The sequence below is a fragment of the Sphingomonas endolithica genome (assembly GCF_025231525.1).
GTDB classification, from domain to species: domain Bacteria; phylum Pseudomonadota; class Alphaproteobacteria; order Sphingomonadales; family Sphingomonadaceae; genus Sphingomonas; species Sphingomonas endolithica.
In genome coordinates this window covers 998,830-1,054,431 of sequence record NZ_CP103057.1, presented here as the reverse complement: position 1 = coordinate 1,054,431, position 55,602 = coordinate 998,830, and the positions used below count along the sequence as shown (strand labels likewise).

Here is a 55,602-nt window from a genome sequence, read left to right as displayed (position 1 = left end):
GGTTCGTTCACGGGCACGGTGCGCATGGCGAGTTCGAGGCGGCCGTCTTCGGTGACGGTCGAGAACAGTTGCTTGGCATGCGTGGGGATCGTGTCGGTCAATTTTCTGCTCCATGCTGTGCCTGCTTGGTGCGGGCGTTTCTGTGTCCATGCGTATCGGCAGGCGAGCAGTTTGGCTAGCACGCCAGCGCGTCTTGCTCCCCGGCGAAGGCGGGGCCCAGTCGGGAAGGTCGACGTAATGGCGCGCGACGCTTACCAACCTACGTTCCTCAACTGGGCCCCGGCCTTCGCCGGGGAACTAGAAGGGGCAAGCCGCCCCAGTCGATTGCCTCTAGGCGAAGCCGCAGGCAGCAAGTATGTCCGGCCGGTTCGCGTTCAGCCTCCGGCAACACGTGACTGTCATAGGATGATACGTGCCGCTGTTACTGTTCCTCTCCGCCATGCTGAGCGCGCTGACCGGCGTCATCTCGGGCGTGCGCGTGGGCGAGGCGCAGTTCCATCAAAGCGCCGCGATGACCGGCGAGCAAGCCGCCAGTGCGGCGCTGGTTGCCGTACAGCGGCAACGCTCCTGGCTCGCGCTTGTCGTCCAGCCGACGGCGGCTGCAACGTCGCGCGTGTTGGTCGGCAATGCCGCTTTGGCGCTCGCCGCACCGATCCCGCTCTATCTGAGCAAATTGCGCCGGTAAGCGCCTGAGCGCGGGACCAACGTCCGCGCTTTCCCCGAACCGATCTCCTTCGTCGCCGCTCCTCGCGTGCGCGCCCTTTGAACGTACAGGAATTCTCCATGCTCGGCGGCTTTGCCAAATCGCTCTTCGGGTCGTCCAACGACCGCTACGTCAAGTCGCTTGGCGTCATCGTCAACAAGATCGGCGCGTTCGAGCCGACCATCTCGGCCATGTCGGATGAGGAATTGTCCCGTCAGACGATCGTCTTCCGCGAGCGCTTGGCGAACGGCACCAAGCTCGACGATCTGCTGCCCGAGGCGTTCGCCACGGTGCGCGAAGCGGCCAAGCGCGTGCTGGGGCAGCGCCATTATGACGTGCAGCTGGTCGGCGGCATCGTGCTCCACCGCGGCGAGATCGCCGAGATGCGCACCGGCGAGGGCAAGACGTTGGTCGCGACGCTGGCCACCTATCTCAACGCGCTGCCGGGCGACGGCGTCCACGTCATCACCGTCAACGATTACCTTGCCGCGCGCGACGCCGAGTGGATGGGGCAGGTGTACAACTTCCTCGGCCTCACCACGGGCACGATCATCCCCAACCTGACCGACGCGCAGCGTCGCGAGGCCTATGCCGCGGACATCACCTACGGCACGAACAATGAATTCGGCTTCGATTACCTGCGTGATAACATGAAGTACGAGCGGACCAGCATGGTGCAGCGCCCGTTCGCGATGGCGATCGTCGACGAGGTCGATTCGGTGCTGATCGACGAAGCGCGCACGCCGCTGATCATCTCCGGGCCGACCGACGACAAGACGGACCTGTACCGCTCGGTCGATCTGGTCGTGAAGCGGCTGGTGCCGGGCGATTACGAGAAGGACGAGAAGCAGAAGACGATCATCCTGACCGAAGACGGCACCGAGAAGGTCGAGCGTATGCTCGAGGCCGACGGGCTGTTGCAGGGCGACAACCTGTACGATTTCGAGAACACACAGGTCGTGCATCACCTCAACCAGGCGCTGCGCGCGATCGTGATGTTCAAGGCGGACATCGATTACATCGTCAAGGACGGCAAGGTCATCATCATCGATGAATTCACCGGGCGCATGATGGACGGTCGCCGCTGGTCGGATGGCCTGCACCAGGCGGTCGAGGCCAAGGAGGGTGTGGAGATCGAGCCAGAGAACCAGACCATGGCCTCGATCACGTTCCAGAATTATTTCCGCATGTATCCGAAACTCAGCGGCATGACCGGCACTGCCGCGACCGAGGCGGCGGAATTCTTCGACATCTACAGGATGAACGTCGTGACGATCCCCACCAACGTCGACATCAAGCGCGTCGACGAGGAGGACGAGTTTTACAAGGACACTGCCGACAAGTTCGCGGCGATCGCCAAGAAGATCAAGCACCACGCAGAGTTGGGCCAACCGGTGCTGGTCGGCACCGTGTCGATCGAGAAATCGGAGCTGCTGAGCGAATTCCTCGTCAAGGAAGGCGTCGAGCACAAGGTGCTGAACGCGCGCTTCCATGAGATGGAGGCGCATATCGTCGCGCAGGCCGGGCGCAAGTCGGCGGTTACGATCGCGACCAACATGGCGGGGCGTGGTACCGATATTCAGCTTGGCGGCAATCTGGAATTCATGGTCGAGGACGAGCTCGCCGAGATGCCCGAGGGGCCGGAACGCGACGAGGCGATCGCGCGCATCAAGGCGCAGATCGCGGTCGAGAAGGCCGAAGTGCTGGCGGCCGGCGGGTTGTTCGTGCTCGGCACCGAGCGTCACGAAAGCCGCCGCATCGACAACCAGCTGCGCGGTCGCGCCGGCCGCCAGGGCGATCCCGGCCTGTCGCGCTTCTATCTCAGCCTCGACGACGACCTGCTGCGCATCTTCGGGCCGGACACGCTGTTCGCGCGGATGATGCGCAACAATATCGGCGACGGCGAGGCGATCGGCAGCAAGTGGCTGAGCAAGGCGATCGAGACCGCGCAGAAGAAGGTCGAGGCGCGCAACTACGACATCCGCAAGCAGGTCGTCGAATATGATGACGTGATGAATGACCAGCGCAAGGTGGTGTACGAGCAGCGCAGCGACATCATGGATGCCGAGACGGTCGGTGACGTGGTGACCGACATGCGCAGCGAGACGGTCAACGCGATCGTCGGCGAGGCGTGCCCGCCCAATTCATACCCCGAGCAATGGGATGTCGCTACGCTCAAGGAGAAGCTGCTGACCACGCTGGCGGTCGATCCGCCGATCGAGGAGTGGCTGAAGGAAGAGGCGATCGATCCGGAGATGGTGGTCGAACGCGTGCGCGAAGCCGCCGATGCGCAGGTCGCCGACAAGGCGGCGCAGCTGGAACCCGACGTGTGGATCCAGGTCGAGAAGTCGATCCTGCTGCAGAATCTCGACCATCACTGGAAGGAGCATCTGGCAACGCTCGATGCGTTGCGCCAGGTCGTCCATCTGCGCGCCTATGCGCAGAAGACGCCGATCAACGAGTATAAGCAGGAAGCCTTCTCGCTGTTCGAGCGCATGCTCGACAGCATCCGCGAAGACGTGACGCGGACGATCGCCTATGCCGAGTTCGGCGTGAACGAGGCGCCGGCATTACCCGATCTGCCCGATTTCATCACCACGCATTTCGACCCGTTCACCGGGTTGGACGACAGCAACGACGTGGATGCGGGCTCGCTCGGGCTGATCCAGACGCGGCTGCCGCCGCTGTCGATCCCGCAGCCTGATGGCAGCAATATCGGGGAAGATCCGGCCGACTGGGCGGGGCAGGTGAGCCGCAACGCGCCGTGCCCGTGCGGATCGGGCAACAAGTACAAGCATTGCCACGGGGCGGTCTGACTTTCCTGATCCGCGGCCAAGGCCGGGATCCGGGGCGGTAAATCATAACGGGGGCCGCGGTGCTTGCGGCTTGCCTTCGGCAAAGCTGGGCTCCGGCCTCCGCCGGGGAACATTAAAAAGCCGCCGTGCCTCGGGGCACGGCGGCTTTTCGTTAGCGCAAGTGGCGGACCTTACTTCGGCACGACCACGCTTGGCCCGATGCTCTCGATCACCGCCCGCGCGTCGAAGGCGCGGATGTTGTCCTTGGGCTTGGGACCCTTGCCCATCACGATCTCGGCATTAGCTTCGAACTTGTCGATCGTCTGCACGTCCATGCTGCGATCGAAGAAGGGATCGCCATAGAACGGGCTCCACGAGCGCCAGCCGAAGCCGCGGCCGCGATAGCGCCAGCTGGGGCCCCAGCCGCCGAATGCGCCATAGCCGCCACCGAAACCGCCATAGCCCAGGCCCGGCGTGCTGTAGGTGCGGCTGCGCAGGTCGGTTTCCTTATCGGCGAGAATGAAGTTGTCATAGCCGCGCGCCAGCGTCAGTTCGGCCGCGCGGAAGAACAGATACTTCTCGACCGTGTCGCGCGAGGTGTAGCTGTTGCCCGAGAAGCTGACGATATAGCGGTTGGGTTCGATTTGACGATCGCTATAGCCGGTGCGTGCAAAGCCCGAGCCGGTTGCCGGACGGTAGGTGGTTTCGGTTGCGCAGGCTGACAGTGCCAGGGTGGCCGTGGCGGCAAGCAACGCTCCGCCGAACTTCATGGTAAATTTCGACATGTCTTCCTCCAGGAACGCCTCCCTGCGGCAGGACGCGCTGTGATATACGAGATGGGGAACGATTTAGATGCTGCAAGGGTCCGCAGGTGACTGTCAACATATTGAACTTGCAAGATGAATGAGCGCTGACGAACATTGCTAAGTGCTTGCAGCGCGAGAATATTGTCTCTTCCTATGGGCCTTTTCCGCCGCCGCAGGTTATGCCGTTTCGACGACGTAACACAAGGATGCTGGCGTGAGCGGTACCGACATCATGACACACTCGGCCATTTTGTTGCGGCCGGACCCCTCGCGCACGGTGATCCGGCCCTTCGCGCCTGAAGATCCGGCCGCTTTTGCCATCGCCGGGCATCCCAGGACGCAGCGCATCGTCGATCGCGTGCTGGGCATGTCGCCGCAGGAACTGGAGGACGATCGCGCACGCGTCACCGACTCGCTCGACGAGCGGCACCGGGATGTCGATGCGCTGCTGATGCGCCGCTTCGAGGAAATCGCCAAGCAGATCGGGCTGGACAGCGGGACGATCGAGGAAGCACGTGCATTGCTGATCGGTGCCTATTTCTGCCAGGAATATTCGTTCGAAGCGGCCGCCTTGTTCAATCCCAGCATCGTCGTCCACCCCGACCAGTCCGGGCTCGAGGATGGCGGCGTGCGTTTCATCATGTCGCTGCGCGGGATCGGCGAGGGCCATGTTTCGTCGGTGACGTTTCGCATCGGCAGCTGGACGCCGGGCGCCTTGCCGACCGTGGACGTGGCAAGCCCCACCGCGATGCCGCCGATCATCGAACATCGCGGCGAGGGTGACGACACGACGGTCGTGCACCTGCATTGCGGCGGCAGCCGCGACGTCTCCGAGACGGTGCTGTTCCCGATCACGCCGAGCCAGCACCAGGGCATCGAGGATTTGCGGCTCGTACAATTCACCGAAGACGATGGCAGCTTGCACTATTACGGCACCTATACCGCGTTCAGCGGCTCGGCAGCGCGATCCGAACTGCTGTCGTCGGAGGACTTCCGAAGCTTCGAGATGCGGCCGCTGCAGGGTGACGCGGCGGGCGGCAAGGGCATGGCGCTGTTCCCGCGCCGGGTGAACGGCCGCTATGCGATGATCGGGCGGCACGACAATGAGAATATCTGGCTGCTGGAATCCGACGATCTCTTCACGTGGAATGGCGGCCGCCGCATCGTCCGCCCGAAATATCCGTGGGAGTTCGTGCAGATGGGCAATTGCGGCTCGCCGATCGAGATCGAGGAGGGCTGGCTGCTGCTGACGCACGGCGTGGGCACGGTGCGCAATTATTGCATGGGTGCGTGCCTGCTCGACAAGGACGATCCCTCCAAGGTGCTGGCACGGATGCCACTGCCTCTGGTCCATCCCAGCCCGAAGGAGCGGGACGGGTACGTGCCGAACGTCGTGTATAGCTGCGGTGCGCTGGTGCGCGATCGTACGCTGTTGCTGCCCTACGGCGTCGCCGACGATTTCGCGACGTTTGCCACGGTGCACCTGGATGATCTGCTGGCGGCGATGGAGTGATGCTGCCGGTCGCTTGATTGGCGCAGGTGATCCATTGAGGCGCGAGGGGTAGCCGGGCAGCATCACGCTTGTGGCTACCCCTCCACCACTCGGCTGAAGAAGCCGAGCCGCGCCCCTCCAGTGGGGAAGGGATTAGAGCTCGATGACTTGGGGCAACTCACCCCATTCGTCCTGAGTAGCCCCTTCGACTGCCTGCAAGGGCAGGCGCTCAGGACAGGCATCGAGTAGCGCGAAGCGCGTATCGAGAGGGCGTATCGAAGGACACGCGATACCGCGCTCCAAGGTGCTTCGATACGAGCCCTCGATACGGCCTGCGGCCTACTCGGTCTCTACTCAGCACGAACGGGCGAGGTGAAGTCATGATCCCTTAACCTTCAGGCGACGCCTTCGAGATGGACCATGACGGCATCTTCCTTCCCCAGCGTCACCGTTCAGATGCCGCGCTCACGCCTCGATATAATGCGGCACGAAGCGTGCGAGGTTGCGCGTGACCAGTGCGTCGTCCTCGCGCATGCCGATGCCGGCGGGTTCGTCGCCGACGATCCAGGCGCCGATCACCGCGTGGCGGCCATCGAACATGGGGGCAGGGTGGAAGGCCTGGCGGATGAAGCCTTCCTCGCCATAGCCTTCGTCGAGAGTCGTCGCCGTCACGCCGGATTGCGTGACGGCGACATTGGCGCCTTCGCGCGAGAAGAGCGGCTTGCGGACGTAGGAGTCGCCAAGCGATGCGGCGGCGGGATCGTCGTCGAAGAAGGCGGGGAGCAGGTTCGGGTGGCCCTTGTGCCGCGCCCAAAGCAATGGCAGCAAGCCCTTGTTCGACAGCACCGACTTCCAGGCGGGTTCGATCCAGCGCACGCCTGCCTTGGTGAGGTTGGCGGCATAAGGCTCGCGGAACATGATCTCCCACGGGTAGAGCTTGAACGCCGCCTGCAATTCGAAATTCTCGGCATCGACGAAGCGACCCGCCGCATTCAGCCCGATATCCTTCATCTCGACATATTTGGGTTCGATCCCCGCCTGGGCGGCGAGATCCTCGAAGAAGCGAACGGTCTGGCGATCCTCGATCGTGCTGCCGTCGGCGGCGAAATGGACGAAGCCGCCGGTTGGGAAGATCGCCTTGAACCGGTCGCGCAGCTTGTCGAACAGGCTGTTGAACTGGTCGACGCCGGCGGGCAGGCCGCCGCTGGCGATCAGTTCCTCCAGCCATAGCCATTGGAACGTCGCGCATTCGAACACCGAGGTCGGCGTGTCGGCGTTATATTCGTAGAGCTTGGCCGGGCCGCTGCCGTCGTAAGCGAAATCGAAGCGACCGTAGAGCGACGGCTGTCTGGTGCGCCAGCTTGCCGCGACGAAATCGTGCTGCTCGGCCGGGATCGCCAGCTTGGTTAGCAATGCTTCGTCGCGCACCACTTCTTCGACGAGATCGAGGCACATCGCGTGCAGCTCCGCCGCCGCCGGTTCGATATCGTCGTCGATTTCCTTGAGAGTGAAGGCATAGGCCGCGCTCTCGTCCCAATAGGCCGTGCCGTCCGTGTCATGATAGACGAAGCCGATGGCATCGGCCTTGGCACGCCAATCGGCGCGCGGCGGGAGCGTGAGGCGGCGCATGGCTCAGGCGTCGCGCGTATCGTCGCGCTGCTCGATCTGCAGCGTCGGCTTGGGCGGGGCGAGGCGGGCGAGCACATCGTCGGCGGAGGAATGGCCTGGCGTGATTCCGGCGAGGCGCAGCTTCTCGTCGAGATCGGCACCGGTGCGGCGATCCTCGAGCTCGCCCGCGGCCTTGATCTTCTCGCCGCGGATCGCTTGGCGCTCGCGAATGCGGGCGAGGCTTTCCGCCGCCGAGCCGAGCGACGAGCCGGCGCCGGCCGCGGCCACGGTGGACTGCGCCTGCTGCACGGATTCGTTGACCTTGACGACTTCGACCTCGCGGCGCAGCTGCTCGATCTTGCGATCGGTAGCGGCGACCGCCTTGTGGATTTGGTCCTCTGCGCCGCGCATGTCCTCGATCTGCGGCGCCTTCATGGCGATATCCTGTTCGAGATCGGCGACGCGCTGCGCCACCTGGCGCGCGAGATCCATGTCGCCCTTGTCCATCGCCAGCCGCGCGGAGGTTTCATACTTGGCCGCCTGGGCACGGTAGCTCTCGACCTCGGTTTCGAGGAGGCGGCGGCGGGCGACGAGGCCGGCGAGATCGTCGCGCGCCTTGCCTTGTGCCTTGTCGGCATCGCGGATTTCCTGGTCGAGGATGCGCAGCGCGTTGCGATCGACGACCGCAGTGGCGGCCTCGTTGGCGCCGGCGCGGCCGAGCGTGAAGAGTTTGCTCCAGATAGCCATGTCGAAATTACTCCAGCGGAAAGGGGGTCAGGCGGCAAAGTTCGCGCGCAATTCGGTCGCGGCGTCGATGGCGTTGTCGGCCAGCGCACGCAGTTCGGTGACGATCGTGTGCAGCGGCGTGTCGGTCGCCAGCTCGCCGAACAGTTCGTAGAAATCGCGGCCGTCGACCGTGGCGATGCCGAAATTGGACAAGGGCACGAGCTTCTGCGCCTTCAACAGGAATTCGTTGAACGCAGCGCGATCGCGCTGTTCGTCGCATGGCCAGAGCAGAACGGAGGCGGCGATCTGTTCCTCGCTAACGTTGACGAACGCCTCGAGATCGCCGTGCTGATGCATGGTGACGAGCAGCACCGGATCGACTCCTTCGACGATGCGCAGGCCGAATTCGCCGTCGCGGACGGGCGCGCTATCATCGAGCGCGGTCTTCAGCGTGCGGACGGTCCAGACGGTATCGGTCATCTTGTCGGCTCTCCCAAAATCCTACCGCCTACATAAGCGTTCCACCAAGGGGCGCTAGCGGTGCTCGCCCGATTGTTCTAAACGGACCGCCAAGCTTTAGCCGAGGTATTTCGATGTTCGATCGCCTGTTCGGGCGCACGCCAGTCGCGACGGAGCCGGCCTTGTCCGCGATCCGCAACGTGACGATCGGCCGCACCGTCGTGCTCGATCCGCTGGCGTGGCGGCGCTTTGGCGGCGCGTTGCTGTTCCCGTTCGATTCGGACACGCTGCAGATCGTCGCGCAGGGGCTGGTCGCGCTCGACGATGGCGGGTTCATCCACCGTTTCTACACCGACGACGATGTCATGTTCCAGGCGGTGACCAACGATCGCGCAGGGCAGGACGTGACCGATGTCACGCTGTTCGCACCGTGGGACAGCAAATATCCGAGCGGCCCGTTTGAGCGGCCGAAATGGCGCGATCGGCTGTCGGCGCGGACCTTCACGGACGAAGGTTTGCCCGAATACAGCCGCGCCTGGTTCGGCGCGGAGGCGGAGAAGCAGCAGCCGGTGACGTTCTGGGAGGATCTGCACGACGATCGCGACGGCATCGTCGATCGCCGCATCTTTCAGACCTGCATGCTGTTCGGCCGCGATATCGAGGGCGGCGGCGCGGAATTGCTGCTGGCGATCGATCAGGAAAACGAAGCGGGCGAAGTTTCGTTCGAAATCATGCTAGGCATGGCCCTGGAACTGGGCGAATTCAGGGCCTGAGGGGAAGACGATGACCGACAGCTATGATTTTTGGGAAAGCGCCGTGGCGTTCATCGTCGCGTTCGTGGCGGCGGGGCTGTTCACGATCGCGTTCAAGGTGATCTACCAGGCGGCGACGCCGTATAACGAGCGCACCTTGATCCGCGAGGGCAATGTCGCGGCGGCGATCACGCTGGGGGCGGCGTTGCTGGGCTATATCCTGCCGCTTGCCTCGGCGCTCGAACATACCGTCAGCCTGGTCGAATTCGCGGTGTGGGCATTGCTCGCCGGAGTGATCCAGATCGTCGCGTTCACGATCGTGCGGATGATCGTGATGCGCGATTTCAGCGACCGGATCGTGCGCGGCGAACTGGCTGCGGCGATCTACATGGCCAGCATTTCGCTCGGCGTCGGCCTGCTCAACGCCGCGTGCATGAGCGCCTGAGGGATACTTGCCCATGAAACGATCGCAATCCATCGTCCTGACCACGCTGATGGCGGGCACCGGCCTGTCGCTATCCGCCTGCGACGGCCCGGCCGACCAGCCGGTCGATGCGCTGAGCTATACCAGCGTCGCCGAATGTCGCACGGCGGGCAAGATCCCGGCGGATCAGTGCGAGACGGCCTATGCCCAGGCGCAAAAGGCCAATGCGCAGAATGCGCCACGTTATGACACGCAGCAGGCGTGCGAAGCGCAGTTCGGCGCCGCGCAATGTGCGCGCGGCAATGGCGGTAGCGGCAGCTTCTTCACGCCGCTGCTGACCGGCTTCGTCATCGGGCAGATGCTGAACGGCGGGGGCGGCTATCGCGGCGCGCCGATGTACCGTGATCGCGACGGTAATTATTTCGGCGGCGGCGGTGGCCGGATCAGCCGTGATTATGTCACCGGGCGCACCCAGGTAGGATCGAGCGCGTTCAACCCGTCGGCCCGCGCACCGGCAAGGGTGCAATCGCGGAGCGCGGTGATTTCGCGTTCCGGCTTCGGCGGGGGTTTTGGACGAGGTGGCTTCGGCGGGTAGCTTGCTGAGCATCCGCCGTCGCCACCCCGCGGTGCTCAGGTCAGCGGGCGCTCGCCATGCTGCAGCATCGCGGGAATGACCAGTTCCTCCTCATCGGCGAGATGTTTTACCAGGAGGTCGAGGAGGTTCCGCGCCGTGTCGGCGTAATTATCTGCCGCCCTACGCGCGGTTTCGCCGGGAGCCGACAACGCGTTCAGCAATCCGCGCGCATGCTCGACGGTCGCGACCAGATGGTGATGGATTTGCGTGTGGTCCGCCTCCAGCAGATCGAACCCGACCACCATGCGTTCGTCCAGAAGCCTGAACTTCGGAAAATAGAGACTGTCCTCGATGCGATGATGCTGATCGAGATGCTGGAGAAAGCCGTTGAGCAGCGGGACGAAGGCGCGCTGAAGCTGGATGGCATCGATCTGCCGATCGCGAAAGGCGTCGACGAGGCGCGACACCTCGCTCCCTTCGTGACGGAGGCTGGCATGCACCTGCAGCCAGAAGTCGGCAAGTTGCCCGAAGTTCGTGTGCAATCGCCAATCGCCGCGCGGATAGTGCGCGCGCAGAAAGGCGATATCGTCGGGCAGACCGTCTCGATTGCCTAAACGAAGCGCTCCATGCGCGGGTTCGTCCACCGACACCTCCATTGCGCGCCGCTCGGAAGGGTGCTGCCTGCGGGTTCATCGCCTGCGCTATGTAGTGCCCGGTCCGCAAACTACCACCTGCGTCTCTGTGGGTCGCAGACCGGCACAACCGGCAGCATCAAGCTTTAAGTCGATGTGTATGGAAGCGCTGGCGCGTCGCGGAACGGGAGCGACCCGATCTGCCGACGGCGGTCAGACTGACACTGCAACGGTTCTGAGCCCGTCCGTCCCGAAGATGCGTAGATAGCGCGCGATCTCGTCCGGGTCTCCGGTCGCCTTCGCAGGGTTGTCGGAAAGCTTCACTGCGGGATGGCCGTTGGCGCTCGTCACCTTGACGACGAGCGAGATCGGCTCCAGCCCGATCGTGCCGTCGGGCGCGCAGCCGCGGAAATCGTTGGTCAGGTTCGTGCCCCAGCCAAAGCTCATCCGCACGCGTTTGTCGAAGTGCCGATACGTCTCCTCGATCGAATCGACATCCATGCCGTCGGAAAAGATCAACAGCTTGGAGTGGGGATCGCGGCCATGTGCCTGCCACCAGCGGATGATCTGCTCGCCGCCCGGGATTGGCGGTGCGCTGTCCGGACGGAAGCCGGTCCAGTCGGCCACCCAGTCGGGGGCATGAGCGAGGAAGGACGTGGTGCCGAAGGCATCGGGAAGCACGATCAACAGATTGCCCCCGTAATGACGCCGCCAATCATCGAGCACGCGGTAGGGTGCAGAGGCGATCTCCGTCTCGTCGTTCGCGAGCGCGGCAAACACCATCGGCAGTTCATGGGCGTTGGTACCGATCGCCTCGAGATCGTTGTCCATCGCCAGCAGCACGTTGGAGGTGCCGATGAAACGGCCCCCCAGGCCCTCCTTGAGTGCCTCCACGCACCAGCGCTGCCACAGGAAACCATGGCGCCGGCGCGTGCCGAAATCGGAGATGACGAGATCGGGCAGGGGGCGCAGCCGTACGACCTTGTCCCACATCTTCGCTTTGGCACGGGCATAAAGCACGTCCATCGCGAAGCGATCCATCTCCTTGGTCGCGGCCCGCGAGCGCAGTTCGTTGATGATCGTGAGCGCCGGGATTTCCCACATCGTCGTGTGCGTCCACGGACCCGCAAAGCTCAGTTCGAACTGTCCGTCCACGCGGCGCAACGCGTAGTCGGGAAGCTGGAAGTCGGCGAGCCAGGCGAGAAAATCCGCCCCGAAGATGCGCGCCTGCCCGGCGAAGCTGTTGCCGGCGAGCCAGATCAGCTCCTTCTTGCTGAAGCGAACGGTGCGCGCGTGATCCAGTTGCGCTCGCAATTCTTGCTCGTCGATCGTGTCCGCCAGTCGCACGCTCTTCGTCCGGTTGATGAGCGCGAAGGTGGCCTGCACGTCCGGGTAGAGATGCCGGATCATCTGCAGCATCAATAGCTTGTAGAAATCCGTATCGAGCAGGCTGCGGACGATCGGATCCAGACGGAAACCGTGATCATAGGTGCGGGTGGCTATGTCGGTGACGGGCATGCCTATCTCTCAACCAGCAATGAAGCGAAACGTCTACACAGCGTGGGATCGTCGATGACCGAGGCACATTGTCACCGGCCGCTGGTTGGCCCGATGCTTCAATCTGGAAACCTATCACAGCACGGCTTGCGGGGCAGTTTCCAGCCACGGCTGATCAGCTCGCGAAGCGCCAATCACTCCGATCGCCTCTTGCCGCCCGCCATCTCCTCTCGACAGCGGCGTCGGCGGAACCTAGCGCAACACTTCCGTTGATTGATGCGCAGGTGTGTGATCCCCGCTAGCCGCCACATCGCGATCATCGCGCCGCCCACACCCGGGCACTTCAATCCACTGCAAGCGCTTGGCACCGCTATGATGGCGCATGGCCACCGGGTGACGATGGTCCATATAGCCGACGCTGCATCATTGGTGCGGGAACCGGATGTCGGCTTTGCCGCACTGGATGGTTCGAGCGCCCGACCCGGGGCACTGGCCGGCTATCTCGCCAGGCTAGCGGACGCGACAGGACCGATCGGCCTGACCCGGATGATCCGGGCCACGGCGACGATGACCGAAGCGTTGCTCGACCATGCACCCACCCTGCTGGAGCGGATCGGTGTCGATGCGGTCATCGCTGATTCGGCGGAGCCAGCAGGGTCGCTGATCGCGCGGCGGATCGGGGTTCCCTATGTCGTCAGTGTCACCGGCCTGCCGCTGCTGCGCGAGCCCGACGTGCCGCCGCCGTTTCTCGGATGGGCTTACCGGGCAAACAGGCTTGGCCGATTTCGTAATCGCGGCGGCTATGCCGTTTCGGACGTGCTGCTGCGCCCGATCACGCAGGTACTGGACGCGCGACGCCGGGCATGGGGGCTGGAGCGCGAGGGCGCACCCCGCCTTGTCGTGGCGCAATGTCCGCAGGGGCTCGATTATCCGCGCACGGCACCGATCGTCTTTGGCGGTCCCTGGCGCTCGGTGACGCGTGAAGAGCCCGATCTGCCCGCGGATGGACGACCGCTCATTTTTTGCTCGCTGGGCACGCTGCAAGGTAGCCGGCGCAGGTTGTTCGCGATGATGGCGCAGGCATGCGCCGCGATCGGCGCGCGCGCAGTGATCGGGCATGGCGGCGGCCTGAGCGCAGAACAAGCAGCGGCGCTGCCCGGCGATCCGCTGGTGCGCGCATTCTGGCCGCAGGAGGCGATCCTGTCCCGCTGCGTGGCGGCCGTGCTGCACGGTGGCTTCAACTCGGTACTGGATGCGCTCGCGGCGGGCGTGCCGATCGTCGCGCTGCCGATCGCCTTCGAGCAGCCCGGGACCGCGGCGCGGGTGGTGCGTGTCGGGGCGGGGCTGTCGCTGTCGCCACGGTGGCTGACGGTGCGCAGCCTGTCCGCGGCACTGCGCACGGTGACGGGGAATGCATGCTATCGACGGGCGGCGGAAGAGCTGGCGGCGGAGATGGCGACCGCCGGGGGTGCGTCGCAAGCGGCAGCCTTGGCGAGTGCCGCTCTCACGGAGGATGGAGGCGGCGGGCGAGGGCAAGGTGAAATGTGGAAGGCGTGATCGCCAGCAAAAAACATGAGAGCTTTTAGCCCTCTTCAAGACCCCGGAGCCGAACGTGCTGCATAGATGCGCCATTGGAGGAATTCGCCCGAACAATCCACCGCAGCATCAAATCGGCTTGCAGCCAGGAAGCCATTCAGAGGATATTTGCTCGGTCTAGTACAACCCAAACCGAGGGGGCTTTTTGCTTCCCGACGGATGCTGCCCGCATATGTCCTTGATCGATCGCCTTCATCTCACGATCCCCTTGATCCAGGCGCCCATGGCGGGCGTCTCGACACCAAAGCTGGCGGCCTCGGTTTCCGAAGCTGGGGGGCTTGGCTCCATTGGAGTAGGCGCGACGGATGCGGCAGGCGCTCGCGCGATGATCGAGGAAGTGCGCGGCAGGACGGCACGCGCCTTCAACGTCAACCTGTTCGTTCATGACACACCAAAGCCCAATGTCGCCCGAGAGGCAGCGTGGCTGGAATGGCTCGCCCCGCTTTTTGCCGAGTTCGGCGCTGCGCCTCCCACAGCGCTCCGCCCGCGCTACCGGAGCTTCGCCGACGATCCCGATATGCTGGCGATGCTGCTGGAACTGGCGCCACCTGTCGTCAGCTTCCACTTCGGACTGCCCTCCGCTGACGCGCTATCGGCGCTGCGCACGCGCGGCATCTATATGATGGCGACCGCCACAAGCCCCCAGGAGGCACGCGCCATCGCAGCGGCCGGCATCGATGCCATCGTTGCGCAGGGGGTCGAGGCAGGCGGGCATCGCGGGGTCTTCGACCCTCACGCACCGGACGATGCGCTCGGCATGATCGCACTAACGCGGTTGCTGGTGCGAGAGGCAGGCGTACCCATCATCGCAGCTGGCGGGATCATGGATGGTGCTGGTATCGCCGCCGCCCTCGATCTCGGCGCGGCGGCCGCCCAGCTGGGTACCGCATTCATTGCCTGCCCGGAATCTGCCGCCGACACGGCGTATCGCGCCGCTCTGACGGGGGCGGGGGCCGATCATACACGGCTGACGCCGATCATTTCCGGCCGACCTGCGCGGGCGCTGGGCAACCGCTTCACGGCGCTTGCCGATTACGTCGCCGACAGGCTGCCGCCCGATTACCCGATCGCCTATGATGCCGCGAAGGCGCTTCACGCAGCGGCCGTGGCGCGGGGCGAGCATGGTTTCGGTGCGCAATGGGCCGGCCGGGGTGCGCCGCTTTCCCGCGCGATGCCGGCCGCGGAAATGGTCGAGACGCTGCGCCGAGAACTCGAGCGCTGTCGCGTCTGACCCTTATTGTGCCAACGCTGTGGTTGCAGTCATTTGCCACATCCTCCAACCCGCGCATTGCAGGCTGGAACTGGCTCCCCGAGTTGGATTCGAACCAACGACCAAGTGATTAACAGTCACCTACTCTACCGCTGAGCTATCGGGGAATGAGCCGAGGCCGGTTCTATAAACGGCTCGAACGGGGATGCAACCCCGTTCGGCGGCTATTATCGCTCAGGCGGCGAATTGCTCCATCGTGATGCGATCGTCGAGCGCATGTTCGGGATCGAACAGCAAGGTGAGTTCGCGGGCGCGATCGATGACGATGTCGACGCGCGAAACATCACGAACCTCGCGCTGATCGGCAACGGCGCTGACCGGCCTCTTGTCGGGTTCGAGCACGCGGATGCCGATGCGTGCCTTGTCGGGCAGGATCGCGCCGCGCCAGCGGCGGGGGCGGAACGGGCTGATCGGGGTCAGTGCCAGCATCGCCGAGCCCAGCGGCAGGATCGGGCCCTGGGCCGAGAAATTGTAGGCGGTCGAGCCGGCGGGCGTCGCCACGAGAATGCCGTCGCAGGCCAGTTCGGGCAGCACGATGCGGTCGTTGAGGGTGACTTCCAACTTGGCGGTCTGGCGCGTCTCGCGCAGCAGCGACACTTCGTTGATCGCCGGGAGGGTGACGATCTCGCCGCCCATCGTCTCGGCCGTCATCGCCAGCGGCACGACCTTGAACGGCCTGGTCCGCGCCAGCCGATCGTGCAGCCCGTGACGCTGCCATTCGTTCATCAGGAAGCCGACGGTGCCAAGGTTCATGCCGAACACCGGTATGACCGGTTTGCGCCGCTCGAGCATGGCATGCAGCGTCTGCAGCATGAAGCCGTCGCCGCCGAGCGCGACGATCAGCTCGGCTTCCTCCAGCGGTACCCAATCATGCGCGTCGGCCAGCTCGCGCGCGGCCTCCTGCGCCGGAGGGGTAGGGGAGGCGACCAGGGCGCGGCGTTGCTCGCTCATCCTGTCTCAACCACCGGTCACGCTCATGTGTCGGCTGACGGCGGGCGCGGCGGCGGCGATGTCGAATTCATGTGCCAGCGGCTTGGAGCCCATCGCCGCATCCAGCGCGGCATCGAGCCCGGCCACGCCCTGTACCCGCAGGATCGTCTTGAGATCGACCTGATCGTCATGGCCGAGACAGGTGTAGAGGATACCTTCGGTCGTCAGCCGGACGCGGTTGCAGGTGCTGCAGAAGTTGGCGGTCAGCGGGGAAATGAGCCCCAGCCGGGTGTCGCTTCCGTCGATGCGCCAGTAGCGCGCGGGGCCGCCGCTATCATGTGTGTCGCGCACCAGCGGGAACTCGGCCTTGAGTTCGTCCAGGACAGCACCTAGCGGCACGAAGCGGTCGGTGCGATCTTCGTCGATCGCGCCCAACGGCATGGTCTCGATCAGCGTGAGATCCAGCCCTTCGTCGCGGCACCAAGCGAGCATGGAGCCGATCTCGCGATCGTTCTGGCCTTTCAGCGCCACCATGTTGATCTTGACCCGCAGGCCGGCATCGCGCGCGGCGAAGATGCCGCCGATCACGCGGGCGACGTCGCCGTGGCGGGTGATGTGGCGGAACAGCGCCGGATCGCGCGTGTCGAGGCTGACGTTGATGCGGCGCATGCCGGCATCGACCAACGCCGCCGAATGCTCGACCAGGTGGTTGCCGTTGGTCGTCATGGTCAGCTCGTCCAGCCCATGCCCGACATGGTGGCCGAGCCGGCGCACCAATTGCCCGACATCGCGGCGGACCAGCGGCTCGCCGCCGGTCAGACGGATCTTGCGGATCCCGCGCGCGATGAAGCGTTCGGCGATGATCGCCATCTCGTCCAGGCTGAGCACCGCCGCCTTGGGCAGGAACGTCATATGCTCGGCCATGCAATAGCGGCAGCGCAGGTCGCAGCGGTCGGTGACCGAGATGCGCAGATAGCTGATGGTACGACCATGGCTATCGATCAGATTGGGCGCACAGGACATAGGCGAAAGCTAGGCCTTTGGAGGAGGTGGAACAAGGGCGATTGCCCGATGGCCGCGGAGAAGCCTTGTCCTTGCGGTGTAAACGTCGGACAGAGCAGGAAGGGGCCAGCAATTCGAGCCGGGGGTGAGATTGACCGACGTACAGGCGGACCGACTGTATATCCTGTCGTTCCGGCAGCGCGACGAACTCGCCGCATCGGCCGTCCGGGCAGGCTGGCAGGTCGTCGCCGCCAGGCGGTCGGAAGGTGCCGAGCGCCGCTTCCTGACCGGCGGCGCGGCCGTGGCGGTGATCGATGCGCGCGGATCACTGGCCGAGGGGCTGGAGGCGGCGGCGGCGCTGGAGGATGCGGTCGGCGCCAATGGCGGTGCGATGCTGGCGCTGGTCTCGCGCGGCGATTTGCATGCCATACCGCGTTTTTACGATGCCGGGGCGACGCATTTCCTGGCGAGTCCGTTCAGCGAAGCGGAGTTCGTCCAGGCGGTGCGCTTCGCCGCGCGCCATGCCGCGCGGATGGCCGGCGACTGGCGGCCGAGTGCGCCTGCCGATCCGCTCGGCTGGCGGTTCGATCTGGGTGCGCGGACGATGCAATTGACGCCGGCGCTGGCGGGATTGCTCGACGTCGCCGAGGATGCATCGCCGCGCACGTTGCTGCGCAAGCTCGATACGGCGGAGCGGCGCGCAGCGGTGGCGGCGTTGCGGCGGCTGTCGTCGCGGCCGGCGACGGCTTTTGCGAACGACATCGCCGGCGTCGGACGGGTGGTGCAGCATGTCCAGCATGATGCCGCGAAACGGCGCGTCGATGCGCTGGTCGAGCCGCTGGGTAGTGCGCCCAACTCCACCGCTGCGATGCACGACGCCTTGGCCGGCGCCCGCGATGTCGGCGGCACGCGCCGCTGGATCGACCGGCGCCTGCTGGCGGGAGCGCCGCTTGCGGTCGTACTGGTCGCGCTCAACCGCTTCGAGGTGATCAACACCGCTTATGGCCGCGCAGCCGGCGATGCGTTGTTGCGCAGCACGTACAAGCGGATCGAGGAGGCAGCACGCGAGACGTTGGACAAGGGGGTATTGGTCACGCGGATGGGCGGGTCCGAGTTCCTGGTCGCGACGCAACAGCCGCGCGCGCGGATCGACCTGGCGGTAGAACGGATTGCCGGCGTGCTGGCCAAACCCTTCGTGGTGGGCAGTTCGATCGCCGTGCTGGGTTGCCGCATCGCCATTGCCGAGCGTGCGCCGCAAGACGACGCGACGGCATTGCTCCGTCGCGCGAGCGAGGCGTTGGCAGATGCCAAGGCGTCGGACAGCGCTTCGGTGCGGGTCGCCGATGCCGATCGACGCGATGCCCCGGTCGATCGGCTGGCATCGGAGCTGGGGACCGCGATCGAACGGGGCGAGATCGACATCCTGTATCAGCCGCAGGTGGCGATGGGGGATGGCACGATCGTCGGCGTGGAGGCATTGGCACGCTGGGAGCACGGTACGTTGGGCAGGATCGGCGCAGACCTGCTGTTCGCGGCTGCCGCCCGTGCCCATCTGGAGATCGCATTGTCCGATCACATCCAGCAGATCGTGCTGCAGCGTGCGGCGGCCTGGCCCGAGCCCTTGTCGAAGCTGCGGCTGTCGCTGAACCTGACCGCGGGCGACATCGCCCGCCCGGGCTTCGCCGACCTGTTCCTCGACCGAATCGATAGCAGCGGATTCCCGAGCCAACGGCTGACGCTGGAGATCACCGAGAGCGGCTTGATCGAGGATCTGAGCATTGCCGCCGACCTGCTCACCACGTTCCGCCAGGCCGGCTGTCGCACGGCGATCGACGATTTCGGCACCGGCTATTCCAGCCTCGCCTATCTCAAGTCGTTGCCGCTCGATTATCTGAAGATCGACAAGAAACTGGCGCAGGACATCACCGGCACGGCGCGCGACCGCGTGGTCGTGCGCGGCGTGATCGACATGGCGCGGTCGCTCGGCCTGTCGGTGATCGCCGAAGGCGTGGAGACCGAGGAACAGCTCGATCTCCTGGCCAAGGAAGGCTGCCAATATTATCAGGGCTTCCTGTGCTCGGAGGCGGTGTCGAGCTCGGCGCTGGTCGGCTTGCTGGAGAAACGCGCATGATCGGTATCGTGGTTGCCGTGTTTGCTGCTGCTCCGACGCCGGTCGCTGTGGCCCAGGCGGAGATAATGGCGGCGATGACCGATAGCGCCGCCGGCTGGAATGCGGGCGATCTCGATCGTTTCATGCGCGTCTATTCGGCGGCGGCCGATACCAGCTTCGTGGTCAAGGACGGGATCGTCAGCGGCAAGGCGGCGATCGCTGCGCGCTATCGCCCGCGTTTTGCGCCGGAGGTGGCGGCGAAGCGAGGCACGCTGTCGTTCGAGGTGATCCGCTTCACGCTGCTCGACGCGCGACATGCGCTGCTGATCGCACGGTACCGGCTGCGGTTTGCGGAGGCGCGCGAGCAGCGTGGGCCGACGTCGCTGGTGTTCGTGCGCGAGGCGGGCGGGTGGCGGATCGTGGCGGATCATAGCTCTTAGGTTTGGCCGGACGCGCTGATTAAGCTGTTCCCCGGCGGAGGCCGGGGTCCAGTTGGTAAGCGGAAGGTGGTGGGCGCTGCGCGTCGTAACCTCTGCCATCGCTACTGGACCCCGGCCTTCGCCGGGGAAGTGTGGGATTACCCCGCCGCCCGCGCCAGTCCCTTCGCCAGTTGCAGCGCGCCGTGCAGGCGTGCCTTGGGATCGGCCCAGCTGCGCGTCACCACCAGCTTGCTGTCCGGCCGCAGCCGCGCGACGCCGTCGAGCTTGCCGACCCACGCCAGCAACCCTTCGATATTGGGCGGCGTGTCGTTCTGGAACGTCACCAACGCCCCCTTCGGCCCGACGTCGATCTTCGACACGCACGCGCGCTTGGCGTGCATCTTGATCTCGATGATGCGGATCAGATTCTCCGTCGCGCTCGGCAGCGGGCCGAAGCGATCGATCATCTCGGCGGCGAACGCCTCCACGCCGTCCTGGTCCTCGACGTCGTTGAGGCGGCGATACAGGCCCATGCGCAGGTCGAGATCGGGCACGTAATCCTCGGGAATGAGGATCGGTGCATCGACCGTGATCTGCGGGCTGAAATCCTTCGGGCGTAGCCGCTGGCCGCCGGCCTTTGCCTCCATGATCGCCTCTTCCAGCATCGACTGGTAGAGTTCGTAGCCGACCTCCTTGATATGCCCGGACTGCTCGTCGCCGAGCAGATTGCCCGCGCCGCGAATGTCGAGATCGTGGCTCGCCAGCTGGAACCCGGCACCGAGGCTGTCGAGATCGGACAACACTTTCAGCCTCTTCTCCGCCGTCTCGGTGACGATGCGGTTCGGCGGCGTCGTGAGGTACGCATAGGCGCGCGTCTTCGCCCGCCCAACGCGCCCGCGCAGCTGATAGAGCTGTGCGAGGCCGAAACGGTCGGCGCGGTGGATGATCATCGTGTTGGCGCTCGGAATATCGAGCCCGCTCTCGACGATCGTGGTGGAGATCAGCACCTCGAACTTCTTGTCGTAAAAGGCCGACATGCGCTCCTCGACCTCGGTCGCGGACATCTGGCCGTGCGCGACGACCGCGCGCACTTCCGGCACGTGGTCGCGCATGAACGCCTCGATTTCCTCGACATCGGCGACGCGCGGCGTGACGAAGAAGCTCTGCCCGCCGCGATAATGTTCGCGCAACAGCGCCTCGCGCAGCACCACCGGATCCCACGGCATGATGTACGTGCGCACCGCAAGGCGATCGACCGGTGGCGTCTGGATCACCGACAATTCGCGCAGGCCCGACATCGCCATCTGCAGCGTGCGCGGGATCGGCGTCGCGGTGAGCGTCAGCACGTGGACGTCGGTCTTGAGCGACTTGAGCCGCTCCTTGTGCGTCACGCCGAAGCGCTGCTCCTCGTCGACCACCACCAGGCCGAGCCGCTTGAAGTCGATCGACTTGGCGAGGATCGCGTGCGTGCCGACGACGACGTCCATCTGGCCGTCGGCGAGCTTCTCCTTGGTCGCCTTGGCTTCCGCCGCTGGCACGAGCCGCGACAGCCGCCCGACATTGATCGGGAAGCCTTCGAACCGCGCGGTGAAATTGTTGAAGTGCTGCCGCGCGAGCAGGGTAGTGGGGCAGACGATCGCCACCTGCAGCCCGCCCATCGCCGCGGCGAACGCCGCGCGCAACGCGACCTCGGTCTTGCCGAAGCCGACATCACCGACCACCAGCCGGTCCATCGGCGTGCCCTTGGTCAGGTCGCCGAGCACGTCGTTGATCGCGCGGTCCTGGTCCTCGGTTTCCTCGTACGGGAAGCGATCGACGAACTGCGTATAGCTGCTATCCGCCTCGATCACGTCCGCCGAGCGCGTCGCGCGTTCCGCGGCGGTGGCGATCAGCTCGCCGGCGATCTCGCGGATCCGCTCCTTCATCTTCGACTTGCGGCGTTGCCACGCCTCGCCGCCGAGACGATCGAGGCTCGCCCCGTCGCTGTCCGAGCCGTAGCGTGACAGCACTTCGAGATTCTCGACCGGCACGAAGAGCTTGTCGCCGCCGGCATACGTCAAAGCGACGCAATCGTGCGGGCTCTGCCCGACCGGGATCGAGGTCAGGCCTTCGTAGCGGCCGATACCATGATCGGCATGGACGACAAGATCGCCCGGCGTGAGCATCGCCAGCTCGGCAAGGAACGCGTCGGCCGATTTCTTGCGCTTCTTGCGGCGCACGAGGCGGTCGCCGAGCATGTCCTGCTCGGTCAAGAGCGCGACGTCCGGGGTAGCGAAGCCGTGATCGAGCTGCAGGACGAGCAGGGCGACGCTCTTGCTGCCGACGCCCAAGGCCTCTTGCCACGTATCGACCTTGACCCCGCCGTTCAGGCCGTGATCCGCCAGCAGCGAGGCGAGCCGTTCGCGCGCGCCGATCGAATAGCTCGCCAGGATCGGCTTCTTGCCGTCGCGCTGCACGGTGCGCAGGTGATGCACCACCGCCTCGTACACGTTCGCCCCCGCGGAGCGCTCCGCGCCGAAATCGCGCGGCCCATCGACGTTGAAATCGAGCACCGTCGCCGATTCCGGTTCGTGGAATTGCGAGGTCTGGTGTGTCGGGATTGCGTCCGCGCGTTCGGCGAACTCCTTGGCGGTCAGGTACAAGGCATCCGCCGGCAACGGACGATAGCTGCCGGGATCGCTGACCTGCGCCTTGACGCGGTTGGCGTGATAATCGGTGATCGCCTCGAAGCGCTGCTCCGCCGCGGCGATCACGCCGCCGTCGCGCAGCACGACCGCGCCGTCGCCGAGATGGTCGAACAACGTCGCCATCTTGTCCTCGAACAACGGCAGCCAATGCTCCATCCCCGCCAGCCGCCGGCCCTCGCTGATCGCCTGGTACAGCGGATCGCCGGTCGCGGTGGCGCCGAAGCGCTCGCGGTAGCGGCTACGGAAGCGCTTGATGCTGTCCTCGTCGAGCAGCGTCTCCGACGCCGGCAGCAGCGTGAAGCCCTCGACGCGGCCGGTGGTGCGCTGGTCCTGCGGATCGAAGGTGCGGACGGATTCGATCTCGTCGCCGAAGAAATCGAGCCTGAGCGCATGGTCCTCGCCGCTCGGGAACAGATCGACCAGGCCGCCGCGCACCGCGAACTCGCCGGAATCCGCCACCGTCTCGACGCGCACATAGCCGTTGGCCTGGAGCATCGTGGCGAGCTTGTCGCGATCGATCCGTGCCTTGGGGGCGAGCGTGGTGACGAGCTGGCGGATGCGGAACGGCGTCAACGTGCGCTGCGCGGCTGCGTTGGCGGTGGTGACGAGCAGTTGTGGTTTCGTGGGGCGCTGCTGGAGGCGGTGCAATGTCGCCATGCGCTCCGCCATGACGTTGAGCGTCGGGCTGGCGCGATCGTACGGCAGGCAATCCCAGGCTGGGAAGGTCAGTACCTTCAATTCAGGCGCGAACACCTGTGCGGTGGCGGAGATGGCGCGCATCGCCACCTCGTCCGGCGCGATGAAGACGGCGCGGGCGGGCGCGGCGCGGGCGAGATCGGTGAGCAGCCATGGCTCGAACCCGGTGGGGACGCCGGCGAGGGTTAGCGGGCGCTTGGCGGCGAGGATTTTCTTCAGATCGGGCATTCGGTTTCCATGTTCGTCCACCCATCCGTCACCCCGGACTTGTTCCGGGGTCCACCGTGCCACAATGGATGCGGCGTGAACGGAGGAGTGGACCCCGGAACAAGTCCGGGGTGACGGGGTGCTTTGGAGTTAGGTCGCGATCGGCACGTAATCCAGCGTCTTGAGCGCGGTCACGATTGAGCCCTGATACCGCTCGGGTGCCACCGCCGTGCCGATCGCCCAGGCCATGATGTCCACGTCCTGCTCCTCGAGCAGTTCCTCGAACAGCACCATCTCCGCCTCGTCCCAGCCGCGGCCATGCGCGTCGAAGAACCCGCCGATCAGCAGATCGGCTTCCTTCACGCCGCGATGGTGCGCGCGGAAATGCAGGCGTTTCAGACGTGTCTCGCGATCCATGCTTACTCCAACGACGATTGCCCGGCAGGCGCTAGCGGCGACTGTCGGGGGACTGTAGAGACCCAGATAGTCATGCGACCCGATATCCTCAATCCATTGTTCGCCGAAGTCACGGCGCTGAAGGGCATCGGCCCGGGGCTGGCCAAGCCGCTCGATCGGCTGGGGCTCGCGCGGATCATCGATATCGCCTTCCATCTGCCGACCGGCTGGATCGACCGGGTGCCGCGTACCGAGCTGGACATGGCCGATGCCGGACGCACCATCGCCATCACGCTGACCGCGCAAAGCTATCGCTCGGGCAATGGCCGCGGGCCGACGCGCGTGCAGGCGAGTGATGCGCTCGGCAACTTTGTCAGCCTGGTCTATTTTGGCGGCCAACCCGGCTGGGCGAAGAAGCTGGCGCCGATTGGGGAGCAGCGCCGCGTGTCGGGGCGGCTGGAGATGTACGGGCAAGAGCTGCAGATCGTGCATCCCGATTATTGCCTGCCGCTGGAAGAGGCGCCTGACGTGGCGACGCGCGAGTCGATCTACCCGCTGTCGGAAGGCATTACCTCGCGGCGCATGGGGCAGCTGGTCGAGCAGGCGCTGGAGCGTGCGCCCGATCTGCCCGAATGGATTGAGCCCGGCCTGCTGGCCAAGCGCGGCTGGCCGACATGGCGCGAGGCGCTGGTCCGCATCCATGCCAATTCGTCGGATGCCATGGCGCGCGAACGGCTGGCCTATGACGAGGTGTTCGCCAATCAGCTCGCGCTGACGCTGGTGCGGCAATCGTCGCGGGCCAGGCGGGGCAGGGCGCTGGCCGGCGACGGCCGCCTGCGCGATGCCTTGAAGCTGCCCTATCAACTCACCGGCGCACAGGCGCGTACGGTGCGCGAGGTCGAGGGCGATCTCGCGCAGGAGCAGCCGATGCTGCGCCTGCTGCAGGGTGATGTCGGGTCGGGCAAGACATTGGTCGCGGCGATGGCGCTGCTGATGGCGGTCGAGGCCGGCGCGCAAGGAGCCTTGCTTGCCCCGACCGAGATCCTCGCGCGCCAGCATTACGAAACGCTGCGCCGCCAGCTCGCCGGGCTGCCTGTCGAGATCGCGATCCTAACCGGGCGCGACAAGGGCAAGGTGCGCGAAGCGACGCTGATGGGGCTGGCGTCGGGAGCGATCCATATCCTGATCGGCACGCACGCCATCTTCCAGGACACGGTGACGTACAAGGATCTCGGCCTCGTCGTGGTCGACGAGCAGCACCGTTTCGGCGTCGCGCAGCGCATGATGCTGCAAGCCAAGGCGCGCGCCGCGCCGCATCTGCTGGCGATGACCGCCACGCCGATCCCGCGCACGCTGACGCTGGCCAATTATGGCGAGATGGACGTCAGCATGCTCGATGAAATGCCCCCCGGCCGCCAGCCGATCGAGACACGGGTGATCTCTGAGGATCGCTTGCCCGACATGGTTGAGGCACTCGCCCGGCATTTGTCCGATGGCGCCCAGGCTTATTGGGTGTGCCCGTTGGTCGAGGAAAGCGCCAAGAGCGATCTCGCTGCTGCAGAGGACCGCGCGGAAACGCTGCGCGCGCGGTTCGGCGATCGTGTGGGATTGGTGCACGGCCGGATGAAGGGGCCGGAGAAGGATGCAGTGATGGCCGAGTTCGCCGCCGGGCGCATTGGCGTGCTTGTGGCGACCACGGTGATCGAAGTCGGGGTCGATGTGCCCAACGCAACGCTGATCGTGATCGAGGCGGCGGATCGTTTCGGCCTCGCCCAACTCCACCAGTTGCGGGGGCGCGTCGGGCGCGGCTCGGGCAAGTCGAACTGCCTGCTGATCCGCGGCAACGGCCTGAGCGAAACGTCGCGCGCGCGCCTCGCCTTGATGCGCGAAACCAATGATGGCTTCCGTATAGCCGAAGAAGATCTGCGGCTGCGCGGGGCGGGCGAACTGCTCGGCACCAAGCAATCGGGCGAGGCGGCGTTTCGCATCGCCAGCCCTGAAATGCTGACCGAATTGCTGCCGATCGCCACCGACGATGCGCGCCTGTTGATCGATCGCGATGGCGGGCTGGACGGGCCGCGTGGGCAGGCGGCTCGCACCGCGCTGTATCTGTTCGAGCGCGAAGCAGGCGTTGCCTTGCTGCGCTCGGGTTAGTTCCCGCGCACCATCCGGGCGAGCAGTTCGTAATAGTCGGCAAGCTCGATCGCCGCATCCAGTTCGCAACCGATGCGGCCGCCCAGCGCCCAGCGCACTTCCGCCGCGACGACGCCGACGACCGGCAGCGGCACACGCAGCCGCGACCCGACTTCCAGGTCGCGTTCGCAGCGCGCCATCAGGCCTCGCGCGGAAATGTTGACGATCAGCAGCGACAATTCGCGCGCATCCGGCCCAAAGGCGCGCACCCGGTAATCGACTTCGTCGCGGGCCAGCATGCGATGATCCGCATAGGCGATGTTGCCGGTAGCCATAATGGTATCCCCCACGGTGACGCTGACCCTGGGCTATGGCACCCGCGTAAAGCCGGCGGCAAGGAACGTGCTTACTTGCTTGTTAAGGAAGCCGGCCGTCAGCCGCGGATCAGCAGGCCGTGGTGCTTCTTTCCCGCAGCGATCGCCACCGGGGTGTCGCCGACGGTGATCGTCATGGCCTCGCTCGTCACCTTCTCGCCCGCCACCCTGGCGCCGCCACCCTGGATCAGTCGCCGCGCCTCGCCTCTGGATGCGCAGAAGCCGATCCCAATCAGCGCGTCGATCACGCCGATCTCACCCGCGACGGCAAAGGTCGGCAGCACGCCGCCGGCCGATCCTTCCTCGAACGTCCGCCGCGCGGTCTCCGCCGCTTCGGCCGCTGCCGCCGTTCCGCGGCACATCGCGGTCGCTTCGTTCGCCAGCACCTTCTTCGCCTCGTTGATCTCCGCGCCCGGCAGCGCTTCCAATCGTGCGATCTCGTCCAGCGGCAGATCGGTGAACAGCCGCAGGAAGCGACCGACATCGCGGTCGTCGGTGTTGCGCCAGAATTGCCAATAGTCGAAGTGCGGCAGCTGATCCTCGTGCAGCCAGACGGCGCCCGACATCGTCTTGCCCATCTTGCCGCCGTCTGCCGTGGTGATCAGCGGGGTGGTGATGCCGTAGACTTCCGTCCCATCCATGCGGCGCGACAATTCGATGCCGTTGACGATGTTACCCCATTGATCGGAGCCGCCCATCTGCAGCCGGCACCCGGCACGGCGTGACAGTTCGAGGAAGTCGTAGGCCTGCAGGATCATGTAGTTGAATTCGAGGAAGCTCAGCGACTGTTCGCGGTCGAGCCTGAGCTTGACGGAATCGAAGCTCAGCATGCGGTTGACGCTGAAATGCTGCCCCACGTCCCGCAGGAACGGGATGTATTCGAGCGCGTCGAGCCACTCGGCATTGTCCACCATCACCGCATCGCTCGGGCCGTCGCCGAACGTCAGGAAGCGTTCGAAGATGCGGCGGATCGACGCGACGTTCGCCTTGATCCCGTCCTCGCCGAGCAGCTTGCGTGCCTCGTCCTTGAAGCTCGGATCGCCGATCTTGCCGGTGCCCCCGCCCATCAACACGATCGGCTTGTGCCCGCTCTGCTGCAGCCGGCGCAGCAGCATGATCTGTACCAGGCTGCCGACATGCAGCGACGGCGCGGTCGGATCGAAGCCGATATAGCCGGGCACGACCTGCTTGGTGGCCAGCGCGTCGAGCGCGGCGGCATCGGTCGTCTGGTGGATATAGCCGCGCGACGCCAGCGTGCGCAGGAGGAGGGAATTATGCTCGGTCATGCGCGCGCGCTTAGCATGTGGCCAGCGGATTGCGCTACCTCGCCTAAGGCTCCGCAATAGCCTGACCTTGCTCGGCATGATGCGGCGTGAGCCTGTACCCACTTGTTCTCCCGCAAAGGCGGGAGAACAAGTGGGTAGAAGTGGTGGTGAACGCTATGAAGACGGAAGCTGCGGGATCGGGTTTACCGGCGTGCGCCCCTTGCGCAGTTCGAAATGTAGCTCCGGCCGGTCGGCAAAGCCGGAATCGCCCGAGATCGCGATCGTCTGCCCGCGCTTCACCGATTGGCCGCGTTGCACCAGCAGCTTGCTGGCATGGCCGTATACCGTGGTCCACGCATCGCCATGCTTGATGATCACCAACCCGCCTAGTGCTGCGATCTCGTCGCCGGCATAGGCCACCACGCCATCGGCGGCGGCCTTGATCGGCGTATCGAGCGGCACCGCGATCTTGATGCCGTTGATCTTCTCGCCGCTTGCCCCAGGGCCAAACTGGCCGACCACGCGCCCCTGCACCGGCCAGATGAACCCGCCGCGCAGCCGTGCCGGTTCCGCCACCGGCGTGGTCGGGGACAGCACGCGCCGTGGCGACGTGGTCGGCTGGGCGGGGCGCTGCGTCGCCAGGATCGCCGGGCTGCTGCCGGTGACCAGATCGTCGACATCGAGCTTGAACGCCGCCGCACGCTCCTCCAGCCGGGTCCGGCCCGGCGTGACGCCCGGGATCAGCACGCGCATGCCGACACGCAGGACATAGGGTTCGGCCAAATCGTTGGCGGTGACGATGCGCGACCAATCGATGCCGTAGGCGCGCGAGATGGCGATCCCGGTCTCGCCGGAGCGCACCAGGTGATAGCGGCCGCCCGGTATCTCCAGCCGCTGACCAACGCGGATCGTGAACGGCGGCACCAGGCCGTTGGCGCGCGCGACCGCTTCCGATCCGGCGCCGGTACGATCGGCGACCGCGCGCAGCGTGTCGCCCGGTCGCACGACATAGCTGCTCGCCTCGATCGTCTGCGCATCGGCGGTCACCGGCCGCGCCTGCCAGGCGGGCGGGGGGCTCGGCAGCGTCTGCACCTCGTCGGAGCCGCTGTCGGTCGGTGCCCGGACGGGCTGGGGACGATCGTAGGATGGGCTTGGGGCAGGGCGCTCGCCGCCGCCGGGAATGCACCCCGCCAGAAGCGGCAGGGCGGCCAACGCGATCCTCATGTCAGTTCCCCTCCCGTTACGGCTCAGTGATAGGCCGCCGCGAGCATATCGACCGATTCGTAATGTGTCAGGTCGAGATGCAGCGGCGTGACCGCGACATAGCCGTCGGCCACCGCCTCCAGATCGGTCGCGTGCGCCGGAGTGGAGATGACCGGCCCGAGCGAGAACCAGTGATATTCATAGCCGCGCGGATCGCGCCGCGTATCCACCTTCAGCCGCCCGTAATCGCGCAGGCCCTGGTTGGCGATGCGGATCCCCTTCACCGCATCGGCCGGCCCGGCGGGGAAATTGATGTTGACCAACGTGCGTGCCGCGAGCGGCGCATCGATCAGCGGGCGCAGCACGCGCTGCCCCCACGCGCTTGCCGCCTCGAACGGCACGGTGTCGCCCATGCCTTCGCGCGCATAGACCTGGCTGAGCGCGATCGACCGGACCCCGGCCAGCGCCCCCTCCATCGCCGCCGAGACGGTGCCCGAATAGGTCACGTCCTCGGCCAGGTTCGCGCCGCGGTTCACGCCCGACAGGATCAGGTCTGGCGGCGTATCCTTCATGATCCGCGCCAGCGCCATCATCACCGCATCGGTCGGCGTGCCGGCGACGGCGTAGCGCTTCTCGCCATGCTGTCGCACGCGGATGGGCCGGCTGAGCGTCAGCGAATGGCCCGCGCCCGATTGCTCCTCGGCGGGTGCGACGACCCAGATGTCGTCGGAGAAAGCGGCGGCGATCTCCTCCAATACCTCGAGGCCGGGGGCGTGATAGCCATCGTCGTTGGTGATCAGGATGCGCATTATACCGGCTCCAGCCGGTTCAGCCCCTTGAGATACGGCTGCAGCACCTCCGGTACCGCCACCGACCCGTCTTCCTGCTGGTAATTCTCCAGGACCGCCACCAGCGTCCGCCCGACCGCCAGCGCCGAGCCGTTCAGCGTGTGCACGAAGCGCGTCTGCTTCTCCCCCTCGGGGCGATAACGCGCGTTCATCCGCCGCGCCTGGAAATCGGTGCAGGTCGAGCAGCTGGATATCTCGCGGTAGCGGCCCTGGCCGGGTAGCCAGACTTCGAGATCGTAGGTCCGTGCCGCGGTGAAGCCCATGTCGCCGGTGCAGAGCTTCATGCGGCGGAACGGCATGCCGAGCGCATCGAGCAGCCCCTCGGCACATGCGGTCATGCGCTCGTGCTCAGCTTCGGAAGTATCGGGCGTCACGATCGAGACCATCTCGACCTTTTCGAACTGGTGCTGTCGGATCAGCCCGCGAGTGTCGCGGCCCGCCGCACCGGCTTCGGATCGAAAGCAGGGGGTGAGCGCGGTGAAGCGCAGCGGCAATTCCTTGTCGCTCAGGATCTTGCCCGCCACGATGTTGGTCAGGCTGACCTCGGCGGTCGGGATCAGCCAGTGATCCTCGCCTGCCTTGAACAAATCCTCGGCGAATTTGGGCATCTGTCCGGTGCCGTACAGCGCATCGTACTTGACCAACAGCGGGGGCGCGCATTCCTCATAGCCATGGCTGGAGGTCAGCGTGTCGAGCATGAACTGCCCGAGTGCGCGGTGTAGCTTGGCGGCGCTGCCGCGGACCAAGGTGAAGCGCGCGCCGGACATCGCCGCACCGGTCTCGAAATCCAGGCCCAGCGCAGGACCGATATCGTCGTGCAGCTTCGGCTCGAACGCGAAGCTGCGCGGCACACCGCGTTCGTGCACCAGCTGATTGTCGTCCTCGTCGGCGCCTTCCGGCACGTCGGCCAGCGGCAGGTTGGGAATGCCGGCGAGCAGATCGTCTAACTCGCCGTCCATTGCCACGAAGCCGAGCGCTTCGTCCTTCAACGCCTGCACGCGTGCGAGCAATTGCTCGGCCAGCACATCGTCCTTCTTGCCCTTGGCCTGGCCGATCTGCTTGGCCAGCGCGTTGCGTTCTGCGACGTTGGTCTGCTCGGCGGTGAGTTGCTCGCGCCGGACGCGGTCGATCTCGAGCAGCTTGTCGGCGAGCGGCGACAGGCCGCGCTTGGCCAAGGCGGCATCGAAGGCGGCGGGGTTTTCGCGGATCAGCTTGATGTCGTGCATGGCCGGCAGGCTATGCCGCCGCCGCTACCCCTGCGCAACCCAAGCCGCTCACGGGGCGTTACACTTGCCCTGAATCAATCAACAAGGAGTATCCCATGCAGGTTCCGCACAATGCCGTCGTCGTCGTCACCGATGGGCGCAAGATGCTGTTCCTGCGCAACGAAGGTGATGAGACGTACCTTAATCTCGTCGGCGAACGCGCGGTCGAGCAGAACAATCCCAGCGACGGCGACCAGAAGACCGATCTCGCCGGTCGTGCTTCGTCCAGCGTCGGCGGTGGGCAGAATTCGATGGGCGAGGTCGACTTTCACCAGCAGGAGGAGGATCGCTTCGCTGCCGAGACGGCCGACCTGCTGAAGCGCCGTGCGATGAAGAATGATTTCACGTCGCTGTTCATCGTCGCACCGCCGCGGACGCTGGGTGAGTTGCGCAAGCATTACCACAAGGAAGTCAGCGATCGCCTGTCGGGGGAACTCGACAAGGACCTGACTGGCCACCCGATCGACCAGATCGAAAAGCTGCTGCTCGCCGCCTGACGCGAGCCACTTGCTCACAGCGGCAAGGAATAGGGGCCGACAGAAAAGGGCTCCCGCCTCGCAGCGGGAGCCCTTTTCTGTAAGCTAAGCTGCCAGCTTAGACAGCGACGACCGTCTTCTTGGCGAAGCGCTTGCGCGCGACCAATGCCGCTGCGGCGGCACCGAACAGCAACACCATCGGCGGGGCAGGGACCGGCGCTGGGCCACCCGACGAGGTGCCGTGGCCGCCGCCGCTGCTGTGCCCGCCGCTGCTCCAGCCGCCGTTCGAACTCCAGCCGCCGCCGCTGCTCCAGCCCTTGCTCGACGACCCGTTGTTGTTGTGATTGTGGTTGTCGTTGTTGTTATGATTGTCATTATCGTTGTGATTGTTATTGTCGTTGTGATTATTATTATTGTTGTTGTTTTCGTTATTGTTGTGGTTGTTGTTATTGTTGTTGTTGGTCTGATCCTGGTTTTGGTTCTGACCTTGGTTCTGGTTCTGCTCGTTCTTGTTGTCGATATCCACGTCGACGTTGCCGCCGCTGGACGAAGAGCTGCTGCTCGACGTCGACGAGACGACGATCCCGCCGCCCCCGCCACCGCCGCCGCCGCCAAACGAGCCGCCGGCAAAGAAACCTCCGCCGCCGCCAAAGCCCCCGCCGCCGCCGCCGATCACTGCCGCCCCGCCACCGCCACCGCCCGAGATTACGGGCATTTCACCCTGGGCCAATGCAACCGGGGGCAGCGGGATCGGCGCGCCCTGGCTGGTCACCGTCACAGTCGCAGGAGCGCAGGCGACCCGCGTCTGGGTAACGACCCGGCGGATGCGGCTCACCGGCCGCTTGACGGTCGCCACCTTGCGTACGACGCGCTTCGTCTGGTGCTTGGTGTAGATCTGGCGCGTCCGCGCGCCCTCGGCGACATGCACCGCACCACCACCGATCAATGCGCCACCACAGGCGCAAGCGCATAATTTCGCCAAGGCCATCCGCACCGACATGATGTTACTCTTTCGCTACTGGCAGTGTCTGCCAGACCCCAATCCGAAAACGGCCGGTCGCCGCTCTTGCCCCAAAGTGCCTGACAAAGGCTTAAGTGCAAGCTTCTTAACCAAGAATGCGGCTCTTAGCGGAGCAATTCTCCTCCGTGCAGGCAGTCCTTTATGATTAACGTATCATCGCGGCACGGAATGCGGCGCTGTTACTGTCGCCAGGTGCAGCAGTCTGCAGAAACTCTCCCCAATCATCGCCTGCGAGTCGCGGTGGGATGGCCGTGTGAGGTCGCTTGTGGAGCGACGGCGTCGCTAGTATAGGCGCGCTCATCAGGGGTAGGCAGGAACGGTCGAGACAGGGGCAACAAAGCGCCGCGGGCCGTCTGGGGAGAGTGACATGGCAACGGTCTTGAATCGATTGAATGACTCCGAAAAACCGAACATGCCGACAGAGGCGAGCGCGGACGGGTATCGCCCGTCCTCCGACGAAGAGTTCATGAACCCGAAGCAGCAGGAATATTTCCGCGGCAAGCTGCAAGCCTGGAAGGATGGGATCCTGAAGGAAGCCGCGGGCACCTTGTCGCAACTACAGGTCGATTCGTTGCGCGAAGCCGATCTGACGGATCGCGCGTCGAGCGAGACCGATTGGTCGATCGAACTTCGCACGCGCGATCGGCAACGCAAGCTCATCTCCAAGATCGAGGCAGCGATGCGCCGCATCGACGAGGGAGAATATGGCTATTGCGAAGTGACCGGCGAACCGATCAGCCTGGCGCGGCTGGAAGCACGACCGATCGCGACGATGACCGTTGAGGCGCAGGAGCGACATGAGCGCAACGAGAAGGTCTCGCGCGAGGAATGAACGCCTGCCCACCGATCCTTAGGCATTTGATAGCAATTGCCGGGTAGAACGGCCCGAACGGGAGGCGTTTCGAGCATTGTGATGGACCAGATTTCCCACGATCCCTTCGGGCAGGATCCTGCAAGCGGCACGTCGGCGGAGGACGTGGCTTATAACCGCAACGAGTCGCGCGACAGCCTGTTTCTGATGGCGGACTACCGGCTGCAGGGCGCAAGCGAGATACAGCATGTCCGCGTGCGCAACCTCTCCTCGGGCGGGTTGATGGCCGAGATACCGGCGGGGCTGGCACAGGGCGAACTCGTCGAATTCGACGTACGGGGTATCGGCTGGGTCGGTGGGAAGGTCGCCTGGTCGGCGGCAGGTCGGGTCGGCATCGCCTTTGATCGGGTCATTGATCCCATGCTGGCGCGCAAGCCGATCGGCGGCGGAACCCGAAGCCCCGTGCAGTACAGGCCGTCTCTGATCAAGAAGTGAGCGTCATGACTGGCCGGCGGCACCGATACCACAGCTGACGGTTGCGCGAGGGGATATCCCCCCCGCGGCAACGTTTCGCCGGCGATTATTGCGCCGTCATTTCTTCCTTCAACTTCAATTTCTGCTTCTTCAGCGCGGCGAGCAGCGCCGTATCGGGCAGCGGGCGTTGCGCCTCCGCGGCAATCTTCTGGTCGAGGCCGGCATGCTTGGCCTCGAGGGCCGAGTGATGTGCGGTCTGCATTGAAGCAATCCTCCTTCGATTTGTGTAGCGGGGACACAGACAACCACGCACGAGGTTAATTGTCTCCCTGCTTTTATCGGCCAAGCGGCCGAACAGCATTTTTCCGCGGCAGGACGTTTTGCCGTTCGCCGGAATGCGATCCATTTGCTAACGTCCGCCGGTGAGTGGGGGATCGATGGACGAGACGCAGATTGCCAAGCGGCTGGAGGTCCTTCGCACCGAGCATCGTGACCTCGATTCGGCGATCGCCGCGCTGTCCGACAGCGGCTCGACCGATCAATTGCAGCTAGCACGACTCAAGAAACGCAAGCTGCGGCTGCGCGACGAAGTGGCGATGCTGGAAGACCAGCTGGTGCCGGATATCATTGCCTGATCCGATGATCCGCTTTGGGACGCGGAAATACGCCGACAGCGGCACTCTGCGCTGTCGCCGCCTGCTCGATTGTGCCAGTTGATCGCCATGAAGGGGTTCGTCATCGACCAGCGCATCCAGCGCCGCCTGATCGACACTTTGTATGTCGAAGCGATGCTGCTTGCCGACGAAGCACGCGGCTATTTCGATCAACACGGCAGGGCTGAGCGCGACGCGTTGAGCCCGCTGGAACGTGTCTCCTTCTCTTGCGAGTCGCTGAAGGTCACGACGAGGTTGATGCACATAATCGCCTGGCTGCTGACCCAGCGCGCGGTGGATGCCGGCGAGTTGAACCGGCGCGATGCGATCGACCCGTCACGGCGCCTTGGGCCGGCGCCGATCAGCGATGCTGCTGGCATGCTTGCCATGCCACAGGTGGCACAGGCGCTGATTGCGGCTAGTACGGACCTGTACCGCCGCGTCGCGTTGTTGGATGCGTCGCAAGTCGGAAAGGTGCAGTCGCACAGCCCTGCGCGCCTGCTCCACGATCGCCTTGCGATAGCGTTCTAAGCGCCGCCAAAGCTCCTTTTCGGCTTATAGTGCCAGTCGTGACCGCGCGGCACGATATTCCCGCTCGATGCGATCCACCCGCGCGGTGACGGGTTCTACCTCGGTCACTGCGCCGATGCCCTGGCCCGATCCCCAGATATCCTTCCAGGCCTTGGCCTTGCTGCCGCCGCCATCGTTGCCGCCGCCGAAGTTCATCGTCTTCAGATCGCCTTCCGGCAGGTTGTCGGGGTCCATGCCCGCCGCGACGATCGATGCGCGCAGGTAATTGCCGTGCACGCCGGTGAACAGGTTGGAATAGACGATGTCGGCCGCTTTGCCGGCGACGATGCCGTCCTTGTACGCCTGATCGGCATTGGCTTCGTTGGTCGCGATGAACGGCGAGCCGATATAAGCGAGGTCTGCCCCCATCGCGAGCGCGGCCAGCACCGCATCGCCGGTGGCGATCGACCCCGACAAGGCCAGTGGGCCAGCGAACCATTGCCGGATTTCCTGGATCAAGGCGAAGGGCGACAGGCGCCCGGCGTGCCCACCGGCGCCTGCGGCAACGGCGATCAGGCCATCGGCGCCCTTTTCGATCGCCTTGCGGGCAAATCGATCGTCGATGATGTCGTGCAGCGTGATGCCGCCCCAGCCATGCACCGCGGTGTTCAGATCCTCGCGCGCGCCGAGCGACGTGATCACGATCGGCACCTGCCACTTGGCGCAGGTCGCAAGATCGGCCTCGAGCCGCTCGTTCGATTTGTGCACGATCTGATTGACCGCAAACGGCGCCGCCGGGCGTTCCGGATGGTCGCGGTTCCACGCCGACAGTTCCTCGGTGATGCGATGCAGCCATTCGTCGAGCTGTGCCTGGGGGCGGGCGTTCAGCGCCGGGAACGAGCCGACGATCCCTGCCTTGCACTGCGCGATGACCAGATCGGGCCCGGAGATGATGAACAGCGGCGAGCCGACGATCGGCAGCCGCAGATTTTTCAGGATTGGGGGAAGGCTCATAGGTCCCGTTTCATAGCGCAACCGATATCGGTGTCCAGATAGCCGGCGGCCGCCGATCCCCGAGACGAAGCCCTAGTCAACGCGCTTGAGCCCAGTCGCGTAGGCGCGCGCGTTCTGGACATAATGCGATGCTGACACGCGCAGCATCGCTTGTGCGGTATTGTCTAACTGGCGGACCGCTCGCGCCGGGCTGCCGATGATGAGGCTGCCGGGCGGGAACGTCTTCCCTTCGGTGACCAATGCCCCGGCGCCGACGATGCTGCCTACCGGGATCACGGCGTGATTGAGGATGATGGCGCCCATGCCGATCAGCACCCGATCCTGGATGGTGCAGCCGTGCAGGATGGCATGATGGCCAATGGTGCAATCCGCGCCGATCGTCAGCGGCGCGCCGGGATCGGAATGGCACATCGCGCCTTCCTGGATATTGCTGCGGGCGCCGACGAGCATCGGCGTGTTGTCGCCGCGAATGACCGCGCCGAACCATACGCTGGCATCTTCGGCGAGATGCACGTCGCCGATCAGATCGGCGCTGGGCGCGACCCATGCTCCTGCCGCAAGCTGTGGTCGCTTACCGTCCAGTTCGTATTGTGGCATCCCGCATCCTCTCTGAACCTGCCTAGCATGGATCAAGGTGTAGGAAAGCGCATCCGGCATCGTCGCGGCGATTGATGGAGTGGGATTTTGCCGTCATCGCAGAATCATGACGATCAAACTCGACAGCATGCCGCGCATCGCCGTGATGACCGCCTTCCCGCCGGAATGGGCAGCGCTGGTCGATAGCGTCGCCTCGCCGGAGACATACACCGTCAACGGCCTGACAATCCTGACCGGCACGCTGGCCGGCAAGGCCGTGGTGCTGATGCAAAGCGGCATCTCGATGGTCAATGCGGCGATGAACACGCAATTGCTGATCGACCGGTTCGCCATCGGCAGCATCGTGTTCTCGGGCATTGCCGGCGGGGTGGATCCAGACCTGTCGGTCGGCGATGTGAGCGTGCCGGAGCGGTGGGGGCAGAATTTCGAGGTTGCGGTGGCGCGGGAGACGGCGAGCGGCTTTGCCCCGCCGACGGGCATTCCCGGTGGTACCGATCTGCCCGGCCATGGCGCGCTGTTTCCGCGCGACGTGCTGATCGGCAATGCCGATGATGCGGTGGCGGAGCGGCGCTGGTTCAAGGCCGATCCGGACCTCGTGGCGCTCGCCATCCAGGTCGCCGGGCAGGTGGTGCTCGAGCGGTGCCTTCCGCCTGCGGAGGGCGAGGAGCCGCACTGCCTGGAACATCAACCGCGCGTCATCGTCGGCGGCACTGGCGTCAGCGGTACGGCGTTCGTCGATAATGCCGATTATCGACGCTATCTTGCCGCCGTCTATCAGGCGCGCGTGGTGGACATGGAGAGTGCGGCGGTGGCGCAGGTCGCTTATGCCAATCAGGTGCCGTTCGTCGTGTTCCGCAGCGTATCCGATCTGGCCGGGGGCGACGCCGGGGCGAACCAGATGCTGACCTTCATGGGGCTGGCGGCGAGCAATTCGGCGCATCTGGTGCGTGCCTTCGTGGCGGAGATGCCGGTGCTAGGCGCGTAGCCAGCTGCGTTCGCGAAACCATTTGGTGACGATATATTTCGTGCCTTCGATCACCGGCATGCCCTCGTGCAGCGTGGCGGTGTTGGGGCTGCCATCGGGGTTCATGTTGTTCCAGGCGAGCAGCAGCCCGGGACGGGGCGCGACGCGGATGCCGGCTTGCGGGAACCAGGTGGCGCCGCCTTCCTCCACGTCGTTGAGGAAGATCATCGCGGTCCAGGTGCGCTGACCGCCGGCTTTGACGACTTCCTCGTAATAGCTTTCGCCCTCATGAAAATAATCGTGGTGCGCGCGAAATTGTTGGCCCGGGGCATAACGCTGGCCCTGCATCGTCTCGCCATGGGTCGGGTCGAGACCGAGCAGGGCGGCGATCGCTTCGTCGGTCGGGCGCACGTCGGGTGACCAGCGGTCCATGTCGCAGCTCTCGCTGGTGCGGAACTGGGTGTCGGGCGACTGCGACAACAAGGTCGACGGACGACGATTGGTGTCGATCAGCTTGATCAAGGCGGCGCATTGCGCGGGGCTCAGGAAATCGAGGTGATAATAGATCTGCGCCGCCTCGACATTGGCATGCGTGACCTTCGGGTTCGCCTCCAGCCGTCGGGAAACGGTCTCCCCGGCTAGGCGGCGGGCGGGGGAGGGCGATCCGGCTTTTCGTTGCATGTGCATGGCTCAGGCAATGTGGCGGCGGAGCACCAAAAGGCAAGCCCGCCGGACGTGTGCCGGCGGGCTTCCAACTCAACGGCTTACCAGAAGATGTCGTAGACCGTGTCGACCACCTCGCCGCTGTCGATATCGACCAGCAGCGCATCGTTGTAATAGCGCACCCAGCGATACGGGCCGTACGCCTCCGGCAGGCCATAAGTGTCCACGTCGTCGATCCAGTAACTCTGGTTGAACAGGATCGTGCTCAGCGTGAAGCCGATGTTGAAGCGCCGATAGCCATAATCCCACCCCGACGGCGCATAGTAACGCGGCAGATGGTAGGCGTTGCGGTTATACTGCCGGCGCTGGTTCCAGTCGTAGCGGTTGTCCTGCCGCCAGTTGCGGTTCCAATTGCCGCGATTGTCGCCGCGGATGCGATCATTGCCGCGCCAGTCGCCGCCACGGATCTGATTGCCGTTGCGATAGTCGTTGCGGCCGGCATTGCCCCAAGAGCCGCGATCGTTGCCGCCATTGCCGCGCCAGTCGCGACCGCCCTGGCGGCCGCCGCGGCCATCCTGGTTGCCACGGGTCACGCCGACCGAACTGCCATTGGGAAAGCGCACGCGATCGCTGCGTGTCGCATCGGGCGCAAGGCCGGGGCGGTTGGGGCGATTGCCATCAAAGCGGCCGCGATCGCCGCGGGGCTGGCCGGCGTTGAACTGCGATTGTTGGACGGGCCGGACCGACTGAGGCTGGCCCACGGCGATGCCGCCATTGCCCCGCCACTGGCCGCCATTATTGCCGCGCCACTGCCCGCGATCGGCACGCGGCTGCTGTGCCTGAGGGCGGCTCTCGAAGCGCGGCGCGGGTGCGGCCTGCTGGGCCGGCGCCGGCTGGGCAGGAGCGGATTGGGCAGGGGCGGGCCGGCCTGTCTGGCGACCCTCGCCACGCTGGCCGAAATTGCCGTTGCGTTCGCCGCGCTGCGCAAAGGCGGCGGTCGGGATCAGGGCGGTTGCGGCCATCAATACCGCCACGATGGATTTGCGCATTGCAGTTCCTTCATCACACCGGGGCAGAAGCCCTGGTCTATGCTGCCCATCTGCACCCCCGGCGCTGACGCGATGCTGAACTCAGGTGTCAGCGTTGCGAAAGGAACGCCGGCCCGATCAGCGGCCGTCGGGTACCGGCGGGGTCAGCGCGGGCACGCGGCGGGCGGCGTCGCCGGGATCGATGCCGGGCGGCGCACCGGTCGAGACCGTCTCGTCGCCCCGCTGCACCCGCGCGGCGGTGAGCAGTGCATCGAGGATGCGCGGATAGACGCCGCAGCGGCACAGATTGGTGATCGCCTCGCGGATGTCCGCTTCGGTCGGATTGCGGTTGTGCTTGAGCAGGATCGCCGCGTTCATGATCATGCCGGGGATGCAGAAGCCGCATTGCGGCACGTTGGCGGCGATCATGGCAAGCTGCACCGGATGATCGCGTTCGCGCGACAGCCCCTCGATCGTGGTGACGAAGCTGCCCTCGATCGCGCTGATCGGTGTCTGGCACGACAGCACCGCGCGGCCATCGACATCGACGGTGCAGGCGCCGCACTGGCCGTTGCCGCAGCCATATTTGGTACCGGTGAGATTGGACGCGTCCCGCAACGCCCACAGCAACGGCGTCTGCGGATCCATCCGATATTCGAGTGGCTGATTGTTGACGGTAAAGCTGGTCATCGACGTTCAACCATCTGGTTGAGGGTGGCTGCAGCGCCCATGGTCAACCGAACGGTTGAACGAGAACTGGCCGTTTTCAGCCGATCTTCGGCGCGAATGTTGAGACTGTTGAGGCACGCGCGTGTTTTTCGGCGCGACGGCATTGGCGGCCGTGTCGCGGTTGCGGCGATGGTGGCGTGGCGAGGGCATCGGGCTTGCGGCATTTGTGGTGAGTCTACGCCGGGAGGCGGCTTGTAGGACAGCGGAAACACGTCGGCGCGGGCCTGCCGTGTCGCTGCGCCTGCTTTTATGATAGAGCGAGGCAACCTTGGATTAATCCTCTCCCGTCCGTTCGTGTCGAGCGAAGTCGAGACACTTGCACTCGGCTCGGTGTCTCGACTTCGCTCGACACGAACGGGGGAGAGTTAACGTTAGCCATCATGCTCCGGGCTTGGGCATGCCATCGCGATCGGAACACGATGATTTCAGCTTCTACCGCAAAGAGAGCCACATGATGGTCGCCGCCAACCTGCGGCTGGTAGCCGCCTGGGCCACTGCCTTGGTGTCGCTCGTCGCCGGCGCGTCGATCGCCTATCTGCCGGCGGCGGCGGCGATCCCATGTTTCCTGTGGCTGCTGGGCGTCATCATCTGGGCGGCGTTCGGCGTGGTGCACGAGGCGGAGGAGCTGGCCGAGCGGCTGGGCGAACCGCGCGGCACACTGGTGCTGACGCTGTCGATCGTGATCATCGAGGTGGCGCTGATCTCGGCGGTGATGCTGGGATCGGAAAGCGTGCCGACGCTGGGGCGCGATACGATGTACGCCGTGCTGATGATCGTGCTGAACGGCGTGGTCGGGCTGGGGCTGCTGGTCGGGGGCCTCAAATACCACCAGCAGAGCTACAACCTGCAGGCGGCAGGATCGTATCTGGCGATCATCATTCCGCTGGCGGTGATCGCGCTGGTCTTGCCGAGCTACACCACCAGCACCAGCGCGGGGACGCTGTCGGTGTACCAGTCGCTGTTCTTCTCGCTGTTCACGGTGGCGCTGTACGGCATGTTCCTGTGGTTGCAGACCGGGCGGCATCGCGGCTTCTTCGCGCCGGTCGGCGGGGCGGAGGCGACGGCGGACGCGGATAGCGGCCGGGCGTTGCCGCACCATGGGATTGCCGAAGGATCGACCGGGCGGCACGTCGTGCTGCTGCTCGCCAACATCCTGCCGATCGTGATCCTGTCCAAGGGCTTGGCCAAGTTGCTCGACCGCGGCATTGCCGAGTTCGACGCGCCGCCGGCGCTGGGCGGGATCATCATCGCGATGATCGTGTTCACGCCGGAGGCAATCTCGGCGCTGAAGGCGGTGGCGGTGAACCAGCTGACGCGCGCCATCAACCTGTGCCTGGGGGCGGCGGCATCCACGCTGGGGCTGACCGTGCCGGCCGTTTTGCTGATCGGCTTGTGGACCGGGCAGCCGGTGGTCCTGGGCCTGTCGGCGACGAACATCGTGCTGCTGGCGGTGACGCTGATCCTCAACACGCTGACTTTCTCGGGCACGCGCACGACGATGCTGGAGGGGGCGGTACACCTGACCATGTTCCTGGTGTTCCTGGTGCTGGTTTTCAGTCCCTGAGGGGGCGGTGACCTTATCCGGGGCGGTTACATGTACCTGCCGCCTGGTCCCCGGCCTGCGCTGGGGCGCCGTTAGGCGGGTTGCGGGGAGGCGCCACCAATTGCGGGCAGGGTAGCGGAGACTTGCTGCATGAGCTGCTTCAACCGCTCGTACATGAAGTCCGCCACCGCGCGGACACGGGGGGCGTGGCGGACGCGTTCGTGCGTCAGTACCCATAGGTTGATCGCGTGTTCCGTCATCGGCGGCAGGCAGCGGATGAGATCGGGATCGCTTTCGCCGATCAACTGCGGCAGCACCGCGAGACCGGCGCCGGCGCGGACCGCGGACAGCAGGCCGGTTGGCGAACTGTGCCGGACGGTGACCGCGGCATCCAGGCCGTTCGCGCGCAGCCAGGCGTGGTAGGCGGGCCAGACCGTCTCACCGCCGCCGCCGATGATGGCGTGCCCCTGCAGGGCATGGCGGTTGCGTGGCACGCCGTGCTGATCGGCATAAGAGCGGCTGCAATAGAGCGTCCAGGGATCGCCGCCGATGCAGCGGCCGACCAGGCCAGCGCCTTGCGGATCCTTGCTGCCGCGGACGGCGACATCCGCGCTGCCGGTGGCGAGATCGCGCATCTGGTCGGTCGTGTCGAGTTCGAGTTCGATCGCGGGATAGGCGTCGTGCAGATCGCGCAGGATCGGCGCCAGCACGGTGACGGCGTAGAGTTCCGAGGTGGTGAGCCGGACGACGCCGCGGACGTCGCGGCTCTGCGCTGCCGCAGTATCGTCGAACGTCGTTGCCGCGCGCTCGACCTCGATCGCGCGGTCAAGCAGTGCCTCACCGTCCGAGGTGAGCGTGTACCCTGCCTGCCGGCGCTCGAACAACACCAGGCCGAGCGCCTGTTCGAGCGCGGCGATGCGCCGTGCGGCAGTGGTCTGGCTGACCTTGAGCAGGCGCCCGCCGCCCAGCGTGCTGCCGGTGCGCGCGACGGCAAGAAAGGTGCGGAGATCGTCCCAGCAGAACATGGTGGTATCCTGCACTTATGCAGAATGGTTGCGCAACATCGTTGTTCGTCTCGGGCGCGGCGCGGGACTAGATAGGTGCGGCGCGGCGGCATGGATGCCGGTGGCGCTGGAGACCCGACATGCTGACTTCCTTGAACGGAGTCGCGGCCGCCTTGGCCGCGGCGCTCATCGTCACGCCTTTGCCGGTCGCGGCGCAGGCACCGCGCACCGGCACGGCCCTACAGACGCCTGCGCTCGACCGCTGGGCGGTGGAGGCGCAACGCAGCTTGCAGCGCCGACTCACCGACCCGCGGCCGATCGGCAAGCCGAGCGGGCCGGAGGGGGTGGTGGACGTGGCGTTCCGCATCGATGCCGCTGGTCGGCCGGCGCAGGTGGCGGTGTTCCATTCCTCGGGGTCGCGCGCGGTGGATGGCCAGGCGGCCAAGGCCGTGCGGCGGATCCGTACGGCGACGGCGCCGGGCGCGGTCGATCGCACCTATCTGGCGCGCATCTTCTTCGTCGGGGGGGATGGCCGGTTTGACGAGGCGCGGCGGCGGGAGCTGGTGGCGCGCACGGCCGCAGCGCATGGCTGGGCGAAGGCGGATGCGCTGGCGGGGGATCGGCGGGGGACGATGTTGCTGGCGGCGCGACGGTGAACGCCTGGAGGTTCCCCGGCGGAGGTCGGGTCCAGGCGGATAGGTCGTAGTGGTGGGTGTCGCGCGTCATGCATGTTCCGCGACTGGGCCCCGGCCTTCGCCAAGGAGCAGTTTGGGGCTGGCGGCTCGCGCCTGATGCCCAGCTAACCATCGCCCGGAGCAGCTTGCTGCTACCTATTTAGCGCGCGAGCCCAGCCCAGTCAGTCGCGCCAGCTGGTGTCGATCTTGTCGACCTTGCGCACCATGGCGGCGAAATCGGCGGCGCCGGCGCCGCCGGGGACCTGTGCCATGTGCAGGTCGCGCTGGTGGACGGCGACGACCGATTCGTCGACGAGCAGAGGCTTGCCCATGCTCATCGTCGCGATCTGGATCTCGCAGGCGCGTTGCAGCGACCAATGCTTGATGAACGCCTCGGGCAGGGTCTTGCCCATGACGAGGATGCCGTGATTCTTGAGCAGCATCACGCGTTTGGGCCCAAGATTGGCGAGCAGCCGCTCGCCTTCCTCGTCGCGCACGGTGACGCCCTCGAAATCATGGTATGCGATCTGGCCGGCAAAGTTGCAGGCGTAGAAGTTGGTCGGCTGCAGACCGCCCTCGACCGAGCTGACCGCCATGCCGGCGGTGGTATGCGTGTGCATGATGCAATGCGCGTCGGGCAGATGGCGGTGGAACAAGGCGTGCTGGACGAAGCCGGCGCGGTTGACGGGGTAGGGGCTGTCGTCGAGCTTGTTGCCGTCGATGTCGATCTTGACGAGGCTGGAGGCGGTGACTTCGCTGAAGTGCAGGCCGAACGGGTTGATCAGGAAAGCGCCGTCCTCATCGAGCTTCACGGTGATGTGGTTGTAGATCATCTCCGACCAGCCGAGCATGTCGAACACGCGGTAGCAGGCGGCGAGCTCCTGACGCGCGGCCCATTCGGCTTCGCTCATCTGGGCGTTGCGGCGGACGGCGGTGGCCATGATGCTCTCCCTGATCTGAATTGCGGGTATGTTTATCGCAAAGGACGAAGCGGTGCAATGTCAGGGGCGGGGCGGGCTGGGGGTGTCCGACACCATGCGCTGGCCGTCGATGACGATCGGGGAGGCGACGCCGGGGATGCCGCCGCGTTCTATGGCGAGGCCGCGGGCGACGACCTGCGCGTCGGCGAACACCTCGTCGACGCGGTTGATCGGGCCGGCCGGAACGCCTGCTTCGTCTAGCGCCCAGGCGAGATCGGCCTTGCGCCAGGTGGCGATGGCGGTGGTGAGCAGTGGGATCATGGCGGCGCGGTTGCGCACGCGGGCGGGGTTGGTGGCGAAGCGGTCGTCATGAGCGAGCGGGAGGTTTAGAATCGCGCAGAGCTTGGCGAACTGGCTGTCGTTGCCGACCGCGATGATCAGGTCGCCGTCGGACGCGGCGAAGGCCTGGTAGGGAGCGAGGTTGGCATGGCCGTTGCCCATGCGGTGGGGGACCTGGCCGCTCGCCATCCAGTTGAGCGCCTGGTTGGCGAGGACGGCGACCTGCGTGTCGAGCAGCGCCATGTCGATATGTGCGCCGGTGCCGTCGCGGTCTCTCGTACGCAAGGCCGCGAGGATGGCGACGGCGGAATAGACGCCGGTGAAGATGTCGGCATAGGCGATGCCGGATTTCTGCGGGGCGCCGTCGGGCTCGCCGGTCAGCGACATGATGCCGCCCATCCCCTGGATGATGAAGTCGTAGCCGGCGCGGGCGGCATAGGGGCCGGTCTGGCCGAAGCCGGTGATCGAGCAGGTGATCAGGCGGGGATTGAGCTTGGTGAGCGAGGAATGGTCGAGGCCGTATTTGACGAGACCGCCGACCTTATAGTTTTCGATCGCCACGTCGGATGTGGCCGCCAGGGCGCGTGTTTCGGCCTGGCCTTGCGGGGTGGTGATGTCGATTGCGCGGCTGGTTTTGCCGCGGTTGGTGGAGTGGTAATAAGCGGCGTCGAGGTTTTCGCCGTTCGGGCCGGTCATGAACGGGGGGCCCCAGTGGCGGGTGTCGTCGCCGGCGCCGGGGCGTTCGATCTTGGTCACCTCGGCGCCGAGATCGGCGAGGAGTTGGCCGCACCATGGGCCGGCGAGGATGCGGGCGAGTTCGAGGACCTTGATGCCGGCGAGGGGTTTGTCAGGCAAGGGCGTGCTCCTGCGGAGGCAGGAGCCCAGGGTCAGACGCGCGACGCTTGTGGCCCTGGGTTCCCGCGTGCGCGGGAACACGGTGCTCTTGGCGCATCAGAATGCCGCGATCCCCGTGATCCCGCGGCCGAGGATCAGCGCATGGACGTCGTGCGCGCCTTCGTAGGTGTTGACCGTCTCCAGGTTCATCATGTGGCGCATGATCTGGTATTCGCCCGAGATGCCGTTGCCGCCGTGCATGTCGCGGGACATGCGGGCGATATCGAGCGCCTTGCCGACATTGTTGCGCTTGACGATCGAGACCATTTCCGGAGCGAAACGGCCTTCGTCCATCAGGCGGCCGACACGGAGCGAGGCTTGCAGGCCGAGCGCAATCTCGGTCTGCATATCGGCGAGCTTCTTCTGGTAGAGCTGGCGGCCGGCCAAGGGCGTGCCGAATTGCTGGCGGTCGAGGCCGTATTGGCGCGCGGCGTGGAAGCAGAATTCGGCGGCGCCGAGCGCACCCCAACTGATGCCGTAGCGGGCGCGGTTGAGGCAGCCGAACGGGCCTTTGAGGCCCTGCACGTCGGGGAGCAGCGCGTCTTCGCCGACCTCGACCTCGTCCATCATGATCATGCCGGTGATCGAGGCGCGCAAGCTGAGCTTGCCTTCGATCTTGGGGGTTTCGAGGCCCTTCATGCCCCGCTCGAGGATGAAGCCGCGGATGCCGCCGCCATGTTCGTCGGACTTGGCCCAGATGATGAAGACGTCGGCGATCGGCGAGTTGCTGATCCACGTCTTGGCGCCGGAGATGACGTATCCGCCGTCTACCTTGGTGGCGCGCGTGGTCATGCCGCCGGGGTCGGAACCGGCGCCGGGCTCGGTCAGGCCGAAGCAGCCGATGAACTCACCCGATGCGAGTTTAGGCAGGTATTTCATCTTCTGCGCTTCGGAGCCGTAGGCGTAGATCGGGTACATGACGAGACTGGACTGGACGCTCATCATCGAGCGATAGCCGCTGTCGATCCGCTCGACCTCGCGCGCGACGAGGCCGTAGGCGACGTAGCTCGCGCCAACGCCGCCATATTGTTCGGGGACGGTCGGGCCGAGCAGGCCGAGCTCGCCCATCTCGCGGAAGATCGCGACGTCGGTGACTTCGTTCTGAAACGCGTCGATGATGCGTGGGGCGAGCTTTTCCTGCGCATAGGCCCCCGCGGTGTCGCGGATCATGCGTTCGTCTTCCTCGAGCTGATCGTCGAGGAGGAAGGGGTCGGCCCAGTCGAATTGGCCCATGCCGGTCATTGGGTAAGCTCCAGATTGTCGCCCGAGGGCTTATGCATATACCGTTCGTGCTGAGTAGGGACTGAGTAGCCGAAGGCGTATCGAAGGCCCGTATCGAAGCACCGTTGTGCCCTGAACCCGCCCTTCGATACGCGCCTTCGACAAGCTCAGTCGCTACTCAGGACGAACGGGGTAGTGAAAGTCACAGGCTCAACACGCGATCGTCGAACAATCCGAAAGCCAACGTGGATGCATAAAAAGCGATCGCCCGGTCGCGCGGCATGGTGCGGGCCCAGTTGCGCATGTCGAACGCGGCATTCTGCAGCGCCATCAGCGCCTGCGCGGCGACCAGCGCATCGACGGCGCGGATCGAGCCTTCGGCGATGCCGTCGCTCATCGTGCCGGCATAACGCCTGGCGATGCGGTTTGAGCGTTCGACCATTTCCGCGCGGACGCTGGATGGCAGGCCGCTGAGCGCCGTTGTACGCAGCAGCGGCCCGCGTTCGGAGAACTGGACGTCGAGCAAGGTGGCGATCGTGCTCGACAGACGTTGCCAGTAATCGCCACCTGCGTCGTCCGCCAAATGCTGTGCGTCGGCGATCGTATCGAAGCTGCGCTGGTAGCAGGCGATGACCAGATCGTCCTTGGCATCGAGATGGTGGTAGAAGCTGCCTTTGGTGACGTTCAATTCGCTGGCGATCTTCTGCACCGAGGCGCCGCGATAGCCGAGTTCGTTGATCAGCCGCGTAGCCGCTAGCAGGAAGGCCGCGCGGCCGGGCTCCGACGTGTCGTGATCGAGATCGATCATCTCCGGCGCCCAGGATCGCCCCGGCGCGGCGATGCCCTGTTCGAACACGTTCATCAGCCGTGCCTCGATCCGGTCGAACTGGTCGGGATCGTAGCGGGTGAGCCAGATCGGCAGCCAGAAGGTATTTTCCAGCAGCACGTGCGCGCGCGCGCCGTGCAGATCCTTTTCGGCACGCGTCTTGGCGGGCCCCCACAGGGTGCGCGTCTTGCGGAACACCTCGCGCCATCCGGCCATCAGCGGGCCACGCGCGGGCTCCTCCATCGCGCGCAGATCGGACAGCACGGCGAACGGGGTTTCGGTGCCCGCCTGAATCGCCGCCAGCCGCCGCATGTTGATCGACAGGTATTTGGCGACGCGCGCCTGCGGCGTCGGTTCGCGCAGCGCCTCGTCGAGCATCGCCTGGAGCCGCTCCAGCGTGTTTTCGAAACAGGCGGAGGCGAGATCCTCCTTGCGCTTGAAATAATAGGTCACGCTGGTGGTGTTGAGGCCGACGCGGCGCGCGACATCGGCGAAGGTCATGCCCTTGGCGCTTTGTTCGTTGATCGCCTGCGCCGCCGCCGCGAGGATCGCGTCACGCTTGGCACGAAAACGCTTCGTGCCGCTTTCTTCATCGAACAGGTTGGGATCGGCCGCCATCGGGCATGTCTACCAAGTTCCTTTAGAAGAAACAGTCTTTTTTGGGCAGGCGGCGGAGGGCGCAAAATATGTCGGCGCGCGGCTTTACCGAAAACGCGGTACGGTTTATCGATCGACCAAAGCGGCTGATTGGAGAGACCCCATGGATTTCACGCTGAGCGAGCGGGAGACGTATTTCCGCGGTCGGGTGCGCGACTTCATCGACCAGAACATCCGCGCGCGGCAGGACGTGTATCACTTGCAATCGCATAGCGGCGAGCGCTGGAAGGTGATCCAGGTGATCGAGGACATGAAGCAGAAGGCCAAGGAGGCGGGCCTGTGGAATTTCTTCATGCCGCCGCATTCCGGACAAACCCATGTCGACGACAGTTTCGAGTTCGAGGGCACGCAGCTCAGCAACCTCGAATATGCGCTGTGCGCCGAGGAGATGGGCAAGGTCGGCTGGGCCTCGGAAGTGTTCAACTGCTCGGCGCCGGACACCGGCAACATGGAGGTTTTTCATCGCTACGGTACGCGCGAGCAGAAGGAACGCTGGCTCCGCCCGTTGATGCATGGGGAGATCCGTTCGGCTTTCCTGATGACCGAACCGGCGGTGGCGTCGTCCGACGCGACCAACATCGAAACCTCGATGGTGCGCGATGGCGACGACTATGTGATCAACGGCACCAAATGGTGGTCGTCGGGGGTGGGGGATCCGCGGTGTGCCGTCGCGATCGTGATGGGCAAGACCAACCCGGAAAGCTCGCGCCACAGCCAGCAGAGCATGATCCTGGTGCCGATGGATGCACCGGGCGTGACGATCAAGCGCATGCTGAGCGTCTATGGTTATGACCATGCGCCGCACGGGCATGGCGAAGTGGAGCTCAGGGACGTACGCGTGCCGGTGGAGAATCTGCTGCTCGGTGAAGGGCGCGGGTTCGAGATCGCGCAGGGGCGGCTGGGGCCGGGGCGTATCCATCACTGCATGCGCACGATCGGCGTGGCGGAGACGGGGATCGAGGCGATGGCCAAAAGGCTGCTGACGCGTGTCGCGTTCGGCAAGCGCATCGCCGACCAGTCGGTATGGGAAGAGCGGATCGCGCGCGCGCGGATCGATATCGAGATGACGCGCCTGCTGTGTCTCAAGGCCGCGGACATGATGGACCGCGCCGGCAACAAGAGCGCGCAGCAGGAGATCGCGATGATCAAGGTGCAGGCGCCGAACATGGCGTTGAAGATCCTCGACGATGCGGTGCAGGCGCATGGCGGCGGCGGCGTTTCCGGGGACTTTCATCTGGCGCACGATTGGGCGGCGATGCGGGCGTTGCGCTTCGCGGACGGGCCGGACGAGGTGCACAACCGGGCGATCGCGCGGCATGAGTTCGGGAAATACGCGGACCTGCCCGATGCAGTGGCGGCGAAGGAGGCAGTGCGGCGGTGACATATCCACCGTCACCCCGGACTTGTTCCGGGGTCCACTCAGCCACGCGTGCTTTGCCAACGAGGCACGGTGGACCCCGGAACAAGTCCGGGGTGACGAAAGAGGTTTGTACGTGAAAGCAGCGGTTCTTTACGCGCCCAAGACCGATCTGGTGGTCGAGGACATCGTCGTCTCCGATCCCGGTCCGCGCGAAGTACTGATCCGCACGATGGCGGTTGGCGTGTGTCGCAGCGATCTGCATTTCATCGATGGGGCCTTCCCGCATCCGATGCCGACCGTGCCGGGGCATGAGGCCGCTGGGATCGTCGAGGCGGTGGGCTCCGATGTCGCGCATCTCAAGGTTGGCGATCATGTCATCACCTTTTTCACCGTATTCTGCGGTGCGTGCGAGTTTTGCGTCTCGGGCCGGCCGAGCCTGTGCGTCGATCCCTCGACCAGGCGGGCGAAGGGCGCGCCGCCGCGGCTGAGCCTGGGCGACGGCACGCCGTTGGCGCCGTTCCTCAATCTCTCCGCTTATGCCGAGATGATGCTGGTGCATGAGAATGCGTGCGTGGCGGTGTCGAAGGAGATGCCGTTCGATCGCGCGGCGTTGCTTGGCTGTGCGGTGATCACTGGGGCAGGGTCGATCTTCAACGATAGCCAGTTGCGGCCGGGCGAGACGGTGGCGGTGATCGGCTGCGGCGGGATCGGGCTGGCGGCGATCAATGCCGCCAAGATCGCCGGGGCGGGGCAGATCATCGCGATCGATCCGGTGGCGGACAAGTTGGCACTAGCCGAGAAACTCGGTGCGACGCACGGCTTTGACGCGATGGACCCGGATCTCACCAAGAAGGTGATCGGGCTGACCGGCGGCGGTGTGCATTATGCGATCGAGGCGGTCGGGCGGCCCAACACTGCGGAGTTGGCGTGGAACATACTGCGGCGCGGCGGGACGGCGACTATCCTCGGCATGATCGCGCCGGGTGGGGAAGTGAAGATACCGGGACCGACCTTCCTGACGGGCAAGAAGCTGCAGGGTTCGCTGCTCGGCTCGACGCGCGCGCCGATCGATCTGCCGCGGCTGGTGCAACTCTATCTAGACGGTAAGCTCGATCTCGACACGATGGTGGCGGAGCGGATCAAGCTGTCGGACGTCAACGCGGCAATGGCGAAGCTGCGCACCGGCGATACGGTGCGCTCGGTGATCGAGTTCGCGTGATGGATGACTCCCCGCAGACCATGGCTGTGCCGGAGAAGGACCGGCTCGACGAGGCGAAGCTGACCGCGTGGATGGAGGCCAATGTCGAGGGGTTCGAGGGGCCGCTCAGCTATGCCAAATTCTCCGGCGGGCAATCCAACCCGACGTTCAAGATCACCTCGCCATCGGGCGACTATGTGCTGCGGCGCAAACCGTTCGGCAATCTGCTGCCTTCGGCGCATGCAGTGGACCGCGAATATCGCGTGATCGAAGGCCTGTATCCGACCGACTTTCCGGTCGCGCGGCCCTACGGGCTGTGCACCGATCCGGACGTGGTGGGGACGGACTTTTACGTCATGGGCTTTGCCGATGGGCGCAGCCTGTGGGACGGGACGTTGCCCGATTATGCGCCGGACGAGCGGACCGGCATCTACAACGCGATGTGCGACACGCTGGCGGCGCTGCACAATACCGATCATGTCGCCGCGGGGCTGGGCGAGTATGGCCGGCCGGGCAATTATTTCGAGCGCCAGGTGGCGCGCTGGACCAAGCAGTATCGCGCGGCAGAGACCGAGCCTATGGAGACGGTCGAGCGGCTGATCGACTATCTGGGGCGCACCGTGCCGGAGCAGACGCGGACTTCGGTCGTGCATGGCGATTACCGCATCGACAACATGATCTTCCACAAGACCGAGCCTCGCGTCATCGCGGTGCTCGATTGGGAATTGTCGACGCTCGGCGACCCGCTGGCGGACTTTTCCTATTTCCTGATGTCCTGGGTGACGTCGCCCGAAGGGCGCTCCGGCGTGCAGGGACGGACGGGGCCGGAGACGGGCATCCCGACGATCGAGGAGATGGTTGCGCGCTATTGCGCGGCGACGGGGCGCGATGGGGTGCCGGATCTCAATTGGTACTTCTCGTACAATCTGTTTCGGCTGACCGGAATCGTCCAGGGGATCAAGAAGCGGATAGTCGATGGGACGGCGTCGAGCGCGCAGGCGGAGAAATCGGCGGCCGGCGTGTATCGGCTGGCGGATGCGGCGTGGGCGTTTGCGTTGAAGTCGGGGGCGTAATCATTCCCTCTCCCCTCCGGGGAGAGGGTTAGGGAGGGGGCAGTACGGGGAGATGGCGCTTGTGACGGCCCCTCTCCCCGGCCCGCAGCGGGTGAACAGCGCCCCGCGCTGTTCAGATCATGCCGGGGGCATGATCGACCCGTTGCGCCCCGGAGGGGAGAGGGAGTTGAAGATGTCGCTATTTGATCTGACAGGGAAGGTGGCGATCGTCACCGGTTCGACCAAGGGCATTGGCAAGGCGAGCGCGATCGAGCTGGCCGAGCATGGCGCCAAGGTGGTGATCTCGAGCCGCAAGCAGGAGGCGTGTGATGCGGTCGCCGCCGAGCTCAACGCGCGGTTCGGCAACGGGACGGCGATCGCGGTGGCGGCGAACATCTCCGACAAAGCGGGCCTGCAGAACCTGGTCGACGAGACGCGGGCGGCGTTCGGGCAGGTCGACATCTTGGTCTGCAATGCCGCGTCCAATCCCTATTACGGGCCGCAGGCGGGGATCAGCGACGAGCAGTTCCGCAAGATCCTCGACAACAATATCGTCTCCAACCACTGGCTGATCGCGATGGTCGCGCCGGAAATGCGCGAGCGGAAGCAGGGTTCGATCGTGATCGTCTCGTCGATCGGCGGCTTGCGCGGTACGACGGTGATCGGCGCCTATGCGATTTCCAAGGCGGCCGACATGCAGCTGGCGCGCAACCTGGCGCATGAATTCGGGCCGGACAATGTACGCATCAACTGCATCGCGCCGGGGCTGATCAAGACCGATTTCGCCAAGGCGTTGTGGGAGGATCCGGCGCGGATTGCTGCGGCAAACGAGACGGTGCCGCTCAGGCGGATCGGCGTGCCGGAAGAGATTGCCGGGGCGGTGGTGTTCCTCGCCAGCCCGGCGAGCGCCTTTATGACCGGGCAGTCGATCGTGATCGACGGCGGGGTGACGATTTGACGGAGGAAAACATGCGGTTCAGCGGCAAATCAATCATCGTCACTGGGGCCGGCTCGGGGATCGGGCGGGCGGCGGCTTCGCTGTTCGCGTCCGAGGGTGGATCGGTGCTGTGCGCCGACATCGCCGAGGCGGTGGAGGAAACCGCGGCGATGATCGTCGCGGCGGGGGGCACGGCACACGCGATCCGCATCGATGCGGGGAACGAGGAGGACGTGATCCGCGCGGTCAATGTCGCCAGCGAATATTATGGCGGGCTTGACGTGATGTTCGCCAATGCCGGCATTTCCGGCGGCATGGCCAATATCTTCGATACCGACGTGGCGCTGATCACCGAGGTGCTGCGCGTCAATCTGATCGGGCCGTACCTGGCGATCAAGCATGCCGCACCCCGGATCGCCGAGCGTGACGGCGGGGCGATCGTGCTGACCGCGAGCGTGGCAGGGATCCGATCGGGCGCGGGGTCACCGGCTTACTCCGCGTCCAAGGCGGGGGTGATCAACCTGACGATGGTGTCGGCGCAGCAGCTTTCCGGATCGAACGTGCGCGTCAACGCGATTTGTCCGGGCCTCACCGAGACGGGCATGACCAAGCCGACCTTCGATTATGCGCGCTCGGCCGACAAGATGGACCGGGTCGGGCGGCTCAACCCGTTGCGTCGCGGCGCACAGCCGGAGGAACTGGCCAAGGTCGCCGCGTTCCTGGCGTCGGACCATGCGAGCTATGTCAACGGGCAGGCGATCGTGGTGGATGGCGGGCTGTCGTCGAGCCATCCGGTGACGAAACAGGAATATGGCAAGACCGCCGTGTGAGTGCTCGATCCGACTTGTCAGTGACTTCCCGTCGCGGCACTAGTTGATTTTCACGAGCGCTGCCGGGAGGGATCATGTCGGACGCAATCGGATCCTGGTCGCGGAATGTCGAAGTGGAACTGCGCGTGGCGATCTCGCCCGCTGGGCTGCTGTCGATCGCCGCGATCGTGCTGGCCGGCGCCGTCGTGACCGGTGTCGCGATCCGCGAGGCGCGGCGGCCGCGTTATCCCCGTGTTCGGAAGGACGGAGCCACAGCAGCGGCAGGATCTGACTTGGGCGGCGCCCGCATCGTTACTGAAGGGCGTGAAAGTGATGACCGCTGTCGCCCACTTCCGGACATTGCATTGAGCGAAGGGTGGCGGCATGATTGGAGCATGCTGACTACCCTTGACCTCGATCCTGAATGGGGAGCAATCGACCTGATTGAAGAGGTTGAGAAGGTATTCAGCTTCACGATCACGAAAGACGAAGCCGAACGGTGCGCCACCGTGGGCGATCTATACGCCGTTATCTGCGCCCACACGCCCGGGTGGGATACGCAAGGCGGCAAATGCGGATCTTCCATGACCTTCTATCGGATCAGGCGGTCGCTCGACCCTGATAAAGTGCAAGGCATCAGCCCTAGAACAGCTTTGACAGGTTATGGCAGGCCGTTCGCTTTGTTTAGGAAACTCAGCCGGGAAACCGGCCTTCGCCTTCCATTAGCTCGGCTGACGCCGGTCGGGATGGCCGGCGGATTTCTTCTAACTGGTGGTCTGCTTGCGGCGATCGTGACATTGCTAATTGGTCAGTGGTTAATTAGCTGCGTCGTATTTGGGATTGCGGTGTTTGGCATGATTCCGATGTGGGCGGATCGCGGAAGATTGCCAGCCGGTGTTGCGACAGTTGGCGATCTCGTTCGACGCACCGCTCCGCTGAACGCCCGCGGGCTTGAGGCGGATGGGGGACGACCATCCGATCGCTGGTCAATCCTCGTTTCTCTCGCATCGGAGCATGGTTCGTTGATGCCGGATGAGATTGCTCCAGAGACTTTCCTTCACCGGAAAAGCGTGAAGCTGGCCGCCGCCGCTTGAACGGCAGCTTCCCACCAGTTTCCGCCAAGGCGGCTTACGCCCACTTGCGGACATTCAGTCGCAAGATGCCGCGTTCTATTGCGGACGTTTCCCCCCTTCATTATTGTCGGGCAAATGACAGGGGAGGCGAACATCGCGGCTCGGGTTGCAGCAATCAGCTACACGCTCGCTATTGCCGCGATGGTATGGTTCACGTTCGCATTCTTCGGGTTCGACCTTAAGGGCGACGTCAGCGGGCTGATCGTGTTCGCTTTGCTCGCGCTATCGCCGATCCCCGTCTGCATTCTCTGCTTCCGAAGAGATTAGCGGACCTTCCACTTTCCACCAGTTTCGGCCATGGCGGATAACGCCCACAACCGGACGTTCCCCAGCGACACTAGCGTGCAGCGGCCTTCGTGCGTCTGTGCTGTCCGCCCTACGGCAGTGCCCATGTTACCGGCAGCACTGCGGTCGATGCTAAGGGACAGCCCTCTGTATCTTCCCCGGGTTTGTAGCGGGCCCGGGTAAGCGCAACTTGGCAAGTGGCCTCATCGAGTGCGGCGGAACCGCTGCTTTTCTGGACGGTGCACTTCGTAATCGTACCAGTCGCGTCGATTTCCAGAAAGACCACGGTCGTGCCCTGCTCACGAGCGAGAGCCGCCTCCTTCGGATAAATTCCAGCAAACCATTTGGATGGGTTCCCCCGTATCAATGGTGCCCTAGCTAGAACAGGGCCATCCGCTGCAGCGGAAAGTCCGAGCGCGATAATAGCAATCATGATCTCATCCCTCCGGCTACCGCTAAATCGACGCTAAACAGCTAAACGTGGTTGTCCAGCTCCGCCTACTCAGACGGACCTGGCATGCTACCGGTTGACGTTACCGCTCTTACTATCGTTGCGTTGATAATCACCCTGCTCACCTCTGTTATGGTGGTTCCCATGCGTGACTGGTGAACGTCCGCTTTCCACCACGTTGCGACATTGCGATGGGCAAAGCGGCCCCCATAAGCGGACGGTCGGCAGTCGCCCACTTGCGGTCGTTCGTGGCAACGGTCACCGTAACCAGCTTCGGACGGCTCATCGCCTAGCTAGCCAGCGATACCTAACCGAACGCTCTACGGTTCACGCCATGATTGTAACTCGTGCGGCAGTCCGCGTGCTGCTTTCCACGCCGCTTTCAAGGTGCGGATTAAAGAGTAGCATCCCCAGCCCAGCATAGCCGCAGTGGAGACAAAGAACACGCCGTAAAGGAAGTTGCGGGTGATACTCGATGGATCGTCGGTGT

55 protein-coding genes and 1 tRNA gene (1 of these 56 only partly in view) are annotated in these 55,602 nt (G+C 65.1%); 26 read left to right on the top strand and 30 right to left on the bottom strand.

Features of this window, described 5'->3' with window-relative positions:
• Positions 1-101, bottom strand: the 5' portion of a protein-coding gene (locus tag NV382_RS05030; RefSeq protein ID WP_260599432.1) for a zinc-binding dehydrogenase. It extends 1,027 nt beyond the left edge of the window; the window shows 101 of its 1,128 coding nt (coding positions 1-101); it begins with the start codon at positions 99-101; the stop codon falls past the left edge of the window.
• Between the two features lie 311 nt (positions 102-412).
• On the opposite strand from NV382_RS05030, the gene NV382_RS05025 reads away from it, so the two are divergent.
• Positions 413-685 carry a hypothetical protein gene (locus NV382_RS05025; protein ID WP_260599431.1) on the top strand — a complete coding sequence of 91 codons (273 nt, stop codon included), beginning with the start codon at positions 413-415 and terminating at the stop codon, positions 683-685.
• Between the two features lie 98 nt (positions 686-783).
• Positions 784-3,519, top strand: coding sequence for a preprotein translocase subunit SecA (gene secA / locus NV382_RS05020; protein WP_260599430.1), 2,736 nt, complete (start codon positions 784-786; stop codon positions 3,517-3,519).
• A 170-nt stretch (positions 3,520-3,689) separates the two neighbouring features.
• Here secA and NV382_RS05015 read toward each other — a convergent pair whose 3' ends face one another.
• Entirely contained in the window at positions 3,690-4,283 is a 594-nt protein-coding gene (locus tag NV382_RS05015; protein ID WP_260599429.1) for a CC0125/CC1285 family lipoprotein, read from the bottom strand.
• 253 nt (positions 4,284-4,536) lie between these two features.
• Here NV382_RS05015 and NV382_RS05010 point away from each other — a divergent pair, with 253 nt between their 5' ends.
• Positions 4,537-5,817 (top strand): glycoside hydrolase family 130 protein, encoded by a 1,281-nt coding sequence (locus tag NV382_RS05010; protein WP_260600310.1) that lies wholly within the window; start codon positions 4,537-4,539, stop codon positions 5,815-5,817.
• 444 nt (positions 5,818-6,261) lie between these two features.
• Here the strand turns inward: NV382_RS05010 and NV382_RS05005 are convergent, their stop codons facing one another.
• From NV382_RS05005 to NV382_RS04995, 3 genes are read right to left on the bottom strand one after another with little or no spacing between them, the layout of a single operon-like run.
• Positions 6,262-7,425 (bottom strand): glutathionylspermidine synthase family protein, encoded by a 1,164-nt coding sequence (locus tag NV382_RS05005; protein WP_260599428.1) that lies wholly within the window; start codon positions 7,423-7,425, stop codon positions 6,262-6,264.
• Between the two features lie 3 nt (positions 7,426-7,428).
• Positions 7,429-8,151 carry a PspA/IM30 family protein gene (locus tag NV382_RS05000; protein WP_260599427.1) on the bottom strand — a complete coding sequence of 241 codons (723 nt, stop codon included), beginning with the start codon at positions 8,149-8,151 and terminating at the stop codon, positions 7,429-7,431.
• 27 nt (positions 8,152-8,178) lie between these two features.
• On the bottom strand, positions 8,179-8,610 hold the full coding sequence (locus tag NV382_RS04995) for a YjfI family protein (protein ID WP_260599426.1): 432 nt from the start codon (positions 8,608-8,610) through the stop codon (positions 8,179-8,181).
• A gap of 113 nt (positions 8,611-8,723) precedes the next feature.
• On the opposite strand from NV382_RS04995, the gene NV382_RS04990 reads away from it, so the two are divergent.
• Genes NV382_RS04990 through NV382_RS04980 form a run of 3 tightly spaced genes read left to right on the top strand, consistent with a single transcriptional unit; the run spans position 8,724 to position 10,360 of the window.
• The gene (locus NV382_RS04990; protein WP_260599425.1) at positions 8,724-9,362 is read left to right on the top strand and encodes a YjfK family protein; all 639 of its coding nucleotides are present in this window, start codon (positions 8,724-8,726) and stop codon (positions 9,360-9,362) included.
• A 10-nt stretch (positions 9,363-9,372) separates the two neighbouring features.
• Positions 9,373-9,786, top strand: a complete 414-nt coding sequence (locus tag NV382_RS04985; RefSeq protein WP_260599424.1) for a DUF350 domain-containing protein — start codon at positions 9,373-9,375, stop codon at positions 9,784-9,786.
• A 13-nt stretch (positions 9,787-9,799) separates the two neighbouring features.
• Complete coding sequence (locus NV382_RS04980) at positions 9,800-10,360, top strand: DUF1190 domain-containing protein (RefSeq protein WP_260599423.1); 561 nt, start codon at positions 9,800-9,802, stop codon at positions 10,358-10,360.
• Between the two features lie 35 nt (positions 10,361-10,395).
• Here the strand turns inward: NV382_RS04980 and NV382_RS04975 are convergent, their stop codons facing one another.
• Positions 10,396-10,995, bottom strand: coding sequence for a hemerythrin domain-containing protein (locus NV382_RS04975; protein WP_260599422.1), 600 nt, complete (start codon positions 10,993-10,995; stop codon positions 10,396-10,398).
• 189 nt (positions 10,996-11,184) lie between these two features.
• Positions 11,185-12,489, bottom strand: a complete 1,305-nt coding sequence (gene pncB / locus NV382_RS04970) for a nicotinate phosphoribosyltransferase (RefSeq protein ID WP_260599421.1) — start codon at positions 12,487-12,489, stop codon at positions 11,185-11,187.
• Positions 12,490-12,756: 267 nt separating this feature from the next.
• Here pncB and NV382_RS04965 point away from each other — a divergent pair, with 267 nt between their 5' ends.
• Entirely contained in the window at positions 12,757-14,025 is a 1,269-nt protein-coding gene (locus tag NV382_RS04965; RefSeq protein WP_260599420.1) for a glycosyltransferase, read from the top strand.
• Between the two features lie 211 nt (positions 14,026-14,236).
• Positions 14,237-15,295, top strand: coding sequence for an NAD(P)H-dependent flavin oxidoreductase (locus NV382_RS04960; protein WP_260599419.1), 1,059 nt, complete (start codon positions 14,237-14,239; stop codon positions 15,293-15,295).
• Positions 15,296-15,366: 71 nt separating this feature from the next.
• On the opposite strand, the gene NV382_RS04955 is transcribed toward NV382_RS04960, so the two are convergent.
• The 3 genes from NV382_RS04955 to moaA form a co-directional block, all read right to left on the bottom strand.
• Positions 15,367-15,441, bottom strand: a tRNA-Asn gene (locus tag NV382_RS04955).
• A 67-nt stretch (positions 15,442-15,508) separates the two neighbouring features.
• A complete protein-coding gene (locus tag NV382_RS04950) occupies positions 15,509-16,285 on the bottom strand; it encodes an NAD kinase (protein WP_260599418.1) in 777 nt (258 codons plus the stop codon).
• A gap of 6 nt (positions 16,286-16,291) precedes the next feature.
• A complete protein-coding gene (gene moaA / locus NV382_RS04945; RefSeq protein WP_260599417.1) occupies positions 16,292-17,287 on the bottom strand; it encodes a GTP 3',8-cyclase MoaA in 996 nt (331 codons plus the stop codon).
• A gap of 130 nt (positions 17,288-17,417) precedes the next feature.
• On the opposite strand from moaA, the gene NV382_RS04940 reads away from it, so the two are divergent.
• Together NV382_RS04940 and NV382_RS04935 are read left to right on the top strand one after the other, a co-directional pair.
• On the top strand, positions 17,418-19,397 hold the full coding sequence (locus NV382_RS04940) for a putative bifunctional diguanylate cyclase/phosphodiesterase (RefSeq protein ID WP_260599416.1): 1,980 nt from the start codon (positions 17,418-17,420) through the stop codon (positions 19,395-19,397).
• Positions 19,394-19,816 (top strand): YybH family protein, encoded by a 423-nt coding sequence (locus NV382_RS04935; RefSeq protein WP_260599415.1) that lies wholly within the window; start codon positions 19,394-19,396, stop codon positions 19,814-19,816. Before NV382_RS04940 ends, NV382_RS04935 begins: the two co-directional genes overlap by 4 nt.
• 137 nt (positions 19,817-19,953) lie before the next feature.
• On the opposite strand, the gene mfd is transcribed toward NV382_RS04935, so the two are convergent.
• Positions 19,954-23,406, bottom strand: a complete 3,453-nt coding sequence (mfd, locus tag NV382_RS04930) for a transcription-repair coupling factor (protein WP_260599414.1) — start codon at positions 23,404-23,406, stop codon at positions 19,954-19,956.
• A 129-nt stretch (positions 23,407-23,535) separates the two neighbouring features.
• On the bottom strand, positions 23,536-23,802 hold the full coding sequence (locus NV382_RS04925; RefSeq protein WP_260599413.1) for an FAD assembly factor SdhE: 267 nt from the start codon (positions 23,800-23,802) through the stop codon (positions 23,536-23,538).
• Positions 23,803-23,874: 72 nt separating this feature from the next.
• Here NV382_RS04925 and recG point away from each other — a divergent pair, with 72 nt between their 5' ends.
• Positions 23,875-25,935 carry an ATP-dependent DNA helicase RecG gene (gene recG / locus NV382_RS04920; protein ID WP_260599412.1) on the top strand — a complete coding sequence of 687 codons (2,061 nt, stop codon included), beginning with the start codon at positions 23,875-23,877 and terminating at the stop codon, positions 25,933-25,935.
• Here recG and NV382_RS04915 read toward each other — a convergent pair.
• The 5 genes from NV382_RS04915 to serS form a co-directional block, all read right to left on the bottom strand.
• Positions 25,932-26,249 carry a PilZ domain-containing protein gene (locus NV382_RS04915; RefSeq protein ID WP_260599411.1) on the bottom strand — a complete coding sequence of 106 codons (318 nt, stop codon included), beginning with the start codon at positions 26,247-26,249 and terminating at the stop codon, positions 25,932-25,934. The two genes, recG and NV382_RS04915, sit on opposite strands and share 4 nt — an antisense overlap.
• A 98-nt stretch (positions 26,250-26,347) precedes the next feature.
• On the bottom strand, positions 26,348-27,574 hold the full coding sequence (gene tyrS, locus NV382_RS04910; protein ID WP_260599410.1) for a tyrosine--tRNA ligase: 1,227 nt from the start codon (positions 27,572-27,574) through the stop codon (positions 26,348-26,350).
• Positions 27,575-27,727: 153 nt separating this feature from the next.
• Positions 27,728-28,777: a peptidoglycan DD-metalloendopeptidase family protein gene (locus tag NV382_RS04905; protein WP_260599409.1), complete on the bottom strand. Its 1,050-nt coding sequence runs from the start codon at positions 28,775-28,777 to the stop codon at positions 27,728-27,730.
• Positions 28,778-28,800: 23 nt separating this feature from the next.
• Positions 28,801-29,565 (bottom strand): 5'/3'-nucleotidase SurE, encoded by a 765-nt coding sequence (gene surE, locus NV382_RS04900; protein WP_260599408.1) that lies wholly within the window; start codon positions 29,563-29,565, stop codon positions 28,801-28,803.
• On the bottom strand, positions 29,565-30,830 hold the full coding sequence (gene serS, locus NV382_RS04895; protein WP_260599407.1) for a serine--tRNA ligase: 1,266 nt from the start codon (positions 30,828-30,830) through the stop codon (positions 29,565-29,567). The genes surE and serS overlap by 1 nt, the downstream gene beginning before the upstream one ends.
• A 95-nt stretch (positions 30,831-30,925) precedes the next feature.
• On the opposite strand from serS, the gene NV382_RS04890 reads away from it, so the two are divergent.
• Complete coding sequence (locus NV382_RS04890) at positions 30,926-31,366, top strand: host attachment family protein (RefSeq protein WP_260599406.1); 441 nt, start codon at positions 30,926-30,928, stop codon at positions 31,364-31,366.
• Between the two features lie 97 nt (positions 31,367-31,463).
• Here the strand turns inward: NV382_RS04890 and NV382_RS04885 are convergent, their stop codons facing one another.
• Positions 31,464-32,345 carry a hypothetical protein gene (locus NV382_RS04885; RefSeq protein WP_260599405.1) on the bottom strand — a complete coding sequence of 294 codons (882 nt, stop codon included), beginning with the start codon at positions 32,343-32,345 and terminating at the stop codon, positions 31,464-31,466.
• Positions 32,346-32,733: 388 nt separating this feature from the next.
• Between NV382_RS04885 and dksA the strand changes: the two genes are divergently transcribed.
• Positions 32,734-33,198, top strand: coding sequence for an RNA polymerase-binding protein DksA (gene dksA / locus NV382_RS04880; protein ID WP_260599404.1), 465 nt, complete (start codon positions 32,734-32,736; stop codon positions 33,196-33,198).
• 81 nt (positions 33,199-33,279) lie between these two features.
• Positions 33,280-33,672, top strand: coding sequence for a PilZ domain-containing protein (locus NV382_RS04875; RefSeq protein WP_260599403.1), 393 nt, complete (start codon positions 33,280-33,282; stop codon positions 33,670-33,672).
• Positions 33,673-33,757: 85 nt separating this feature from the next.
• Here the strand turns inward: NV382_RS04875 and NV382_RS04870 are convergent, their stop codons facing one another.
• The gene (locus NV382_RS04870; RefSeq protein WP_260599402.1) at positions 33,758-33,913 is read right to left on the bottom strand and encodes a DUF465 domain-containing protein; all 156 of its coding nucleotides are present in this window, start codon (positions 33,911-33,913) and stop codon (positions 33,758-33,760) included.
• A gap of 175 nt (positions 33,914-34,088) precedes the next feature.
• On the opposite strand from NV382_RS04870, the gene NV382_RS04865 reads away from it, so the two are divergent.
• Together NV382_RS04865 and NV382_RS04860 are read left to right on the top strand one after the other, a co-directional pair.
• Entirely contained in the window at positions 34,089-34,286 is a 198-nt protein-coding gene (locus NV382_RS04865) for a YdcH family protein (protein WP_260599401.1), read from the top strand.
• 87 nt (positions 34,287-34,373) lie between these two features.
• Positions 34,374-34,835 (top strand): DUF1465 family protein, encoded by a 462-nt coding sequence (locus NV382_RS04860; protein ID WP_260599400.1) that lies wholly within the window; start codon positions 34,374-34,376, stop codon positions 34,833-34,835.
• A 24-nt stretch (positions 34,836-34,859) separates the two neighbouring features.
• On the opposite strand, the gene NV382_RS04855 is transcribed toward NV382_RS04860, so the two are convergent.
• Complete coding sequence (locus tag NV382_RS04855; protein WP_260599399.1) at positions 34,860-35,828, bottom strand: NAD(P)H-dependent flavin oxidoreductase; 969 nt, start codon at positions 35,826-35,828, stop codon at positions 34,860-34,862.
• Positions 35,829-35,900: 72 nt separating this feature from the next.
• Entirely contained in the window at positions 35,901-36,425 is a 525-nt protein-coding gene (locus tag NV382_RS04850) for a gamma carbonic anhydrase family protein (protein ID WP_260599398.1), read from the bottom strand.
• A 106-nt stretch (positions 36,426-36,531) separates the two neighbouring features.
• Between NV382_RS04850 and NV382_RS04845 the strand changes: the two genes are divergently transcribed.
• Entirely contained in the window at positions 36,532-37,410 is an 879-nt protein-coding gene (locus NV382_RS04845; protein WP_260599397.1) for a 5'-methylthioadenosine/S-adenosylhomocysteine nucleosidase, read from the top strand.
• Here the strand turns inward: NV382_RS04845 and NV382_RS04840 are convergent.
• The 3 genes from NV382_RS04840 to NV382_RS04830 all read right to left on the bottom strand — a co-directional run bounded on the left by NV382_RS04840 (position 37,399) and on the right by NV382_RS04830 (position 39,770).
• Positions 37,399-38,076, bottom strand: a complete 678-nt coding sequence (locus NV382_RS04840; RefSeq protein ID WP_260599396.1) for a prolyl hydroxylase family protein — start codon at positions 38,074-38,076, stop codon at positions 37,399-37,401. The genes NV382_RS04845 and NV382_RS04840 overlap by 12 nt on opposite strands.
• Positions 38,077-38,153: 77 nt before the next feature.
• Positions 38,154-39,101 carry an RcnB family protein gene (locus tag NV382_RS04835; RefSeq protein WP_260599395.1) on the bottom strand — a complete coding sequence of 316 codons (948 nt, stop codon included), beginning with the start codon at positions 39,099-39,101 and terminating at the stop codon, positions 38,154-38,156.
• A gap of 117 nt (positions 39,102-39,218) precedes the next feature.
• A complete protein-coding gene (locus NV382_RS04830; protein WP_260599394.1) occupies positions 39,219-39,770 on the bottom strand; it encodes a (2Fe-2S)-binding protein in 552 nt (183 codons plus the stop codon).
• A gap of 490 nt (positions 39,771-40,260) precedes the next feature.
• Here NV382_RS04830 and NV382_RS04825 point away from each other — a divergent pair, with 490 nt between their 5' ends.
• Positions 40,261-41,373: a calcium:cation antiporter gene (locus NV382_RS04825; RefSeq protein WP_260599393.1), complete on the top strand. Its 1,113-nt coding sequence runs from the start codon at positions 40,261-40,263 to the stop codon at positions 41,371-41,373.
• A 71-nt stretch (positions 41,374-41,444) separates the two neighbouring features.
• On the opposite strand, the gene NV382_RS04820 is transcribed toward NV382_RS04825, so the two are convergent.
• Positions 41,445-42,377 carry a LysR family transcriptional regulator gene (locus tag NV382_RS04820; protein WP_260599392.1) on the bottom strand — a complete coding sequence of 311 codons (933 nt, stop codon included), beginning with the start codon at positions 42,375-42,377 and terminating at the stop codon, positions 41,445-41,447.
• Between the two features lie 119 nt (positions 42,378-42,496).
• Here NV382_RS04820 and NV382_RS04815 point away from each other — a divergent pair, with 119 nt between their 5' ends.
• A complete protein-coding gene (locus NV382_RS04815) occupies positions 42,497-43,012 on the top strand; it encodes a TonB family protein (protein WP_260599391.1) in 516 nt (171 codons plus the stop codon).
• A 200-nt stretch (positions 43,013-43,212) separates the two neighbouring features.
• On the opposite strand, the gene NV382_RS04810 is transcribed toward NV382_RS04815, so the two are convergent.
• From NV382_RS04810 to NV382_RS04795, 4 genes are all read right to left on the bottom strand, one after another.
• Entirely contained in the window at positions 43,213-43,971 is a 759-nt protein-coding gene (locus NV382_RS04810; protein ID WP_260599390.1) for a class II aldolase/adducin family protein, read from the bottom strand.
• Between the two features lie 60 nt (positions 43,972-44,031).
• Entirely contained in the window at positions 44,032-45,144 is a 1,113-nt protein-coding gene (locus NV382_RS04805; protein WP_260599389.1) for a CaiB/BaiF CoA transferase family protein, read from the bottom strand.
• Positions 45,145-45,240: 96 nt separating this feature from the next.
• On the bottom strand, positions 45,241-46,425 hold the full coding sequence (locus NV382_RS04800) for an acyl-CoA dehydrogenase (protein WP_260599388.1): 1,185 nt from the start codon (positions 46,423-46,425) through the stop codon (positions 45,241-45,243).
• A gap of 181 nt (positions 46,426-46,606) precedes the next feature.
• Positions 46,607-47,848 (bottom strand): TetR/AcrR family transcriptional regulator, encoded by a 1,242-nt coding sequence (locus NV382_RS04795; protein ID WP_260599387.1) that lies wholly within the window; start codon positions 47,846-47,848, stop codon positions 46,607-46,609.
• Positions 47,849-47,990: 142 nt separating this feature from the next.
• Between NV382_RS04795 and NV382_RS04790 the strand changes: the two genes are divergently transcribed.
• From NV382_RS04790 to NV382_RS04760, 7 genes are all read left to right on the top strand, one after another.
• On the top strand, positions 47,991-49,268 hold the full coding sequence (locus tag NV382_RS04790) for an acyl-CoA dehydrogenase family protein (RefSeq protein ID WP_260599386.1): 1,278 nt from the start codon (positions 47,991-47,993) through the stop codon (positions 49,266-49,268).
• A 112-nt stretch (positions 49,269-49,380) separates the two neighbouring features.
• Entirely contained in the window at positions 49,381-50,466 is a 1,086-nt protein-coding gene (locus NV382_RS04785; RefSeq protein ID WP_260599385.1) for a Zn-dependent alcohol dehydrogenase, read from the top strand.
• Positions 50,466-51,518, top strand: coding sequence for a phosphotransferase family protein (locus NV382_RS04780; RefSeq protein ID WP_260599384.1), 1,053 nt, complete (start codon positions 50,466-50,468; stop codon positions 51,516-51,518). Before NV382_RS04785 ends, NV382_RS04780 begins: the two co-directional genes overlap by 1 nt.
• A gap of 172 nt (positions 51,519-51,690) precedes the next feature.
• A complete protein-coding gene (locus NV382_RS04775) occupies positions 51,691-52,455 on the top strand; it encodes an SDR family NAD(P)-dependent oxidoreductase (protein ID WP_260599382.1) in 765 nt (254 codons plus the stop codon).
• Positions 52,456-52,466: 11 nt separating this feature from the next.
• A complete protein-coding gene (locus NV382_RS04770) occupies positions 52,467-53,264 on the top strand; it encodes an SDR family NAD(P)-dependent oxidoreductase (RefSeq protein WP_260599381.1) in 798 nt (265 codons plus the stop codon).
• A gap of 74 nt (positions 53,265-53,338) precedes the next feature.
• Positions 53,339-54,337 (top strand): acyl carrier protein, encoded by a 999-nt coding sequence (locus NV382_RS04765; protein ID WP_260599380.1) that lies wholly within the window; start codon positions 53,339-53,341, stop codon positions 54,335-54,337.
• Positions 54,338-54,451: 114 nt separating this feature from the next.
• Positions 54,452-54,643, top strand: a complete 192-nt coding sequence (locus NV382_RS04760) for a hypothetical protein (protein ID WP_260599379.1) — start codon at positions 54,452-54,454, stop codon at positions 54,641-54,643.
• 109 nt (positions 54,644-54,752) lie between these two features.
• Here NV382_RS04760 and NV382_RS19620 read toward each other — a convergent pair whose 3' ends face one another.
• Positions 54,753-55,094, bottom strand: coding sequence for an energy transducer TonB (locus NV382_RS19620; protein WP_418066755.1), 342 nt, complete (start codon positions 55,092-55,094; stop codon positions 54,753-54,755).
• Between the last annotated feature and the right edge of the window lie 508 nt (positions 55,095-55,602).

Excerpts from the sequence above, each read along its gene's own strand:
- NV382_RS04815 (WP_260599391.1), top strand. The coding sequence starts at position 42,497 with ATGCTGACTTCCTTGAACGGAGTCGCGGCCGCCTTGGCCGCGGCGCTC.
- secA (WP_260599430.1), top strand. The coding sequence starts at position 784 with ATGCTCGGCGGCTTTGCCAAATCGCTCTTCGGGTCGTCCAACGACCGC.
- NV382_RS04800 (WP_260599388.1), bottom strand. The coding sequence starts at position 46,425 with ATGACCGGCATGGGCCAATTCGACTGGGCCGACCCCTTCCTCCTCGAC.
- tyrS (WP_260599410.1), bottom strand. The coding sequence starts at position 27,574 with ATGACCGAGCATAATTCCCTCCTCCTGCGCACGCTGGCGTCGCGCGGC.
- NV382_RS04855 (WP_260599399.1), bottom strand. The coding sequence starts at position 35,828 with ATGAGCCTTCCCCCAATCCTGAAAAATCTGCGGCTGCCGATCGTCGGC.
- mfd (WP_260599414.1), bottom strand. The coding sequence starts at position 23,406 with ATGCCCGATCTGAAGAAAATCCTCGCCGCCAAGCGCCCGCTAACCCTC.
- NV382_RS04760 (WP_260599379.1), top strand. The coding sequence starts at position 54,452 with ATGACAGGGGAGGCGAACATCGCGGCTCGGGTTGCAGCAATCAGCTAC.
- NV382_RS04950 (WP_260599418.1), bottom strand. The coding sequence starts at position 16,285 with ATGAGCGAGCAACGCCGCGCCCTGGTCGCCTCCCCTACCCCTCCGGCG.
- NV382_RS04830 (WP_260599394.1), bottom strand. The coding sequence starts at position 39,770 with ATGACCAGCTTTACCGTCAACAATCAGCCACTCGAATATCGGATGGAT.
- NV382_RS04795 (WP_260599387.1), bottom strand. The coding sequence starts at position 47,848 with ATGGCGGCCGATCCCAACCTGTTCGATGAAGAAAGCGGCACGAAGCGT.
- NV382_RS04985 (WP_260599424.1), top strand. The coding sequence starts at position 9,373 with ATGACCGACAGCTATGATTTTTGGGAAAGCGCCGTGGCGTTCATCGTC.
- NV382_RS04765 (WP_260599380.1), top strand. The coding sequence starts at position 53,339 with ATGTCGGACGCAATCGGATCCTGGTCGCGGAATGTCGAAGTGGAACTG.
- NV382_RS04770 (WP_260599381.1), top strand. The coding sequence starts at position 52,467 with ATGCGGTTCAGCGGCAAATCAATCATCGTCACTGGGGCCGGCTCGGGG.
- NV382_RS04810 (WP_260599390.1), bottom strand. The coding sequence starts at position 43,971 with ATGGCCACCGCCGTCCGCCGCAACGCCCAGATGAGCGAAGCCGAATGG.
- NV382_RS19620 (WP_418066755.1), bottom strand. The coding sequence starts at position 55,094 with ATGATTGCTATTATCGCGCTCGGACTTTCCGCTGCAGCGGATGGCCCT.
- serS (WP_260599407.1), bottom strand. The coding sequence starts at position 30,830 with ATGCACGACATCAAGCTGATCCGCGAAAACCCCGCCGCCTTCGATGCC.
- NV382_RS04975 (WP_260599422.1), bottom strand. The coding sequence starts at position 10,995 with ATGGAGGTGTCGGTGGACGAACCCGCGCATGGAGCGCTTCGTTTAGGC.
- NV382_RS04835 (WP_260599395.1), bottom strand. The coding sequence starts at position 39,101 with ATGCGCAAATCCATCGTGGCGGTATTGATGGCCGCAACCGCCCTGATC.
- NV382_RS05005 (WP_260599428.1), bottom strand. The coding sequence starts at position 7,425 with ATGCGCCGCCTCACGCTCCCGCCGCGCGCCGATTGGCGTGCCAAGGCC.
- NV382_RS05000 (WP_260599427.1), bottom strand. The coding sequence starts at position 8,151 with ATGGCTATCTGGAGCAAACTCTTCACGCTCGGCCGCGCCGGCGCCAAC.
- pncB (WP_260599421.1), bottom strand. The coding sequence starts at position 12,489 with ATGCCCGTCACCGACATAGCCACCCGCACCTATGATCACGGTTTCCGT.
- NV382_RS05010 (WP_260600310.1), top strand. The coding sequence starts at position 4,537 with ATGACACACTCGGCCATTTTGTTGCGGCCGGACCCCTCGCGCACGGTG.
- NV382_RS04860 (WP_260599400.1), top strand. The coding sequence starts at position 34,374 with ATGAAGGGGTTCGTCATCGACCAGCGCATCCAGCGCCGCCTGATCGAC.
- NV382_RS04820 (WP_260599392.1), bottom strand. The coding sequence starts at position 42,377 with ATGTTCTGCTGGGACGATCTCCGCACCTTTCTTGCCGTCGCGCGCACC.
- NV382_RS05015 (WP_260599429.1), bottom strand. The coding sequence starts at position 4,283 with ATGTCGAAATTTACCATGAAGTTCGGCGGAGCGTTGCTTGCCGCCACG.
- NV382_RS04915 (WP_260599411.1), bottom strand. The coding sequence starts at position 26,249 with ATGGCTACCGGCAACATCGCCTATGCGGATCATCGCATGCTGGCCCGC.
- NV382_RS04780 (WP_260599384.1), top strand. The coding sequence starts at position 50,466 with ATGGATGACTCCCCGCAGACCATGGCTGTGCCGGAGAAGGACCGGCTC.
- NV382_RS04885 (WP_260599405.1), bottom strand. The coding sequence starts at position 32,345 with ATGTCGGTGCGGATGGCCTTGGCGAAATTATGCGCTTGCGCCTGTGGT.
- NV382_RS04960 (WP_260599419.1), top strand. The coding sequence starts at position 14,237 with ATGTCCTTGATCGATCGCCTTCATCTCACGATCCCCTTGATCCAGGCG.
- NV382_RS04935 (WP_260599415.1), top strand. The coding sequence starts at position 19,394 with ATGATCGGTATCGTGGTTGCCGTGTTTGCTGCTGCTCCGACGCCGGTC.
- NV382_RS04870 (WP_260599402.1), bottom strand. The coding sequence starts at position 33,913 with ATGCAGACCGCACATCACTCGGCCCTCGAGGCCAAGCATGCCGGCCTC.
- NV382_RS04995 (WP_260599426.1), bottom strand. The coding sequence starts at position 8,610 with ATGACCGATACCGTCTGGACCGTCCGCACGCTGAAGACCGCGCTCGAT.
- NV382_RS04980 (WP_260599423.1), top strand. The coding sequence starts at position 9,800 with ATGAAACGATCGCAATCCATCGTCCTGACCACGCTGATGGCGGGCACC.
- NV382_RS04875 (WP_260599403.1), top strand. The coding sequence starts at position 33,280 with ATGGACCAGATTTCCCACGATCCCTTCGGGCAGGATCCTGCAAGCGGC.
- dksA (WP_260599404.1), top strand. The coding sequence starts at position 32,734 with ATGGCAACGGTCTTGAATCGATTGAATGACTCCGAAAAACCGAACATG.
- NV382_RS04840 (WP_260599396.1), bottom strand. The coding sequence starts at position 38,076 with ATGCACATGCAACGAAAAGCCGGATCGCCCTCCCCCGCCCGCCGCCTA.
- recG (WP_260599412.1), top strand. The coding sequence starts at position 23,875 with ATGCGACCCGATATCCTCAATCCATTGTTCGCCGAAGTCACGGCGCTG.
- NV382_RS04850 (WP_260599398.1), bottom strand. The coding sequence starts at position 36,425 with ATGCCACAATACGAACTGGACGGTAAGCGACCACAGCTTGCGGCAGGA.
- NV382_RS04845 (WP_260599397.1), top strand. The coding sequence starts at position 36,532 with ATGACGATCAAACTCGACAGCATGCCGCGCATCGCCGTGATGACCGCC.
- NV382_RS04825 (WP_260599393.1), top strand. The coding sequence starts at position 40,261 with ATGATGGTCGCCGCCAACCTGCGGCTGGTAGCCGCCTGGGCCACTGCC.
- NV382_RS04925 (WP_260599413.1), bottom strand. The coding sequence starts at position 23,802 with ATGGATCGCGAGACACGTCTGAAACGCCTGCATTTCCGCGCGCACCAT.
- NV382_RS04790 (WP_260599386.1), top strand. The coding sequence starts at position 47,991 with ATGGATTTCACGCTGAGCGAGCGGGAGACGTATTTCCGCGGTCGGGTG.
- moaA (WP_260599417.1), bottom strand. The coding sequence starts at position 17,287 with ATGTCCTGTGCGCCCAATCTGATCGATAGCCATGGTCGTACCATCAGC.
- NV382_RS04865 (WP_260599401.1), top strand. The coding sequence starts at position 34,089 with ATGGACGAGACGCAGATTGCCAAGCGGCTGGAGGTCCTTCGCACCGAG.
- NV382_RS04990 (WP_260599425.1), top strand. The coding sequence starts at position 8,724 with ATGTTCGATCGCCTGTTCGGGCGCACGCCAGTCGCGACGGAGCCGGCC.
- NV382_RS04905 (WP_260599409.1), bottom strand. The coding sequence starts at position 28,777 with ATGAGGATCGCGTTGGCCGCCCTGCCGCTTCTGGCGGGGTGCATTCCC.
- NV382_RS04775 (WP_260599382.1), top strand. The coding sequence starts at position 51,691 with ATGTCGCTATTTGATCTGACAGGGAAGGTGGCGATCGTCACCGGTTCG.
- surE (WP_260599408.1), bottom strand. The coding sequence starts at position 29,565 with ATGCGCATCCTGATCACCAACGACGATGGCTATCACGCCCCCGGCCTC.
- NV382_RS04890 (WP_260599406.1), top strand. The coding sequence starts at position 30,926 with ATGCAGGTTCCGCACAATGCCGTCGTCGTCGTCACCGATGGGCGCAAG.